Source organism: Stenotrophomonas sp. Sm6012, from assembly GCF_030985895.1.
GTDB lineage: Bacteria > Pseudomonadota > Gammaproteobacteria > Xanthomonadales > Xanthomonadaceae > Stenotrophomonas > Stenotrophomonas forensis.
Map to the genome: position 1 here is coordinate 1 of NZ_JAPTFX010000015.1, position 48,199 is coordinate 48,199.

Here is a 48,199-nt window from a genome sequence, read left to right on the forward strand (position 1 = left end):
CCCCCGCCCACCATGATCGAATTCGGACACCTCACCCACCCCGGCATGCGCCGCGAGCTCAACGAGGACACCTACTACGGTGACAGTGAGCTGGCCCTGTGGCTGGTGGCTGATGGCATGGGCGGGCACGCCTGCGGCGAAGTGGCCAGTGCGCTGGCGCGCGAGACCATCGTGCGCGAAATCCGCCGCGGCGCGCCGCTGGTGCAGGCCATCCGCACTGCCGACGAAGAGATCATCCGCGCCTCCCGGCGGCGCAACGACACCCTGCCGATGGGTACGACCGTCGTCGCCGCGCGCGTGCAGGGCAACCGTTATGAAGTGGCGTGGGTGGGCGACAGCCGTGCCTACCTGTGGCGCGATGGCCAGCTGGCCCAGCTCAGCCAGGATCACAGCGTGGTGCAGGAGCTGGTCGCGCAGGGCAACCTGACCGCCGAGCAGGCACGCGCGCATCCGCATCGCAACGTGGTCACCCAGGCCCTGGGCGTGACCGATCCGGCGCATCTGAACGTGGCCACCACCAGCGGAGAGCTGCGCCCGGGCATGCAGCTGCTGCTGTGCAGTGACGGCCTCACCGAGGAAGTGGACGACCGCGGCATCGCCCGCACCCTGGCGTTCGAGGACGCCAGCGCGCAGGAATGCGTGGATACGCTGGTCGCCGCCGCGCTCGATGGCGGCGGCCGCGACAACATCAGCGTGATCCTGGTGCGCTGCCATTAGCCGGTAGATCCACGCCATGCGCGGATGTGTCGATGCCGGCCAGTAGCCGGCACGACCGCCACGCATTACGCGCTGGCGGGCTCTTCCACCTTCGGGCCATCCCACAGCGCGTGGCCGGCCTTCTTGCGCAGCCGCTCCAGCCGCGCAGCGTGCGCCTCCAGTTCCGATGGCGTCGCCATCACCCGCGGGCGCGGCAGCAGTTTGCTGGTATCGAACGCCTGCAGCGCTGCACCTGCGCCACCGCCGTCCTCATCGCCCAGGCCGAAGCCGATCTCTTCCTGGCCCGAGGTCAGCGCGATGTAGACATCGCCAAGGATCTGCGCATCGAGCAGGCCGCCGTGCAATGCACGGTGCGAGTTGTCCACGCCCAGCCGCTTGCACAGTGCATCCAGCGAGTTGCGCTGGCCGGGGAAGCGCTCGCGCGCCATCACCAGGGTATCGATCACCGTGCAGCGGTCGGTGATCTTCCCGTACTGCGGCCCCAGCAGCGACAGCTCGTTGTCGAGGAAGCCCAGGTCGAATGCCGCGTTGTGGATGATCAGCTCGGCGCCATCGATGAACGCCAGGAACTCGTCGGCGATCTGCGCGAAATCCGGCTTGTCAGCCAGGAACTCCAGGGTCAGGCCGGTGACTTCCTGCGCGCCCTGTTCGAACTCGCAGTCCGGCTTGATGTACTGGTGGTAGTTGTTGCCGGTGGGGCGGCGCTTGAACAGCTCCACGCAGCCGATTTCAACGATGCGGTTGCCCTTCTTCCATTCCAGGCCGGTGGTTTCGGTATCGAGGATGATCTGACGCATGGGCTCAGTTTACCGGGCTCGAGTCGCGGACCTGGATGGCCGCGTTGCGTGCCAGCGTATCCACCCGTTCGTTGTCCGGGTCACCGGAGTGGCCCTTCACCCAGCGCCAGTCAATCTGGTGCCGCAGCGTGGCCGCATGCAGCCGCTCCCACAACTCGCGGTTCTTCACCGGGTCGCCACCAGCGGTCTTCCAGTTCTTGCGGATCCAGCCGGGCATCCACTGGGTCAGGCCCTGCCGCACGTACTGCGAGTCGGTGTAGAGCACGATGTTGCACGGCTCGGTCAGCGTCTCCAACCCGGAAATGGCCGCCATCAACTCCATCCGGTTGTTGGTGGTATGCGCTTCGCCACCGCTCAGTTCGCGCTCGTGGCCCTTGTAGCGCAGCAGCGCGGCCCAGCCGCCGGGGCCGGGATTGCCGAGGCAGGATCCGTCGGTGTGGATTTCGATGGTTTTCAATACAACTCCAGATCAGGTAGCAACGGTGCCATGCCAACGCACCGGCAACGGTTTCGGCCCAGGCAGGGCCAGCGTGCGTTTTTCCGCATGGAACAGGCAGGCCGCGCGCAAGGGCGCCCAGCCACCGGGACGACGGCTGCCGGCCCCCCGCCAGAGCGGGCCGAGATAACGCATATCGTCGCACTCCAGGCCATGCCGGCCGAGCAGCAGGCGGATCCGCTGCGGCGTGCGCACCACCAGCCCGTGATGGCGCCAGCGCGTGCGGTACGGACTGAACGGATTGAGGCTGCTCAGCCACAGGTGGCCGCCCGGCATCAGCACGCGCTCGCACTCGTCGAGCAGCAGGTCGGCATCGGCGGCGGTGACATGCTGCAGCACGATCGCATTGACGCTCTCGTTGGCCAGCGGCAGCGGCAACGCGCAGCGGGTATCACCGGCATAGCCGTGTCCCTGCCGGTGCAGTCGCAGGCCGCGCCCGCCCAGCTGTGCGTCGTCCAGCCAGGCCGCACTCGGCGCGATCCACAACCAGGGCTGGGACGGCAACACCGACAGCTGCGGCAGCAGCAATTGCCGCTCCAGCACGCGCAACGCCGCCGCCGGTTCACTGTCGAACCACGGGGTCTGGCTCGCTTGACGGGTGCTCTGCAGCGCGGGCATGGTCCAATTCTATGCGACTGACTGCCCTGCCCGCATTTGCGGATAACTACATCTGGACGCTGATCGACGACGATGGCGCCGCCGTGGTCGTCGACCCCGGCGATGCTGCGCCGGTGCTCGCGCTGGCCGATCAGGGCCTGCGCGTGGACACGATCCTGCTCACCCACCACCACGACGACCACATCGGTGGCGTGCCGGCGCTGCAGGCCCGTTTTCCCGGCGTGCGGGTGATCGCGCCCGTGGAGGAGCGCATCCCCACGGCCACCGAACGGGTCGCTGAAGGTGAACGCGTTCAGGCAATGGGCCGGATGTTCCACGTACTATCCGTGCCCGGGCATACCCGCAGCCACATCGCGTTTCACACTGCTGAACATCTTTTCAGCGGAGATTCGTTGTTCAGCCTGGGCTGTGGACGTCTGTTCGAAGGTACGCCGTCCCAGCTTCTGGCATCGATGCGCAAGCTGGGTACCTTGCCCGCGCAACTGCTGCTTTGTTGCGCCCACGAGTACACCGTGTCAAATGCCGTCTTCGCGCGGCATGTCGACCCCGCCAACGCTGCCCTGTGGCAGCGCCAAGAGGAGGCTTTGGCCATGCGCCGCGATGACCGTTCCACCCTGCCGGTAACCCTGGCCAACGAATTCGACTGCAATCCCTTCCTGCGTGTGCACACGGCGCCGATTCGTGAGTCGGTATCGGCACACCTGGGCCGTGACGTCGTGGACGACGTCGACGTGATGGCCGGTCTCCGGCATTGGAAAGACGGCTTCCGCGCATGATGCGCCGAAGTCTGCCGCTGGCCCTGGGCCTTGCCCTGGGGCTGGCCGGAACCGCGGGCGCTCAGTCGCTGGGCGCCGGCATCAGCCAGAACCTGACGGCTGCGGCAGCGCTGCCGCTGGACCCGTCCACGCTTCCGGCCGCCTCGGTGCGCAATGGCCAGGAGATCTTCACCAGCTTCCGCGACGGCCTGGCCGAGCCGCGCTGTGACGCCGAGGCCACCAGCCCGCGCTGGCAGAAGCAGTTCGCCCATGCCCCGTCGCGCCTGGCCAACCAGGATGACGATGCACTGGTGCTGTTCGGCTACGTGGTCGAAGAGCTGCGCAAGGCGAACCTGCCCACCGAATTCGCGCTGATTCCCTTCGTCGAAAGCGGCTACCGGCCCAATGCCCGCAATGGCAGCGGCCCGACCGGCCTGTGGCAGTTCATCGCCACCACCGCGCGCAACCACCGCGTGCCGATGGCCAACGGCTACGACGGCCGCCTGTCGGCGGTCGATTCGACCCAGGCCGCGGTGCGCTACCTGAAGACCCTGCACGGCATGTTCGGCGGCGACTGGCGCCTGGCCACCATGGCCTACAACGCCGGCGAGTACCGCGTGCTGCAGTCCATGCGCAAGGCCGGCATGAATGCGCAGAACGCCACGCCTTCGGCCCTGCCCGGCCTGTCACCGGTCACCCATGCCTACGTCGAGAAGCTGCATGCCCTGGCCTGCGTGCTGGAAGACGTGGAAGACCAGCCCGGCGTGATGGCCTCGCTGGACCGCACCGTGCCGGTGCTGAAGGACCACACCCTGCCGGCCGGCACCAGCGTCCAGCAGTGGGCCGCACAGCGCGCCCTGGACCCGGCGAAGATCGCCCGCCTCAACCCCGCGCTGGCAACGGGTGGCCGCGCTGCCGGCACCACCCGCGTGCTGGCTCCCGTCTCGGCCGCCAATGCGACGGTCACGGAGGCGGCGAGCGCCCTGGTCGCCAGCGCGGCCCCGGCGGCCACTGCTGTGCCCACGCCGACGGTCGCCAGGACCGTTGCCGCAATCGCCGACCGCCCGCGCAGCCGCCGCCACACCGTGCGTGATGGCGAGTCGGCCTGGACCATCGCCCGCCGCTACGGCATGCCGGTGAAGGCCCTGCTGTCGCTGAACGGGCTGAGCGGCAGCAGCGTGCTGAAGCCGGGCGCTGTACTGCGCGTCGAAGACTGACGCACGCCAACCCGGCAGAAGGCGGTCGAGCAAGCTCGACCACTACCAAAGCCCTAACGCGCCAAAGACGACGCGCAGCCACAAAAAAGGCCCGGCAATGCCGGGCCTTTTCGTTCCTGCTCGCCGCGGGGCTTACAGGTTGGCTTCGGTGGTCTGGACCACGAACTTCTTGCGCATCGCTTCGACGTAGGCCTTGGCCGCGGCCATGCCATCGATCTGGCTCAGCTGGTCCTTCAGCTGCTTCTGCTGCTCGGCGGTCACTTCCTTGATGTCGCCCGGGTTGATCTTGTTCACCGCGAACAGCAGCGCGTGGCCGTTCACGTCAACCTTGCCGTAGCTCGGCTTGCCATTGACCGGCGCCGGCGCACTGAAGATCGCGCGGTGGATGTCCGGGGTCGGCACCGGCTGGCTGCGCGGCAGGCCCGGCATCGGGCTCAGCTGCAGCTTCTCGCTGGCCGCCAGCGACTGCAGGGTGGCGCCGCCCTTCAGCTTGGCCAGCACAGCGTCAGCAGCCTTGTCGCTGGCCTGGCGCTGGCGATCGGCGCGGATCGCGGCGATCACCTGCTCGCGGGCCTTGTCCAGCGGCATCGCCTGCTCCGGCGTATGCGCGGAGACGCGGATGACCACACTGTGGTTGCTGGCGCCGCCCAGAGCGATCGGGTCGCTGGCGGTGCCGTCCTGTACCAGCACGTCGGAGAAGGCAGCGCGCAGCACCGCCGGATCAGCGGCGATGCCGCTGGCGGTAGCGCGGGTGATCGGGCCCAGGGTCTGCAGCGGCAGCTTCACTTCCTTGGCGGCAGCCGCCAGATCGCTCGGGCTCTTGTTGATGGCATCAACCAGGCGGCCAGCCAGCTCGTTGAAACCGCGCTCGCCGTCGGCCTTCAGCTGCTCGGCGGCCAGCGTGTCACGCACTTCCTCGAACGACTTGCCCTGGCCACCGCGCACGGCGGCCACCTTGATGATGTGGTAACCGAAGTCGGTCTTGACCGGGCCGATCACGTCGCCGGCCTTGGCGGCGAACAGGGCGTCTTCGAACGGCTTCACCATCGCGCCACGCTCGACCCAACCCAGGTCACCGCCCTGCGCCTTCGAACCCGGATCTTCCGAATTGGCCTTGGCCAGCGCGGCGAAGTCGGCACCAGCGGCCTTCGCTTCGGCAGCGATCTTGTTCGCCTTGGCTTCGGCACCGTCGCCGGTGATCAGGATGTGGGCGGCCTGGCGCTGCTCCGGCGAGGTGAACTTCGCCTTCTCATCTTCATAGCGCTTGCGCAGGGTCGCTTCGTCGGCCGCGGCCGGTGCCGGCAGGTTGGCGCCGTTGATCTCGACATACTCCAGCGAGACGCTCTCGGCCTGGCGGAAATCCTTGCCGTGGCTGTCATACCACTGCTTGATCTGCGCATCGGTGACCGGCGCGGTATCGGCCGGCACTTCAGGCAGAGCGGCCAGCTCGACGTCACGGGTCTCGCCCAGCAGCTTCAGCAGGCGCTCGGTCTCGGACTGGGTGACGAAACCGGAGTTCTGCAGGCCCGACGGAATCACCGACTGCTGCAGGCTCTCACGCACCAGTTCCTGGAACTGGGTCGGGGTACGCGGCGGATTGCCACCGGCCAGCGCCAGGCGGTAGTTGTTCTCGTTGAACTTGCCGTTCGAATCGAGGAAGGCCGGGATGGTGGCGATGTACTCGCGCACCGCACCATCGCCGATCACGACGCCGGCCTGCTCACCCACCAGGCGCACGACCTGCTCGTCGATCAGCTGGTCCAGCACGGCCAGCTTGTTTTCGGTGCTTTCGAACGCGCGCGGGTCGAAGTTCTCGCCCTGCTGCTGGCGCTCGCGCATGCGTTCCTGTTCGAAACGGGTGCGGAAATCCTGCGCGCTGATCTCGTGGTGCTGCCACATCATGCGCACCGGCCACCACGACGGCGCCGAACGCCACCAGGTCGGAGGTGCGGAAACCCTGGCCACGTTCTGAGCGCCAACGCCACCGAGGTAGCTGTTGTCGATCACGAACAGGAACGGAATCATCAGCAGCCCCAGGATCACGGTGACGATCCAGCCTGAGGTCTTGTCGCGGAGTTTCTGCAGCATGGTGAGGAATCACAAGGCCTGATTGGCGAGCCCGGCAGTGTAACCCGCTTCGCCGCAGGGACCAAAAGCAGCACCGGCGCGGCCTGCGCGCCTCTTCGCGAGCACACAAAGAAAAAGCCCCCGGCGTGTGCCGAGGGCTTTTAGAGTTGGCGGAGCGGACGGGACTCGAACCCGCGACCTCCGGCGTGACAGGCCAGCATTCTAACCAGCTGAACTACCGCTCCACACTCAAACTTTTACCGCGGTGCTGTGGTGGGTGCTGAGGGTTTCGAACCCCCGACCCTCTCCGTGTAAAGGAGACGCTCTACCGCTGAGCTAAGCACCCCAGCGAGCCGCTTAGTTTACAGCATCCTTCAGGGCCTTGCCAGCCTTGAACGACGGATTCTTCGAAGCAGCGATCTTGATGGTGTCGCCGGTCTTCGGGTTGCGGCCGGTGCGGGCAGCACGGTCGCGGACCTGGAAGGTACCGAAGCCAACCAGGGTGACCGCATCGCCGTCCTTCAGCGCCTTGGTGACGGCAGCAACGACGGCATCGACAGCGCGGCTGGACTCGGCCTTGGTCAGGTCGGCAGCTTCAGCAACGGCATCGATCAATTCGGTCTTGTTCATTCTCTACAACTCCTTTGGCGGTGGGTTCCGCTTATTCGACAGGGAAGCAACCGCACGCCTTCTGCATGCGGCCGCCATGTGGAAACGGTTCGCCGATTCAGTCATCGCTGACAGCGATCACTCATTCGCGAGTGCTGCTTTTATACCAGTGGCCCTACCCCCACGCAAGCTGGAAAGCCAGCAACGACGCGGGTTTCGGGCCATCGGACAGCGCGCGTCAATGCTTGACGCGCGCGCTTCCACTCGGTTTGGCCTTGCCGCGCACCGTGACACGCTGCGCACTCTTGCGTGCCTTCTTGGGTGCCAACGGACGTTCAAGCGCCAGGTCCAGGACTTCTTCGATGTACTTCACCGGCACGATCTTCAGATCGCGGGTGACGTTGGCCGGGATGTCGGCCAGGTCCTTGCGGTTCTCTTCCGGAATGATGACCGTGCGGATGCCGCCGCGCAGCGCAGCCAGCAGCTTTTCCTTCAGGCCACCAATGGCGGTGACGCGACCGCGCAGGGTGATCTCGCCGGTCATCGCCACGTCGGCACGCACCGGCACCTTGGTCAGCATCGACACCAGCGAGGTGACCATCGCCGCACCGGCACTCGGGCCGTCCTTCGGCGTGGCACCGTCCGGCACGTGCAGGTGCACGTCGTGCTTCTGCAGGAAGTCGCTGTCGATGCCGAAGCCGACCGCGCGCGAGCGCACCACCGACAACGCCGCCGACGCCGATTCCTTCATCACGTTGCCGAGCTGTCCGGTCAGGATCAGCTGGCCCTTGCCCGGCACCAGCGTCGATTCGATCTGCAGCAGATCGCCACCGACTTCGGTCCAGGCCAGGCCGGTGACCAGGCCGATCTCGTTTTCTTCCTCGGCACGGCCGAAGTCGAAGCGGCGCACGCCCAGGTACTTGTCCAGGTTCTTGCTGGACACGCTCACCAGCGCCTTCTTCTTCGTACCCTTCTTCGCCTTCACCGGCTGCGGGCCGGCCAGCGCGATCTCCTTCACCACCTTGCGGCAGATCTTGGCGATCTCGCGTTCCAGGTTGCGCACGCCCGATTCGCGCGTGTAGTAGCGCACGATGTCCTGGATCGCATCGCTGCCGATCTCCAGTTCTTCCGGCTGCAGGCCGTTGGCCTTGATCTGCTTCGGCACCAGGTAACGCGTGGCGATGTTGAGCTTCTCATCCTCGGTGTAACCGGGGATACGGATCACTTCCATGCGGTCCAGCAGCGGACCCGGGATGTTCAGCGAGTTCGACGTCGCTACGAACATCACTTCGGACAGGTCCAGGTCCACTTCCAGGTAGTGGTCGTTGAACGCGTTGTTCTGCTCCGGGTCGAGCACTTCCAGCAGCGCCGAAGACGGGTCGCCGCGGAAATCCATCGACATCTTGTCGATCTCGTCGAGCACGAACAGCGGGTTCTTGCTGCCGACCTTGTTGAGGTTCTGCACGATGCGGCCCGGCATCGAACCCACATAGGTACGGCGATGGCCACGGATCTCGGCTTCATCGCGCACGCCGCCCAGCGACATGCGCACGAACTTGCGGTTGGTGGCCTTGGCGATGGACTGGCCCAGCGAGGTCTTGCCCACGCCCGGCGGCCCGACCAGGCACAGGATCGGGCCCTTCATCTGCTTCACGCGCGACTGCACCGCCAGGTATTCAAGGATGCGTTCCTTGACCTTCTCCAGGCCGTAGTGATCGGCATCGAGGGTGTCCTGCGCAGCCTTCAGGTCCTTGCGCACCTTGCTGCGCTTCTTCCACGGCACGCCCAGCAGCCACTCCAGGTAGTTGCGCACGACCGCCGCTTCGGCCGACATCGGCGACATCTGCTTGAGCTTGTTCAGTTCGTTGCGCGCCTTGGCTTCAACGGCCTTCGGCATGCCGGCTTCGGCGATCTTGCGGGCCAGCTCTTCCAGCTCGCCCGGCGCGTCGTCCAGGTCACCCAGTTCCTTCTGGATGGCCTTCATCTGTTCGTTGAGGTAGTACTCGCGCTGGCTCTTCTCCATCTGCGACTTCACGCGGCCGCGGATGCGCTTCTCCATCTGCTGCACATCGATCTCGCCATCGACCAGACCGACCAGCATCTCCAGGCGGTCGCTCACGGCCAGCGTTTCCAGCAGGCGCTGCTTGTCGGCCAGGCGCACGCTGATGTGCGCAGCGATGGTGTCGGCCAGGCGGGCCGGCTCGTCGATGCCCGACAGCGTCTGCAGCAGCTCCGGCGGCAGCTTGCGGTTGGTCTTGACGTACTGCTCGAACAGCGACATCAGCGAGCGCGCAATCGCCTCGACCTCGCGGGCTTCGCGCTCGTCGGTGGTATCGATCTCCACGGCCTGGCCGTGCAGCGAGCCGTTGCGCTCGTCGACGTGGGTGACCTGCACCCGCGACAGGCCTTCCACCAGCACCTTGATGGTGCCGTCGGGCAGCTTCAGCAGCTGCAGCACCTGCGCCAGCGTACCGACCTGGTAGAGGTCGGCCGCATGCGGGTCGTCGGTCTCGGCCGACTTCTGCGCCAGCAGCAGGATGCGCTTGTCCGCTTCCATTGCCTGTTCGAGCGCGTGCATGGACTTGTCACGGCCGACGAACAGCGGGATGACCATGTGCGGGAACACCACTACGTCGCGCAGCGGCAGGACCGGCAGGTCGAGGGTTTCACTTGGGGAACGGGCCATGGGGGCTCCAGGGAAGGGGAAAACCGCCTCCGGGAGGGCATCTTCCGGAGACAAAAAAAGCCGATGGCCCCGTTATGGGGCCATCGGCTTTCAGATGCAAGGCATTCCTTGAAAATCCTTTCCAATCAACAACCTGGAAGGATCACTCGGCGCCTGCGGCCTTCTGTTCAGGGGCCGCCGGGGTCTGGTAGATCAGGTACGGCTCGGACTTGTGCTCGATCACCGACTCGTCCACCACCACCTTGCTGACGTTTTCCTGCGAGGGAAGGTCGTACATGGTGTCCAGCAGGACCGATTCGACGATGGTGCGCAGGCCGCGGGCGCCGGTCTTGCGCTTGAGCGCCTTCCTGGCGATGGCCGACAGCGCGTCCGGACGGAACTCCAGCTCGACGTTCTCCATCTCGAACAGCTTCTTGAACTGCTTGGTGATGGCGTTCTTCGGCTCGGTCAGGATCTTGATCAGGGCCGGCTCGTCCAGCTCTTCCAGGGTCGCCACCACCGGCAGGCGGCCGACGAACTCGGGAATCAGGCCAAACTTGATCAGGTCTTCCGGCTCGACTTCGGCCAGCACCTTGCCCACTTCCTGCTTGCGCTCGCTGCTCTTGACCTTGGCGCCGAAGCCGATGCTGCCGACGTCGGTGGAACGGGCCTGGATCACCTTGTCCAGCCCGGCGAACGCGCCGCCGCAGATGAACAGGATGTTCTTGGTGTCCACCTGCAGGAATTCCTGCTGCGGATGCTTGCGGCCGCCCTGCGGCGGAACGCTGGCCACGGTGCCTTCGATCAGCTTCAGCAGGGCCTGCTGCACGCCTTCGCCGGACACATCGCGGGTGATCGACGGGTTCTCGCTCTTGCGCGAGATCTTGTCGATCTCATCGATGTAGACGATGCCCTGCTGCGCCTTCTCGACGTCGTAGTCGCACTTCTGCAGCAGCTTCTGGATGATGTTCTCCACGTCCTCGCCCACGTAACCGGCTTCGGTCAGCGTGGTGGCGTCGGCCATGGTGAACGGCACGTTGAGCAGGCGGGCCAGGGTCTCGGCCAGCAGCGTCTTGCCCGAACCGGTCGGGCCGACCAGCAGGATGTTCGACTTCGCCAGCTCGACGTCGTCGTTCTTCTGCCGGCTCTCGATGCGCTTGTAGTGGTTGTACACGGCCACGGCCAGGGTGCGCTTGGCACGGTTCTGGCCGATCACGTACTGGTCGAGAACCTCGAGGATCTCGCGCGGCTTGGGCAGCGAACTGCGCGCCGACTGCGCCTTTTCCTCGAGTTCCTCACGGATGATGTCGTTGCACAGCTCCACGCACTCATCGCAGATGAATACGCTCGGACCCGCAATCAGCTTGCGCACTTCATGCTGGCTCTTGCCGCAGAAAGAGCAGTAGAGGATCTTGCCGGTGTCCGTGGAACGACCTTGGCGGTCTTCGCTCATGCTTCGCTTACCCAGTTACCCCACCCGCTGAACGGGGGTTCGATTCGAGAATAGCACAGGGCCGGAGGGACACCAGTCCCGCCCGACCCTGCAGGAACGGGGCCTGCCGGGCCCCGTGAAGGCCGGTCAACCGGCCTGGATCGACTCATCCGGACGACGCTCCAGGACCTGGTCGACCAGACCATAGGCCTGCGCTTCGAAGGCGCTCTTGAAGTTGTCGCGCTCGGTGTCGCGGGCGATCGTCTCCAGCGACTGGCCGGTGTGCTTGGCCAGCACCTCGTTCAGGCGCGAGCGCAGGGTCAGGATCTCACGCGCATGGATGTCGATGTCGGTGGCCTGGCCCTGGTAGCCGCCCAGCGGCTGGTGGATCATCACGCGCGAATTCGGCAGCGCGTAGCGCTTGCCGGCTTCACCGGCAGCCAGCAGCAGGGCGCCCATCGAGGCTGCCTGGCCGATGCAGGTGGTGCTCACATTCGGCTTGATGTACTGCATGGTGTCGTAGATCGCCATGCCGGCGGTGACTACGCCACCCGGCGAGTTGATGTAGATGTTGATGTCCTTTTCCGGGTTTTCCGATTCCAGGAACAGCAACTGCGCCACCACCACGTTGGCCATGTGATCGTCGATCGGGCCCACGAGGAAGATCAGGCGCTCCTTCAACAGGCGCGAATAGATGTCGTAGGCACGCTCGCCGCGGCTGGTCTGCTCGACCACCATCGGAACCAGGTTCAGGGCTTTGGTTCGGTTGTCCATTACGTGAGGTACCTATCTTGGGGGGAAACAACCCCGCGCCGGCAACGGCGCGGGGCATTCGGTGATCCGCCCGGGCTTACTGGCGGATCGCGTCCTGGAACGACAGCTTTTCTTCGGTGTGCTGGGCACGCTCGGCGATCCAGTCGATCACCTGCTCTTCCATCACGCGGTTCTGCAGGCCAGACATCAGCTGGGGGTCGTTGCGGTACATCTCAATGACCTGCTCCGGCTCTTCATAGGTCGAAGCGATCAGGCGCATCGTTTCGTTCAGGCGCTTGGCTTCCAGGCGCAGGTCGTTGGTGCGGGCCACTTCACCGACCAGCAGGCCGACCAGCACGCGCTTGGCGGCGGCGTCCTTGAAGCCTTCATGGGCATCGGCCGGGATCTCACCGACGTTCTGGCCGTTGCGGCGGATCTGCTCGACCTGCTGGGCCAGCATGGCGCGGGCCTCGTTCTCGACCAGCCGCGGCGGCATTTCCACCGAGGCGTAGGCGGCGATCAGCTGCTCGCCCACTTCGCGGCGCAGGCGGTTCATCAGCGCGCCCTTCAGCTCGCGCTCCAGGTTGGCACGGATGTCGCTGCGGAACTGCTCGACGTCACCGCCCTTCACGCCGAAGCTCTTGATGAAGGCTTCGTCGACCGCCGGCACGACCGGCTCGGACACTTCGGCAACCTTGACGGTGACCTGCACGGTCTTGCCGGCCAGCACCGGCACGCGCCAGTCAGCCGGGAACTCGACGTCCAGGGTCTTTTCTTCACCCTTGGCCACGCCGACCAGGCCCTTCTCGATGGTGTCGAACATCATGCCCTGGCCGAGCACGATCGAACCCTTCTCGGTGCCTTCTGCCGGCAGGCGCTCTTCGCCGGCCTGCGACCAGGTTTCCACGGCGACCAGGTCGCCGTCCTGCGCGCCACGGCTGACCGGGGCCCAGGTACGACGCTGGTTCTGCAGGTTCTCGATCATCTGGTCGATGTCGGCGTCGGTGATTTCGGCGCTGTGGCGCACCACGGTCAGCTTGCTGACGTCGATGTCGCCGAAGTCCGGCACCACTTCCACGGTGGCCACGAACGAGAACTCACCCTCGTCGCCCTTGTCGATGCGCGGGCTGCCGACGATGCGCAGGTCGTGCTCACGCACGGCGGCATCGAAGGTTTCGCGCAGCAGGCCGTCCAGCGCTTCGCCACGGACCTGCGCGCCGAAGCGCTGCTCGATCACCTTGGCCGGCACCTTGCCCGGACGGAAACCCTTGATGCGGGTGGTACGGGCGATTTCGCCCAGGCGGCCGACGATGTGGCTCTGCAGACGGTCTTCCGGCAGCGAGAAGCTCAGGCGGCGTTCCAGGTTGCCGGTGGATTCGATCGAAGCTTGCATGTTGACTCCTGCCACCGGTGGCCCAGGCCCCCGGCTCGATGATTGGGATGAAACGGTTGTAAGGACACGGCGTCTGGGACGCGCCTGCTTGCCGCAGCCCTTTAGTTTCGCCCAATTCGGCCTGCACTGCCAGCGCGTGCCGGTCAAGGGGGCCCGAACCAAGGTCGAGGCCCCCTCATCATCCGTACCGGGCAGATCTATCCACCCCCGTTCAGGAGGATCGGACGACCCGATGCGGGCGCCATCCCACCCGGCAATGCCCAAAGAAAAGGGCGCCAACGGCGCCCTTTTCCTCATTGCGCAACGGCGTCGCCGTCAGAGCACCTGGCAGTCCTTGGACATCGGCGTCTTGGCGACATCACCGCCACCGGTGCAGACCAGATTCACCGCCTGGCCCTTCTTCAGGCCGCCGATTACGTCCAGCTGGGCCTGGCTGAACGAGAACTGCGGATCCAGGAACAGGCCCGTGCGCAGGGTCACGTACGGATTGCCCATCAGATCGGTGTTGATCGAGTCCACCGTGCCCGAAACACGGAAACGCTTGCCCTTGAACTGCTGGTCGGCGGCAACCGTGTTTTCTTCGTAGGCCTTGGCCAGCTCTGCAGCAGTCACCTGCGGCAACGCATCGAGCGCCGCGCGCTCTTCATCGAGCTTCTTCTGCTCGGCTTCGGCCTTGGCGCGCTCCTTGGAAGCCTCGGCGTCGGCCTTGGCCTGCTCCTTGGCGGCGGCAGCTTCAGTACGCTGCTGTTCACGCGCAGCGGCCTCGGCTTCACGCTGCTCCGGCGACTTGTTGGCATTGATCACCATGCCAAGCACCATCAGAGCGACGAACAGACCGACGATCGCAATGATCGCCCACTTCAGGAACTTCTTCATCAATCCCCCCTTCCTTGTTGTAAGCGCAGCAATTCCGGCCACGCAATGCGGTCAGCAAGTATAACGTCCATGTGAAGATCGTCGAGCAGCAATTGGCGGCCCGCCCTTCGCAGGCCGTGTTGCTGGGGGATCACTGGCCGGCCTTGGATACACCGATGCTGGTGCGAAAGGGGGGACTCGAACCCCCACGCCTTGCGGCACTGGAACCTAAATCCAGGGCGTCTACCAATTCCGCCACTTTCGCGTGGCCGGCACAGGCGTTCATTGTCGCAGGCGATGACGGGAAGCGGAAGGCCTGCACAAAACTGAATATAGAGACTTGCGTACAGCCCGCGCGTCCGGACTGCCCCGGCGAGCGCCAGCTCATCCGGGGCGGCGGGGTTCAGGGCTGCGACCCGGCCTTGGCCGGCGCCGAATCGGCACCCTGCCCGGCCGCAGCATCCACCCTGCGGATCTCCACGCCCCCGTCGTCGGTGCGCCGCAGGGCCACCGACTCCGGCGTGGCCCTGCGCACATCCACCGAACCATCCGCATTGCGCTGCACGTCCACCGCGTCGGGCAGGGCCTCCCCTTCCGCAGGCTGAGCCGGCTGCATCTGCATGGCCTCACCGACCGGGCGCGCCGGAGTGCTGTCCGTGCCAGCATCGCGTTCGACGGTCTGCGCGGGATCATTGGCCGGCGCGCAGGCAGCCAGCGCCATCAACGCGAAGGGAACCCACAGCGTGCGGTGCAATCGATTGATATCAGCCATCAACATCTTCCTTCGTGCATGCGCCATCGGCGCGGAAGATGCATTGGGTGCGATACAGGGCGCGATGCGGTGAGAAGCAGCGCACGGCATTGATAACACTGATGACGCGTATGCCCCTGATTTCAGCATCGCTTCAGTGGATCCACGCCATGCCTGGATGACGTGCGGCCGGGCGTGCAGGCATCCGCATGCTCAACCCGGCGCACAGGCAAGAAAAAAGCCACTTGGCGAACCAAGTGGCTTTCGTCTGGTGGGCTGTCAAGGATTCGAACCTTGGACCTATTGATTAAGAGTCAACTGCTCTACCAACTGAGCTAACAGCCCGAAATCGGGGCGCGAATTATGACCCGATCCGCTCGGTGGGTGCAAGCGCTTTCTTCAACATCGTTGAAACCAGCACTGCGATCCCGCTTCTGCCGCACGCCCCTGAAAAAAAGGGCTCTGCTGCACGTGATCCATCAAAACGAAGGAGTCACACTAATAAGAAAAAAGCCACCTGGCGCACCAGGTGGCTTCTGTCTTGGTGGGCCGTCAAGGATTCGAACCTTGGACCTATTGATTAAGAGTCAACTGCTCTACCAACTGAGCTAACGGCCCGTGAAACTCAGACGCACATTGTAGCGTGCTTTCTGTTTATTGCAATACCGTTTCGGCCATGCCGATGCGGTTGAATCAGTGGGGTGGCTGAGGGGATTCGAACCCCCGACCACCGGAATCACAATCCGGTACTCTAACCAACTGAGCTACAGCCACCACTGAAACTTTCGCTCCCCCGCCGATACCACTGGCACGGGAACTTCAAACCTTTGCCTGGAGACTGTCACCGAAGTTCCGGTCCGCCGAAGCGAGTCCGATATTCTGGTGGAGTCTTTGCGCGTTTGCAAGCACTTCTTCACATCTGTCGATACGATCCCGGTGCCTCGCCGATGGCGCGCCCGACAGGAATCGAACCTGTAACCGCCGGCTTAGAAGGCCGGTGCTCTATCCAGTTGAGCTACGGGCGCCCGAACCGGAACGATGTCCAATCCGACGTGGCGTGGGATTGGTCGGGGTAGAGGGATTCGAACCCCCGACATCCTGCTCCCAAAGCAGGCGCGCTACCAGACTGCGCTATACCCCGGTCTTGCAATCCCCTCGGGCCAGGCCCGGGGAGTCGTTCATTGTCGCCAAGCGCATCGCGAACTGTCAACGCAGGCGCGACCGATCATGAATCCGCCACGGCGCCCAGCATGGTCATCGGCTATGCTCGCGGACATCGGCCGGATGGCCGTCCCGACCCTCATTCGCACGGAGAACACGCATGCGCAGCGGCAACCCGGCTCTTTCCGAGTCGACCTTCCTCGACCTCGCCAGCGGCTCGGTGGTGACCAGCCCGGACCAGGTCATGACCCTCAACGGCACCGCCAACAAGACCGGCATCCTGCTGCTGTTGACCGTGCTGACCGCAGCCTTTGCCTGGAACCAGTCCGTCAACGAGTACGGCGAGGTCATGGGCGCAGCCAAGCTGTATGCCATGGGCGGCGCGATCGGCGGGCTGGTGCTGGCGCTGATCACCATCTTCAAGAAGGAATGGTCACCGGTCACCGCACCGATGTATGCGCTGGTCGAGGGCCTGTTCCTGGGCGCCGTGTCGGCGCTGTTCAACATGAAGTACCCGGGCATCGTGTTCCAGGCCGTGCTGCTGACCTTCGGCACGCTGGCCGCGCTGCTGTTCGCGTACCGCAGCGGCGTGATCAAGGCCACCGAGAACTTCAAGATGGGCGTGGTAGCAGCCACCGGCGGCATCGCCCTGCTCTACCTTGCCTCGTTCGTGCTGGGCTTCTTCAACATCAACGTCCCGGTGATCCACGACTCCAGCTGGCTGGGCATCGCCTTCAGCCTGTTCGTGGTGGTGGTGGCGGCACTGAACCTGGTGCTGGACTTCGACTTCATCGAGACGGGCGTGGCCCAGCGAGCGCCGAAGTACATGGAGTGGTATGGCGCATTTGGCCTGATGGTGACCCTGGTCTGGCTGTACATCGAATTCCTGCGCCTGCTGTCGAAGATCCAGCAGCGCTGATCTCCACCGTGCCGTAAACGACAAGCCGCGATCCGAAAGGGTCGCGGCTTTTTCGTAGAGTCGAGCTTGCTCGACTGTTGCCGATCCAGTCGAGCCTGCTCGACTCTACGGAACAGGACCCCCATGCCCCAGACCTTCCACAGCTACCGCCCGGCCGACGGCCACCGCCTGCCGCATGACCCGTTCAACGCGATCATCGGGCCGCGTCCGATCGGCTGGATTTCCAGCTGCGACGCGGCAGGTGCGCTGAATCTGGCCCCCTACAGTTTCTTCAACGCCTTCAACTACACGCCGCCGATCATCGGCTTCTCCAGCCAGGGCCGCAAAGACTCGCTGCGCAACATCGAGGCCACCGGTGAGTTCGTGTGGAATCTGGCCACCTTCGCGCTGGCGGAGGCGATGAACCAAAGCTGCCGCGCGGTGGCACCCGAAGTCGATGAGTTCGCGCTGGCCGGGCTGACGCCGCTGGCGTCGACGCAGGTCACCCCACCCCGCGTGATGGAGAGCCCGGTCAGCATGGAATGCCGCTGCACGCAGATCGTGCGCCTGCGCGATGCGGCCGGCCAGGACACCAATGGCTGGCTGGTGCTGGGCGAAGTGGTTGCGGTGCATATCGATGCGCGGCTGCTCGTCGATGGCATTTACGACACCGCGGCCGCTGCCCCGATCCTGCGCGGCGGCGGGCCCGCCGACTATTTCCGCATCGGCGCCGAGCAACGCTTCCGCATGGCCCGCCCGGCCTGACGGTCAACCGGCCGGCGAACGCGCCAGCAGGGCCGGCAGCGAGGACGCCAGCAAGGCAATGCCGGACACGGTGAGCAGCCCCAGCACGACCTGCCGGAAGCGCGCTTCGCTGATGCCGATGTAGACCCGCGCGCCCAGCAGGGCCGGCACCAGCATGGCCGGCGCCACGATGGCGAAGTACGGCAGCATCTGCCGCTCCACCAGGCCGCTACCGACGTAGGTGGCCATGGTCACCGCCAGCATCGCCAGGTTGAAGTTCTGGATGACCGCGCGCTGCTCATCCTTGCCGAAACCACGCAGCGTGCTCCACAAGGTGGGCACGGGCCCGGCGAATCCACCGATGCCGCTGAGCACCCCACCGGCCATGCCGGCGATCGCGTCACCCAGGCGACCGCCGACGCGGATCGGCGGCAACGACCGCGCCATCAGCATCACCGGGCACCACAGCGCCAGGAAGCCCCCCAGCAGCGCCTTGAACCACTCCATGTCCAGCTGCGGCAGCACCATCACGCCCAGCGGGATGCCCGCCAGACCGCCCAGCACGAATGGCAGCAGCAGACGCAGGTTGAATCCGCGGCGCACGGTGAACACCGCGACCAGCTGGCCGACCAGTGCGCCGAACACCGACAGCGTCGCCGCCAGTCGCGGCTCCAGCCCCCACGCCCAGAACGACATCGCCACCATGCCGAACGCGAATCCCGACAGGCCCTGCACGAATCCGGCGACGATCGCGCCGAGCGCGACCAGCAGATAGACCGACTCCATCACCACCTCGGTTGCAGTTGCACGGCTACCCTGCCGCACCACTCTGCGCAGCGTAGTGTGCTGCGAGATGCTCGACCAGCGCACGCACCTTCGGCGCCAGTGCACGTGCATGCGGATACAGCGCGAAGTAGCGGCGCTGTCCGGCATGCCAGGCCGGCAGCACACGAATCAGCCGGCCGCTACGCAGGTCTTCCTGCACGGTCAGCGCAGTGAACAGGCTGATACCCATGCCGGCCAGCGCGGCGGCGTACAGTGCCGGCGTGGCATCCACGCGCAGGCGCTGCCCGGCCTCAATGCTCGCGGTGGCACCGCGCGGCCCGTGCAGCTGCCAGGGCGGCATCGCCGGTGTGGGACTGAAACCCAGCAGCAGGTGCTGCGCGAGATCCGACGCCTGCCGGGGCAGGCCGTGGCGCGCCAGGTAGCCAGGTGCGGCCACCAGGATGCGCGGGCAGCTGGCCAGCTCGCGCGCAACCAGCTGGCTGTCGGGCAATGACGGTGCGATGCGCAGTGCAAGATCGAACCCTCCGCCCACCACATCGACCAGCTGATCATCGGCGGAAAGATCCAGCGCCACCTGTGGGTAGCGCTGCAGGAACGTCGGCAGCCAATGCGGCAGCTCCTGGCTGGCCACCACCTGCGGCACGCTGATCCGCACAGTGCCACTGGGTTGGGCCTGTCCGGCACGCGCCTGCTCATCCGCTTCCTGCAGGCGATCGAGCAATGATGCCGCCTCGCGGTAGTAGCCACGTCCGGCCTCGGTCAATGACAGGCGGCGGCTGTTGCGGTCCAGCAGGCGTACCTGCAGGTGTTCTTCCAGCTGCCGCAGTTGCCGCGACATGGCCGAATGGGTCGTCCCCAATCGCTCGGCGGCAGCGGTGAAGCTGCCCGCATCGACGATGGCACGCAGTGCGCGCAGGGCGGCGAATTGATCCATCGGCGGGCGGCTCCGGTTGGCAGGACCCGCGATGTGCGGGCCCTGCCAGCTTATCAAGCGCCGTCGCCGGCCTTGCGCACCGGCAGGGCCAGGATCGCGTCAGTGGTCATGACATCGCCGAAGGTGTCCTCGATCTGGGCCAGCGCGGCCTCATGCAGCGCGCGATGGCCGATGCGCTGGCCACCGGCCAGGTCCAGGTCGCGGCTGGCCGTTGCATCGGACGACACGATCACCCGGTAGCCACGCGGTGCCGCTGCGGCATCGCGGGCGGCGCCGGCCACGCAGGCGTGGGTCTGCAGGCCGGTGACGATCAGGGTGTCGATGCCCGACTGCTTCAGCTCCGTGTCGAGCACTGCAGCGGAGCCACCAGCGAACACGCTGACGTTGTCCTTCTGCACCACCGTCTCGCCGGCCCGCGGCTGCATGTCGCGATGGAAGGCGGCATTGGCACTGCCCTGCGCGAACAGCGGCGCACCTGCCGGCAGTACATGCTGCACATGGATGACGCGGATGCCATTGGCATCGGCGAAGTCGATCAGGCGGCGCGTCTGGCGCAGCGCGGCCACGCCATCGGGGATGACCATGCGGCCACCGGCAAAGCCAGGCGCGGCTTTGGCATCGAAGTACTCGTTCTGGAAGTCGATCACCAGCACGGCGGTCCTGGCCGCATCCAGCGACGCGGCGACCGGGGCGCCAGCCATGTGGCGGATGGTGGGATGGGCCGGCTCGGCGGCGGCGACCGGGGCGGTGGCGGCCATGCCGATCAGGCTGGCCAGGCCAAAGGCGGTGAGGTTCATCGGACGACTCCTGTGCGGTGGAAAGTAGGCACAGGATGCGGAGCGGATGGCGCACGAACCAGCCGTGCAGCAGCGCACAATCTGTGCAAATAGCGCACAGACCGTTGTTGTAGAGTCGAGCCATGCTGGACTGCTCTTCGTCTGGACACCTGTGAAACAGCCGTCGAGCATGGCTCGACGCTACAGAAGCGCAGAAACGCAACGGGGCGCCCGAAGGCGCCCCGCTGTGGGTCCAACCGAGGCTGGCCGACCGCTTACAGGCGGCTGGCGATGGCCTGGGCGAAGCTCATGGTGGTACCGGTGCCACCCAGGTCGCCGGTCAGCGAGTCCTTGGCTTCCATGGTGGCCACGATGGCCTTGCGCAGGCGCTCGGCATTTTCCGGCTGACCGACGTGGTCCAGCATCTGCGCGGCAGCCAGCAGCAGTGCGCACGGATTGGCCTTGCCCTGGCCGGCGATGTCCGGCGCGGTGCCGTGCACGGCTTCGAAGATCGCCGCGTCCTTGCCGATGTTGGCACCCGGGGCCAGGCCCAGGCCGCCGACCAGGCCGGCGCACAGGTCGGAGATGATGTCGCCGAACAGGTTGGTGGTGACGATCACGTCGAACTGTTCCGGACGCATCACCAGCTGCATGCAGCAGTTGTCGACGATCATTTCCTGGAACTCGATCTCCGGGTACTGCGCGGCCACTTCACGGGCGACGTTCAGGAACAGGCCCGAGGTCGACTTGATGATGTTGGCCTTGTGCACGGCGGTGACCTTCTTGCGGCCGGTGCTCTTGGCCAGCTCGAAGGCGTAGCGCACGATGCGCTCGGAGCCCTTGCGGGTGATGCGGGTACCGGAGAAGGCGGTCTCGCCATCGGCCGACACTTCCTGGCCTTCGGCCAGGTACGCACCTTCGGTGTTCTCACGAACGGTGATCAGGTCGACGTTGTCGAAACGCGACTTGGTGTTCGGGAAGGTGTGGGCCGGACGCACGTTGGCGTACAGGTCGAAGTGGCGGCGCAGGCTGACGTTGATCGAGGTGAAGCCACCACCGACCGGGGTGGTCAGCGGGCTCTTCAGCGCCACCTTGTTGCGCGCGATCGATTCCAGGGTCACCGCCGGCATCAGGTCGCCGTGCTTTTCCAGGGCCACCAGGCCCGCGTCGGCGTCTTCGTACTCCAGGCCAGTCTTGAGCTGGTCGAGCACGAACAGGGTGGCGTCCATGATTTCCGGGCCAATGCCGTCGCCGCGGATGACCGTAATTTTCTGCGTCATTGATCGATGTTCCGAACAGGGGGAAAAACGCCGTCCGGACGTGCCCGGAAACGCCGGCGCAAAGGAAGTTTCACCGGCAATTATGCCTGAGCCGGGGCCGAGGTCCCAAATAGACCATGGTCCCAGTGCCCGGCTCAGGCAGAATTGCCCGCGCATCCCACCTTATCCCTGCGCCTGTCGGCGCACCCCCTTGAACAACAAGGGGGCTCCTGGGCTGTTGGATCGCGGGGAAGCCCCCACGCGGGTGCGGTAGTGCCGCAGACCCCAGTTCCCGGCACCCGCCAGTTTCAGTGCTCGTGTGCTGCCGGGGCGGCGGCGCCGCCTTCGAGCTGGTCGAGGAAATCGACCGCGCGGCGCAGGTGCGGGATCACGATCGAGCCGCCCACCACCAGGCCGACCGAGAAGGTCTCGAAGAACTCCTCGCGGGTCACCCCGGCGTCCTTGCACTGGGCCACGTGGTAACTGATGCAGTCGTCGCAGCGCAGCACCATCGAAGCCACCAGGCCCAGCAGCTCCTTGGTCTTCACGTCCAGCGCGCCGGCCTGGTAGGTCTGCGTGTCCAGCGCGAAGAAGCGGCGCACCACCTGGTTCGGTTCGCCCAGGATGCGCTCGTTCATGCGCTTGCGGAATTCGGTGAATTCAGCGATGCGGTCCTTGCTGCCGTCGTCGGCCGCGCTCATGCCTGGCCCTGCCCGGCCAGCAGCGGCTCGAGCTTGCCTTCACGGTGCAGGGCCATCATGTCGTCGTAGCCGCCGACATGGACGTCGCCGACGAAGATCTGCGGCACGCTGGTGCGGCGGGTCAGCGCCATCATCTTCTCGCGCTCGGCCGGGTCCAGGTCGATGCGGACCTCGGTCCACTGCTGCCCCTTGCTCTTCAGGAAGTTCTTGGCGGCCACGCAGTACGGGCAGACGGCGGTGGAATAGATGGTGATGGCGGGGGCACCGCCGGCGGTCTGGGCTGTCACGGGAAACTCCACGATGGATCGACGGTCCATATATGGTACCGGTGCGCTGGAATTTCCACGCCACCGCCGCAACACTGTGGATTAACGAATGGTTGCCCCCTGCCCTGCCACGCTTGGCGCGCCCTGCCCGAGGACCTCCTGCTTGCGAGCCCTGCTGCTGACTACCGCCATCACCCTGGCCCTGGCCATGCCGCTGGCCCAGGCCCAGGAGAAGCTGCCCGACATCGGCTCCTCGGCCGGCGAGCTGCTGACCCCGGCGCGCCAGGCCGAGTACGGCGCGATGATGTTGCGCGAGCTGCGCAACTACGGCTATCTGCTGGACGACCCGCTGGTCAACGACTGGCTGCAGACCATGGGCACCCGACTCGGCTCGAACAGCGACCAGCCGCGCCAGCCGTACACGTTCTTCGTGATGAAGGACCGCCAGATCAACGCCTTCGCTACGCTGGGCGGCTACATCGGGGTCAATGCCGGCCTGGTGCTGACCGCCGAGCGCGAAGACGAAGTGGCCGCGGTGCTGTCGCACGAAATCGCCCATGTCACCCAGCAGCACGTGCTGCGCGGGGTCGAGCGCGCCCAGCGCGACCAGATCCCGATCCTGCTGGGCATGCTGGCGGCGGTGGTGGCCGCCCAGGCCAGCAACAGCACGTCGTCGGGCAACGCAACCATGGCCGCGATCAGTTCGGGCATGGGCCTGATGCAGCAGCGGCAGATCAACTACACCCGGTCAAACGAGTCCGAGGCCGATCGCCTCGGCATCCGCACCCTGGCCCGCAGCGGCTACGACGTGGACGCGATGGCCGGCTTCTTCGAGCGGATGGCGGCGGCGATGCGTGGCAACGAAGGCGGCTACAGCGTGCCGGAGTTCCTGCGCACCCACCCGGTCAACATCACCCGCATCAGCGAGGCCAAGGCCCGTGCCGAGCAGATGAAGAAGGACACCGTGCTGCTGACCACCAGCACCCCCAGCGGCGAACGCAGGGAGCGGGTGGACCCGGCCGACCCCAGCCTGGCCGAACCGCTGCTGCGCGGCAACAACCCGCTGCTGCCCAGCAGCGTGCTGCGCATCCCGATGGGGCAGCTCAGCCGCGGTGCCAGCGGCGACTTCGACTGGGCACGCGAACGCCTGCGGGTGCTCAGCGCCGACTCCACCGCTGAGCTGGAGCGCGAATACGCCGACATGGCCAAGCGCCAGAAGGATGGCCTGAACGACGCCCAGCGCTATGGCCAGGCCCTGGCGGTCATGCGCGGCGGCCGGGCAGGTGCTGCACAGGCCCGGCAGACCCTGGCCGCCCTGCTGCAGACCCGCCCGGACAACCTGTGGTTGGCGCTGGGGCTGGGCGAGGCCGAATCGCGCGCCGGCCAGGCCGCCCAGGCCAACAGCCGTTTCGAACAGCTGCTGCGCGAGCATCCCAACAGCCGCCCGGTGGCCCTGACCTATGCCGAGATCCTGAACGAACAGGGCAGTCGTGAAGCCGGCCAGCGCGCGCAGGCCATGCTGCGGCCGCTGTTGTCGCAAAGCGGTAACGATCCGGTCTTCCAGCAGCGATACGCCCGCGCCAGCGAGCTGGCCGGTGACAGCGTGCGCGCCAGCGAGGCCTATGCCGAGGCCGCCTTCCTCAGCGGCCGCCCGGAGCAGTCGCTGATGCAGCTGCAGGCGCTCAAGCGCAACCCGGCGCTGGACTATGTCGGCCGGGCACGGGTGGATGCGCGTATCGAGGCGATCACCCCCACCGTGCTGGAACTGCGCCGCCAGGGCGTGCAGGACCCGGACCTGGACCGCCGCTGAGCGCTGCGTGACCGGCCGATGGCAATCCAGACCGGTTCCGGCCAGGTAGTCACAAACATGTCATCAAACCGTAGTCTACTGGCACCACTCCAGTAACCGAGCCCTACGGTGTCCTCGTGCAGAAACGCATCCTGATCGTCGATGACGAGCCCGCGATCCGTGAAATGGTCGCCTTCGCCCTGCGCAAGGGCGATTACGAACCGGTCCACGCCGGCGATGCCCGCGAGGCGCAGACGGCCATCGCCGACCGCGTGCCCGACCTGATCCTGCTGGACTGGATGCTGCCCGGCACCAGCGGCCTGGATCTGGCCCGCCGCTGGCGCAAGGAAACGCTCACCCGCGAAGTGCCGATCATCATGCTGACCGCCCGCGGCGAAGAGAATGACCGCGTCGGTGGCCTTGAAGCCGGTGTCGACGACTACGTGGTCAAGCCGTTCTCGGCGCGCGAGCTGCTGGCCCGCATCCGTGCGGTGATGCGCCGCGCCCGCGAGGACGACGAGGACGGCAGCGTAGCGGTCGGCCCGATCCGCATCGATGGCGCCGCCCATCGCGTGTTCGCCAACGACCAGCCGGTGCCGATCGGCCCGACCGAATACCGCCTGCTGCACTTCTTCATGACCCACCCCGAGCGCGTCTACACCCGCGCCCAGCTGCTGGACCATGTCTGGGGTGGCAGCGTGTACGTGGAGGAGCGCACCATCGACGTGCACATCCGCCGTCTGCGCAAGACGCTGGAACCGTTCAACGCCGAGAACATGGTGCAGACCGTGCGCGGCGCCGGCACGACGAGACTCAGGTTGCGGTAGAGAAGCGGTAGCCGGCGCCGCGCACCCGCGGGTGCCGGTGCCGGCAACTCTGCTATAACCCTCGGTTCACCCCAGTGAACCGCCGCACCTCAACGACGAGATCGCAATGCCCCGCCACATCCGCTCTGCCTGGTTGAAGACCCTGGCCACCGTCGCCGCGGTACTGCTGTTCGCCGGATTGGTGGGGTGGTTCTCGGGCCATCTGTGGCTGTGCATCGCACTGGGCGCGCTGGCTACCCTGGCCTGGCATTACTGGCGCCTGCGCAGCGTGCTGCGCCGCCTGACCGCACGCCAACGCTGGGACACCGCCGACGAAGGCACCGGCGTCTGGAACGAACTGGACCGGCTGCTGTACCGCAACCAGGTGGAAATGCGCGTACGCAAGCGCCGCCTGCTGGACATGCTGCGCAGTTACCGCGCTGCGGCCGCCGCACTGCCCGATGCGGTGGTGGTGCTGGACCGCAACAGCCAGCGCGTGCAGTGGTTCAACGAAGCAGCCACCGCCCTGCTTGGCCTGCACCACCCGGGTGACCTCGGCGAGGCGCTGGTCGAACGACTGCAGCCGATGCCGCTGGCCCACTGGCTGGCCGGTGGCCGCAATGCCGAGCCGATCCTCGACGTGCCTTCGCCGGTCGATCCGGCAATCCGCCTCAACCTGCGCCTGATTCCCTATTCGTCGGACTACTGGCTGCTGATCGCCCGCGACGTCAGCAAGCTGCTGCGCCTGGAACAGGTCCGCCGCGACTTCGTGGCCAACGTTTCACACGAACTGCGCACGCCGCTCACCGTGGTCCACGGCTATCTGGACATGATGGACCCGGACGATTTCCCCGGCACCGGGCCGATGCTGGAGGAGATGCGCAAGCAGAGCCAGCGCATGGCCCAGCTGGTGGAAGACCTGCTGACCCTGTCGCGGCTGGAATCGCAGGAACACAGCGAGGACGAGACCGTGGCCATGCAGCCGATGCTGGCCACCCTGCGCCGCGAAGCCGAAGCACACAGCCAGGGCCGCCACCAGATCAGCATCGATGACCTGGCTGGCGTGGACCTGCAGGGCTCGACCAAGGAGCTGCATAGCGCGTTTTCCAACCTGGTCACCAATGCGGTGCGCTACACCCCGGCTGGCGGCCGCATCGCCGTCGAGTTCCGCCGCGAAGGCGATGGCGCGGTGCTGGCGGTGCGCGATTCCGGCTACGGCATCCCGGCCACGCATCTGCCGCGCCTGACCGAACGTTTCTACCGCGTCTCCAGCAGCCGATCGCGCGAAAGCGGCGGCACCGGCCTGGGCCTGTCCATCGTCAAGCACATCCTCGGCCTGCACCACGCGCGGCTGGAGATTGAAAGCGAGGTCGGCAAGGGCTCGGTGTTCTCCTGCCATTTCGATGCCGACCACGTGCGCCCGCGTGAGTCCGCCCCCCTGACTTCCATCGAAGAATGACGCCATGAGCAGCCTCGGATCCCTCCCCCTCCCTGTGAGCCCGGACAACGATCCGCTGCGTGATCCGGCGCTCTACATCAACCGCGAACTGTCGCAGCTGGATTTCAATTTCCGCGTGCTGGCGCAGGCCATGGACCCGCAGGTACCGCTGCTGGAGCGCCTGCGCTTCATGTGCATCTCCTGCACCAACCTCGATGAGTTCTTCGAGATCCGCGCCGCCGCCGTGCGCCATGCGCAGGAGTTCGGCCTGCCGCCGGCGCCGGACGGCATGAGCCCGCAGACCATCCTCACCGCCATCCATGACCGCGCCGCCGAGCTGGTGGACCAGCAGTACCGCTGCTGGAACCAGACGCTGCGCCCGGCGCTGGCCGAGGCCGGCATCGGCGTGCTCGGTCGCCACTCCTGGAACCACCGCCAGAAGCGCTGGCTGCGCGCGTACTTCCGCAACGAGATCATGCCGGTGCTGTCACCGCTGGGCCTGGACCCGGTGCATCCGTTCCCGAAGATCCTCAACAAATCACTGAACATCGTGGTGGTGCTGAAGGGCACCGATGCGTTCGGCCGTGCCGGCCATCTGGCCATCGTGCGCGCGCCACGCTCGCTGCCGCGCATCATCCAGCTGCCCGAAAAGCTTGGCGGCACGCAGAACTTCGTGTTCCTGTCCTCGGTGCTGTCGACCTTCGTCGATGAACTGTTCCCGGGCATGGAAGTGCTGGGTGCCTACCAGTTCCGCGTCACCCGCAATTCCGAGCTGGTGGTGGACGAGGAAGAGGTGGAGAACCTGGCGCTGGCACTGCGTGACGAGCTGGTCGACCGCGGTTACCGGCCGGCGGTGCGCCTGGAGATCGCCCATGACATGCCGCGCGACATCGTGCGCACCCTGCTGCAGAATTTCGGCCTGACCGAAAATGCCGTGTACCGCATTGACGGTCCGGTCAATCTGAACCGCATCATCCAGCTGTACGACCTGATCGCGCAGCCGGACCTGAAGTACCCGTCGATGACCCCGCGCACGCTGCGCGACAGTGATGGCATCTTCGAGACCGTCGCGCGCCAGGACCTGCTGCTGCATCACCCCTTCGATGCCTTCACCGCGGTGCTGGACCTGATCCGGCAGGCGGCGGTGGATCCGAACGTACTGGCGATCAAGCAGACCCTGTACCGCACCGGCAAGGATTCGCTGATCGTCGACGCACTGATCCAGGCCGCGCGCAACGGCAAGGATGTGACCGTGGTGGTCGAGCTGCGTGCGCGCTTCGACGAAGAGGCCAACCTGGGCCTGGCTGATCGCCTGCAGGAAGCCGGCGTGCAGGTGGTGTACGGCGTGGTCGGCTACAAGACCCACGCCAAGATGCTGCTGATCGTTCGCCGCGAGGGCCGCAAGCTGCGCCGCTATGTGCACCTGGGCACCGGCAACTACCACAGCGGCACCGCCCGCGCGTACACCGACATCAGCCTGATCACCGCCGATGCGGACATCGGCAATGATGTGCACCTGTTGTTCCAGCAGCTGTCCGGCCTGGCGTCGAAGATGAAGCTCAAGCGCCTGCTGCAGTCGCCCTTTACCCTGCACACCGGCATCCTCGGCCGTATCGAGCGCGAAACCCGCATCGCCGCCGCGGGCCGTCCGGCGCGGATCATCGCCAAGATGAACGCACTGAACGAACCGCAGGTGGTGCGCGCGCTGTACGCCGCCTCGCAGGCCGGCGTGCAGATCGACCTGATCATCCGTGGCGCCTGCACCCTGCGCCCGGGCGTGCCGGGCGTATCGGACAACATCCGCGTGCGCTCGATCGTCGGTCGATTCCTAGAACACAGCCGCGTCTACTGGTTCGGCAACGACGGCGCACCGGAAATGTACTGCGCCAGCGCGGACTGGCTTGAGCGCAACCTGCTGCGCCGGGTCGAGACCTGCTTCCCGATCCTTGATCCGGAACTGGCCAAGCGGGTGTACCGCGAGGTGCTGCAGAACTACCTGGACGACAACCTCAATGCCTGGGAACTGGACGCCGAGGGCATTTACCACAAGCGTGCCCCGGCCCACGGTGAAGCCCCGCATTCTGCGCAGATGGCATTGATGCAGGGGCTGTAACCCCCGGTGTGTCGACCAAGGTCGACACCCACCAACAGCAGCAGAAATCTGTCGAAGGCGGGGTGGGTCCGGTGGCAGGGGTGTGAGCCGCATGGATGCGGCGACCAAGCCCCCATGGACGGGTTCACGGCGTCCCCTGCCATCGGACCCACCCCGCCATCCCACGGATAGCCCGCTTTTGCCGTTGCCGTTGCCGTTGCCGTTGATTCGGCAGGTGCAGGGCGCAGCCCTGCCGCACTCCCCCTACAAAATGTGAAGGCCGCGCGGTGACGAGCACACCGCCCCTTCGGCTAACATTCGTCCATGCCGCATACCACCACGACTCCGCCCGCACTGCAGGATGGCGACCTGCTGGCCGCCATCGACCTTGGCTCCAATAGTTTCCACATGGTCATCGCGCGCTACACGCTCGGCCAGCTGCGGGTGATCGACCGCCTGCGCGAGACGGTGCGGATGGCCGATGGGCTGGATGGCAAGGGCGGACTCTCCGCAGCGGCCCGCCAGCGTGCGCTGGAGTGCCTGGCCCGCTTCGGCCAGCGCATCCGCAACGTGCCACCGCACCGGGTGCGCGCACTGGCCACCAACACCGTGCGCCAGCTGCGCTCGCCGCAGTCGTTCCTGGTCCCGGCCGAGACCGCTTTGGGGCACGCCATCGAAGTGGTCAGCGGTCGCGAAGAGGCGCGCCTGATCTACCTCGGTGTCGCCCATGCACAACCGCCCAAGCCCGGCCAGCGCCGGCTGGTGATCGACATCGGCGGCGGCTCCACCGAGTTCATCATCGGCATGGGCATGCAGACCCTGGAGCGCGAAAGCCTGCAGGCCGGCTGCATCGCCAGCACCCGCCGTTTCTTCCCCGGCGGCAAGCTGAGCAAGAAGCGCTGGAAGGACGCGCTGGCCGAGATCGGTCGCGAGTTCCAGCCCTTCGCCAGCAAGTACCGCGCGCTGGGCTGGCAGGAAGCACTGGGTTCTTCGGGCACGCACAAGGCGATCAGCGAGATCTGCGCGACGATGAAGCTGAGCAAGGGCGCGATCACCGCCGAAGCCCTGCCACAGCTGCGCGACGAACTGCTGAAGGCCAAGAAGATCGACGACATCCAGTTGCCGGGCCTGTCCAGCGACCGGCGCCCGATCATCGCCGGCGGGATCCTGGTGCTGGAAGCGGCCTTCCAGGCCCTGGGCCTGCAGAAGCTGCTGGTCAGCAAGGCGGCCATGCGCGAAGGCATCCTGTATGACATCGTCGGCCGTGCCGGCGAGAACGACCTGCGTGACGAATCGGTGGCCGCGCTCAGCCAGCGCTATGGCATCGACATGGCGCAGGCCGACCGCGTGCAGGAGACCGCGCTGTCACTGCTGGAGCAGGTCCAGGAACACTGGAAACTGGATGCCGACGATGCCCGCATGCTGGGCTGGGCTGCGCGCCTGCATGAGCTGGGCCTGATGATCGCGCACAGCGGCTACCACGTGCACGGCAGCTACGTGCTGGAACACTCGGACATTGCCGGTTTTTCGCGGCAGGAACAGCAGATGCTGGCCGCGCTGGTGCGCAGTCACCGTCGCAGCATCACCAAGACCGCCTTCGATGCCCTGCCCGAGCGCCTGCTGCTGACCGCCCGCCGGCTGGCCGCCCTGTTGCGCCTGGCGGTGCTGCTCAACCGCGCGCACGAGGACGCCCCGCTGCCCGCGCTGGAACTGACCGCCGACGACAACCGGCTGTCGCTGATCGTGCCGCAGGCATTCATCGATGCCCGCCCGTTGCTGCGCGCCGACCTGATCGGCGAGACCGACGGCATCGCCGGGCTGGGCATCCAGTTCCGTCCGTTCGTGGCCTGATCCCCGCGGGACGCCGCCCGTCCCGCGCGCCAGCTCGCGCTGCAACGCAACATCACCTTCCCGGGTGCGACGGGCAGTTCCGTCGCAAGTTCCCGTTTTTCCTCACATATCCATCACACCGATGACATGGGAGGAAATATTTCGACATAGACCCTTTACAACCTCTTAACTATCGAGACTAGTATCGGAGCACCGGCGCAGTTCGGCTGGGCCATTGGATGCCTTCCTTGGGTATCTCCGTACGTCTTTGAGAGAGAGAGAACGTAATGACTTCACGTACCGTGTTGGGCAAGGCGATTGCCCACGCCCTGGTGACGACCACCGCCCTGGCCGTCGTGCCGGCGTTCGCCCAGGATGCCGGCAGCGCCTCGCCGACCAATCTGGATCGCATCGAGATCACCGGTTCGCGCATCCGCCAGGTCGATGTGGAAACCGCCCAGCCGGTGCTGGCGCTGACCCGCGTCGAGATCGAGCGCCAGGGCTTCAGCTCGGTGGCCGACATCCTGCAGAACGTCACCGCGATGGGCAGCCCGGCCATCAGCCGCGCCAACGCGCTGAGCGCGGGCGAGAACACCGGCGGCACCTACATCGACATGCGCAACCTGGGCGCACAGCGCACGCTGGTGCTGGTCAACGGCAAGCGCCTGGGCATCAGCACCTCCGGCTACCAGGACGTGTCGTCGCTGCCGGTGTCGGCAGTGGAGCGCATCGAAGTGCTGAAGGATGGCGCTTCGGCCATCTACGGTTCCGACGCGATGGCCGGCGTGATCAACATCATCACCCGTTCCAACGTCAACGGCGTGACCGCCAATGTCTACCACGGCCAGTACAGCGAAGGCGATGGCGCCCGTGACCGCTTCGACGTGGTCGGCGGCTGGAGCAATGACCGTGTGTCGTTGACCCTGGCACTGGAACACTCCGAGGAAAAGAGCGTCTGGGCCAAGGACCGCTGGTTCAGCAAGTACGGCGTGAGCGACCGCCACCCGAACGATCCCTCCAACTGGACCACGCTGAGCCAGTGGGGCCAGTTCACCGGTCTGAAGGGTGGCCCTGGCTGCACCAACACCAGCCAGGGTTGCGGCTACTCGCTCAACCGCGGCGCTGACCCGACCAACCCGGCCAACTACCACCTGACCGACGCGACGCCGTTCACCGGCGACGTCAGCAACGCCAACGAGCAGATGCACGTGATGTATCCGCTCAAGCGTGATTCGGTGTACTTCGACGGCCGCTTCAAGATCACCGACCAGGTCAACCTGCGCACCGAATTCGGCTACAACAAGCGTTCGGCCGAGCGCCAGATCGCAGGCTACCCACTGCAGTCCAGCTCGGTGTCGATCTCGGGTGACCCGACCGCCACCGGCCTGATGTCCAAGGACAGCTATTTCAATCCGTTCGGCAACCAGCACGGTTATGCCCGGCCGACTGACATCGCGTGGAACCGCCGTACCTGGGAAATTCCGCGTGTAAGCACCAGCGAACTGAAGACCTACCGTGCGGTCGTGTCGCTGGATGGCACCTTCGAGATCGGCCAGCGCTACTTCGACTGGGACGTGGGCTACCAGTACAACCGCAACGAGCTGACCGCCACCGCTACCGGCAACCTGCACAAGAAGCGCGTGCGTGACGCCGTGGGTCCGTCGTTCCTGGATCCGGCCACCGGCAAGGTGATGTGCGGCCGCCCGGGTGCGGTGATCGACGGCTGCAAGCCGTGGAATCCGCTGGTGCCCTACGGCAGGAACGATCCGAACGGGCTGACCGGCAATGAAGAACTGATGGCCTGGCTGTTCCCGGCGGAGCGGACCACCGGCCGGACCACCACCAAGAACGCCTTCGCCAACCTGTCCGGCAGCATCATGACCCTGCCGGCCGGCGACCTGGGCTTTGCCTTCGGCGTGGAAAGCCGCAAGGAAGACGGGCGCTACACCCCCGATGCCCTGGCCCAGACCGGCGCCACCACCAACCTGGCCGCCGGCCCGACCGGTGGCAGCTACAACGTGAAGGAAGCCTACCTGGAGCTCAACGTACCGGTGCTGGCCGACCTGCCCGGCGCGCGCGAACTGAGCTTCAATGCCGCCACCCGCTTCTCCAAGTACAACACCTTCGGCAATACCCTCAACAGCAAGTTCGGCTTCAAGTGGAAGCCGATAGACCAGCTGTTGGTCCGTGGTACCTGGGCCGAAGGCTTCCGCGCCCCGACCATCAACGACCTGTACGGTGGCGGTTCGGAAACCTTCGCGCAGTTCAGCGACCCGTGCGACACCGTGTTCGGCTCGGCCAAGGGCAGTGCTGAAGTCCGCTCGCGCTGCGCACGTGACATCGCTGATGCCGCCAACTTCCGCCAGCTGAAGCAGGGCAATGTCCCGGTGACCACGGCGCAGGATGCAACCCCGACGCCGTTCGTGTCCGGTTCCAATCCGCTGCTGGTTCCGGAAACCTCCACCAGCAAGACGCTGGGCCTGGTGTGGAGCCCGACCTTCATCAGCAACTTCAACGTCGCGCTGGACTGGTGGAAGATCCGCATCGACAACACCATCGTCGGTGACAGCCCGAACCAGATCCTGAAGGATTGCTACGAGCAGGGCATCGAAGCACGCTGCAGCCGCTTCACCCGCGACCCGTCCAACGGCATCGTCACCGGCCTGAAGTTCGGCAACCGCAACGCCGGCTTCGCCGAGACCGAAGGTTACGACCTGGATGTCAGCTACCGCGTCGACACCGGCTACGGCAAGCTGAGCGCAGGCTGGACCAGTACCTATGTAAGCAAGAACGTCTATCGATCCACCAACGATGTCCGCGATGCGATCACGCCGATCAACGGCGTTGCCAACACCATCGGCACCGCCACCAGCCTCGCCTTCCGCGTGCGCTCGAACCTGGTGCTGGGCTGGGATGTGGGCGACTTCGGCGTCAGCTGGACGGCGCGCTACTACTCCGGCGTGAAGGAGCGCTGCGCCAATGCCAGCCTGTATCCGGACGAATGCTCCGATCCGACCTTCCTGGCGCCGTGGCTGAAGGCGCCGACCGCCTACAACGAGCGCGGTGCAGTGACCTTCCACGATGTGCAGTTCCGCTACAACCTGCCGTGGGACGCCACCGTGTCGGTGGGCGCCAACAACGTGTTCGGCAAGGAAGCCCCGGTGATGTACAGCAAGCCGAACTCGTCGTTCTCCTACTACGGTGGCTACGACATCGGACGCTTCATGTACATGAAGTATCAGCAGCGCTTCTGATCCATCGCGCTGTCATCTGCAACAGGAACCACGGCCCCTCGGGGCCGTGGTTTTTTCTTGCCCACGGGAGCCGGCACCGGCGTCATCTGGCGGTCGCAAAGCCGTCATGTCCACTACATCGCCATGGCCGAGCATGCCGGAAACCCGGAGGCCCGCCATGCGCTATGCCATCGTCACCGAGACCTATCCGCCGGAAGTGAACGGCGTTGCCCTCACCGTGCAGGGCCTGGAGCAGGGACTGCGTGATTCCGGGCATGAAATCGACCTGGTCCGGCCACGCCAGGCCAGCGAAGCACTGGACTCGGCACCGGGCACCCTGCTGGTGCCGGGCGCCGCGCTGCCCCGCTACCCCGGCCTGCGCTTCGGCCTGCCGGCGCCGATCCGGCTGGGCCGCCATTGGCAGCAACAGCGTCCAGACGCCGTCTACGTCGCCACCGAGGGCCCGCTGGGCTGGTCTGCACTGCGCACCGCACGCCGTCTCGGCATCCCGGTCGCCAGTGGCTTCCACACGCGCTTCGACGAGTACCTGCCCGACTACGGCGTGGCCTGGCTGCAGGCCGCCGCGATGCGCTGGATGCGTCGCTTCCACAATCAGGCCGATGCCACCCTGGTGCCCACTCGCGAGCTTCAGCAGTTCCTTGGCGAACAGGGTTTCGAGCGCGTGCGCCTGCTGGCGCGCGCGGTCGACAGCCAGCAGTTCGATCCAGGCAGGCGCGACCCGGCGCTGCGCGAGGAATGGGGCGTGGACGGCAACGGCCTGGTGGCGATCTACGTGGGCCGCATCGCCGCGGAAAAAAACCTTGGCCTGGCTGTAAAAGCGTTCCGCAAGCTGCAGCAGATCCGCCCGAAGGCTCGCTTCGTGTGGGTGGGCGATGGTCCTGCACGCGAAAAGCTGGCGCACGAAAATCCCGACTTCATCTTCTGCGGCATCCAGCGTGGCGAAGCGCTTGCACGGCATTTCGCCAGCGGTGACCTGTTCCTGTTCCCCAGCCGCAGCGAGACCTTCGGCAACGTGACTCTGGAAAGCATGGCCAGTGGTGTAGCCACTGTGGCCTTCGATTATGGCGCCGCGCGCGAGTACCTGCGCAACGGCGAGAATGGCGCGGCAGTGGACAATGATGAGCAGTTCATCGAGGCCGCCGTGCGGCTGGCGGCCGATGATGCACAACGCCAGATGCTGGGCAGCACAGCCGCGCGCGCGATGAAGCGCCTGCATCCACAGCAGGTGGTCGCGGAATTCGATGCGCTGCTGGCCGAACTGGCCCACTTGCGGAGGAGCGGCCATGCGCACCACGCGGCTTGAACTGCTGGCCGACCGCGAAGCGCCTGTGCAGGCGCGCCAACCACTACTGCCGGCGTCGCCGCGTGCGTCGCCTGTTCTCGGTCATCAGCCGGCTCGGCGATGGCGTGTTCTGGTACGTGCTGATGGGCGCGCTGGTGCTGCTGGATGGCTTCGACGGCCTGCGCGCCTCGGTGCACATGGCGGCCACCGGGCTGGCCGCGCTGCTGCTGTACAAGGGCCTCAAGCGCTGGACCCGGCGCCCGCGCCCGTATGCGGCCGACCTGCGCATCCGCGCCTGGGTGGCACCGCTGGACGAGTTCAGCTTCCCCTCCGGCCACACCCTGCACGCGGTGTCGTTCACCATCGTCGCGCTGGCCTACTACCCGTGGCTGGCGCCGCTGCTGGTGCCGTTCACCGCTGGCGTTGCGCTGTCGCGGGTGGTGCTCGGCCTGCATTACCCCAGCGACGTGCTGGCCGCGACGGGCATCGCGGTGCTTCTGGCGTCGGCCAGCCTGGCCTGGCTTCCGCTGCCGGTGTGACGGCCACCGCCGGGCATGGCGCGGCGCTACCGTCATCGTGGATGGCCTAGAATGCAGCCATGACCACGCTGTTCATTTCCGACCTGCACCTGGACCCCAGCCGTCCGGAAATCACCGACCTGTTCCTGCGCTTCCTGCGCGAGCAGGCGCCCGGCGCCGATGCGCTGTACATCCTCGGCGACCTGTTCGAAGCCTGGATCGGCGATGACACGCCCTCGCCTGCCGCCGACGCGGTGGCCGATGCGCTGAAGGTGCTGTCCGACAGCGGCGTGCCGGTGTACTTCATCCGCGGCAACCGTGATTTCCTGCTCGGCGAGGACTACGCACGCCGTGCCGGCCTGCGCATCCTGCCCGACCCGTGCATGATCGAACTGTACGGCCGCCCGGTGCTGCTGCAGCACGGTGACCTGCTGTGCACCGATGACATCCCCTACCAGCAGTTCCGTGCACAGACGCGCGACCCGGCCTTTCAGGCGCAGTTCCTGTCACAGCCGCTGGCGGCACGCATCGCTTTCGCACAGAAGGCCCGCGACGCCAGCCAGGCGCGCCAGTCCGAGATGAAGCAGGACGACCGTGCGCAGTTCGAGTCAGTGACCGACGTGGCCCCTGCCGAAGTCGAGGCCACCTTCGTCCGCCACGGGGTGGACACCCTGATCCATGGCCATACCCATCGCCCGGCAATCCACACGCTGCAGGCCGGTGGACGCGGCTGTACCCGCATCGTTCTGGGTGACTGGTACGAACAGGGTTCGGTGCTGCGGGTGGATGCCGACGGCTGGTCGCTGGATACCCTGGCGCGCGGCTGATGGATCGCAGGTTGCCAACCAAGGTTGGCATCTACCGGAGCAGGTACACGCGCCCGGGTAGACGCCGACCTTGGTCGGCGCCCGGGCTCAGCGGAAGGCCGCGATGGTGGCCTTGGTGTTGACCAGCACGCGCTGGTTGTCTGCGGTGCTGGCATTGCCCATCGGGATGCCGTTGTAGCTGATGTTGGGGTTGGACCAGTAGTTCAGGCGCGGGCAGCTGCGGGTGCAGTTGTAGGCCATGATCGTGCGCCAGCCGGTACCCGTCGACGGCTCATAGCGATAGCCATGGCCATAGGCATAGGGCGAGGTGCTCGAATCGGTGGCGATGTCATGCCGCGCGCTCTGCAGGTGACCGATCTCGTGTGCGAACGAGTAGTAGCCGGTGGCGCAATCCCAGTACACCGCCGCGAACGCGGTCGATGCCGTCGAGCCGATACCCGAGGCCAGGCCGCAGTAGGCGGTGTTGTTGATCAGCAGCACGCCCACGTCGGCGGCGGTGGAGTTGCGACTGGTATGGATGCTGTCCATGTAGCCATCGCTGGTGCCACGGAAGCGCGCCAGGTCGGTATCGAAGCTGCCCGACTCGGTGTAGCTGGTGGTCTCGTAACCGGCCAGCTGCATGGTGATGCCGACGTTGCTGTTGACGTAGCCTTGGTTGGACTCGGCCACTGCCAGCTGCACCAGCGACTGCATGTTGCCGCCATAGGCCGCCACCGCGGCATTGGTCGCCACCACCAGCACACGGATCGTCGCGGGGGTGCCGGACGAGGCCTGTGCGATGCCGATGCGATCGTTGTCGCCCATCGGGATCTTCGGCAGCTGGTTGTAGTCAGCCGGATGGTCGGCCGGCATCCGCGACTCATCCACTTCCACCAGCACATGGCGATTGCCCAGCGGACGCAGCCGGTACAGCTTGCCGTCCTTGCGGATGGAACCGGTGATGGTGTTGCCCGAGCGCACCAGGATCAGCGAGTTGCCGGGATCGTCCTGTCCGTTGGAGGTCGCCGCGGTCAGCTTGTCCGAAGGCGAGCGGAACTGGCCGTACCAGATGCTGCCACCATCGGGCAGCGCCTCGAGCTTGCTGCGCACGGCCTGCACGCGCTGGCCAAGCAGCTCGAACTCCAGTTGCGGCTGCGCAGTGGCCGCTGCGTCGACACGTACTTCCTGCACCGTCGCAGTGGACGGGGTGGCCAGCAGCTTGCCCAGCGCGGGCTCACTGTTTGCCGATGCGCGGCTGATGACCGTCACCGGCTCGAACAACGGTGCCGCATGCGCGGCCGCTGCCACCGACAAACCCAACACCAGGCCACCTGCCGCTTTGCCAATCGATCTGGACAACATTGCGTCGCTCCTTGAATGATGTGAACAGCGTTGATGCAGCACGCCCGGGTTTGCCGGGTCTGGCCATATGGCCTGCGCGGGTCGTGTGAATTCAATAGTTGATGCGAATGAAAATCAGGAATTGTGATCAACCGCATCTGCGTTCAGTCAGGTCAAAAGCGTCACTGCACATCGTAAACACACTCTTTTCGCGCTACTTTGACGCAGCCACGACGGGGAATGCACATGGCGCCATTAAAGGACACGGACGAAGATGTCGGCTTGCTGCGGATCGGCCTGTTCTTCGATGGCACCCGCAACAACGCCCATAACCTGGCGCGCGGTCGCCCGCAGCAGCCGCATCCACGCCCGGTGCAGCTGCGCGCGGATGATGACTCGACCTACCAGAGCCGGCTGACCAGCAGCTACGACAATGGTGAGACCAACATCGCCCGGCTGCAGCAGCTGTATCCGGACAGTCGCCGCGATGCCGTGGCCACGCCCTCGCTGTCGATCTATGTGGAAGGGGTCGGCACCCGCGATGATGCCGACGACGATCTGATCGGACTGGCCTTCGGCATCGGTGCCAGCGGCGTGCGTGCGAAGGTGCAGCGCGCGCTGCAGGTGCTGCTGCCGGCTGCGCTTGCCGGGCTGGCCGCGCGCTGGCGACAGCCGCTGCGCCGCGTGCAGCTGGATCTGTTCGGCTTTTCGCGGGGCGCTGCCGCGGCGCGTGATATCGCCAACCAGCTGCAGGGCTGGGACGGTTCACGCTGGCGCCAGCTGCTGCAGGGGGCGGGCCTGGCCTGTGCCGCCGACTTCGCCCCCGCGGTGCCGGTCGTGCGCTTCATCGGCCTGTTCGACACGGTGGTTGCGGTCAGTGGCGGCCGCGCCGATGAACAGCCACGCCTCGCTCTGCACAGTGGCATCGCCGCGCACGTCGTGCAGCTCACCGCGCGCGACGAACATCGCCAGCACTACCCGCTGACCAGCGTGGCACCGCCGTTCACCGAGATCGCCCTGCCCGGGGTGCATGCCAACATCGGGGGCGGTTACAACCAGCTCGAGGAAGGCCCCAAGCTGCTCAGCCGACCACTGCGGCAGCAGCTGCGTCGCCCCGCTGTTGCTGACTACCAGATACCGCCGCTGGCGATGCTGCAGGCCACCACCGCCTACGCTGAAACGCAGGCCGATGCCGAACGCTGGCGGCAGCAGCTGGGCGTCGGCGACAGGGAAATCTGGGTGGATGTCTGGCACCAATGGCAGCAGCAGCGCCGGGCCGGCAGCCGCAGCGTGCTGTTGTCACCCGTGCTGTACGTCACCGCCGCAGTGGTGCTGCGCAGGCGCATCGACTGGCGCTACCAGCTGATCGCCCTGCAGGTGATGCAGCAGCATGCGATCGATGCCGGCGTGCATTGGCGTGCGCAGGCCGCCGCGGTCCAGGGCTGGGAACTTCCCTCCGCCCTGCAGCCGATCGCGCGTCGCCTGGTGGCCGGGCAGGCACTGACCCAGACCCAGGAAGCGCTGCTGCGCCGTCGCTACCTGATGCAGTCGGCACACTGGAATTTCGATGCCCTGGGCGATACCGCACTGACCTACGCCGCCGACGCCGGCGTCAGCGAGCTGCCGTATCGACCGGGGCCGGGCCTGTTCTACATCAACCGGCCGACCGTGGATGGCAAGCGCGTGGTGCTGCCGAACGCATGAAAAAGGGGACGGAGGGAATTAAGTCGCTTGTGCCATAAGCGACTTAATTCCCTCCGTCCCCTTTTTCTCAGCCGGCCTGATCGACCAGGTTGGCGAGTTCGTCGGCATCGAAGCCGGCCAGCAGGCGTGCTTCGATGTTGAACGGCCCATGCAGGTAACCGCCGGCGTACTCCAGCAGCAGTTCCTTGAAACGCGCGCGCGGCTCGACACCGGCGCGGTCGCAGTACCAGCGATACCAGCGCGATCCGGCTGCGACATGCGCGACTTCCTCGCGCAGGATCACTTCCAGCACATCGGCGGTTTCGCCATCGCCGACATTACGCAGCTTTTCGATCATGCCCGGGGTCACGTCCAGGCCGCGCGCTTCCAGCACGCGCGGCACCAGCGCCATCCGTGCCAGGCCGTCATGCGCGGTCTTCTCGCACATTTCCCACAGGCCGTTGTGCGCGGGGAAGTCAGCGTAGTCATGACCGTGCACCTGCAGGCGCCCACGCAGCAGCATGAAGTGCCGCGATTCGTCGTCGGCACAACTGACCCAGTCGGCGTGGAACGCCGGTGGCAGACCACGGAAGCGATACACCGCATCCCAGGCCAGGTCGATCGCGTTGAGTTCGATATGGGCGATGGCATGGATGAAGGCGGCCCGCCCTTCCACGCCACCCAGTCCGCGCCGCGGCACTTCGCGCGGATGCACCAGCGCCAACTGCGCCGGCCGACCCGGCATGCGGATCGGCTCCGGCGGCGGTGCATCAGCGGCCACCTTCAGTCGGCCGGCACGGAACGCGGCGGCGTAGGCCTGGGTCAGCGCGACCTTGCGCAGCGGATCGGCTTCGGCCAGGCACCGCTGCGCGGCGCGCAGCAGGTCGCCTCCAACGTCGGGCACGTCCATCACGCCTGGACCTCAGGCGCGGCGCTTGTGCTTGGCGTCGTCCGAACGCAGCTGCTGGATGCGCTCGAAATAGCCCGGTTCGATACCGGTCGGGTAATGACCGTTGAAGCAGGACGAATCGAAGTTGCGCAGCGCCGGGTTGCCTTCGCTCACCGCCGCTTCCATGTCTTCCAGATCCTGGTAGATCAGCCAGTCGCAGCCCAGGTGGGCTTCGATTTCTTCCACCGTGCGGTTGTGCGCCACCAGTTCTTCGGCGGCCGGCATGTCGATGCCGTAGATGTTCGGGAAGCGCACCGGCGGTGCCGCGCTGGCCAGGTAGACCTTGCGTGCACCCGCATCGCGGGCCATCTGCACGATCTGCTGGCTGGTGGTGCCGCGCACGATCGAGTCGTCCACCAGCAGCACCACGCGGTTGCGGAACTCCAGGTGGATCGGGTTGAGCTTGCGGCGCACCGACTTCACCCGCTCGCCCTGCCCCGGCATGATGAAGGTACGGCCGATGTAGCGGTTCTTGATGAAGCCTTCTCGGTACTTCACCCCGAGCACGTTGGAGATCTCCAGCGCGGCATCGCGCGAGGTGTCCGGGATCGGGATGATGGTGTCGATGTCGTGGTCCGGGCGCAGGCGCAGGATCTTCTCGCCCAGCTTGATGCCCATGCGCATGCGCGCCTTGTGCACCGAGACGTTGTCGATCATCGAATCCGGACGCGCGAAATACACGTACTCGAAGATGCACGGGGTGTGCTCGGCCGGCTCGGCACAGATCTCCGAGAACAGCTCGCCGCGCGCGGTGATCACCAGCGCTTCGCCCGGCTGCACGTCACGCACGCGCTGGAAGCCCAGCACGTCCAGCGCCGCCGACTCGGAGGCGACGATGTACTCATCGCCCTCGGCGTGGCTGCGCTTGCCCAGCACCAGCGGGCGGATGCCATGCGGGTCGCGGAAGGCGACCAGGCCCAGGCCGAGCACTACGCTGACCACCGCGTAGCCGCCCTTGCAGCGGCGGTGCACGCCGGCGACCGCGCGGATCGCGGCTTCCGGGCTGAGCTGGCGCTGTGCGTCCAGTTCGAACGCAAACACGTTCAGCAGCACTTCGCTGTCCGAATCGGTGTTGACGTTGCGGCGGTCCTGCTCGAACACCTGCTGGCGCAGCGCTTCGGTATTGATCAGGTTGCCGTTGTGGGCCAGCGCGATGCCGTAGGGCGAGTTGACGTAGAACGGCTGTGCCTCGTCCATGCCTTCCGAACCTGCGGTCGGGTAGCGCACGTGCGCAATGCCGACGCTGCCTTCCAGGGTCGACATGGTGCGCGCATCGAACACATCGCGGACCAGGCCGGTGGCCTTCTGCACGCGCAGGCGGCTGCCGCTGGCGGTGGCGATACCCGCCGCGTCCTGGCCACGGTGCTGGAGGACGGTCAAGCCGTCATACAACTGCCCGGCGACGTTCTGGTTGCCGACGATTCCGACGATGCCACACATGGTGCGAGGTCTCCGCTGGGCTGTGCCCAGTTACAGGGAAGGTGGCCGTACCTGGCCTGGGGGGGCGCCCGCAGCAGGCGCGGGCCGCGCCGGACGCGCAGGCGCCGGCTCGATGTTGCTGGGCAGTGTGGGGGCCTGCCTGGGCTCCCGCTCCACGTCCACGGGCTGCGGCCATCCGCCACCCGCCACTACCGTGTTGAGGACACCATTATCGCCTGTCGCCGTCGGCTTGCCCAACACCTGCGGTGTAGATGGGGCATTCTCGGCCAGGGGCAAGGGCAGCTGCGCCGGCAACAGGCCGTCCAGTGGCAGGGCCTGCGGCAACAGTTCGTCCAGTTGCGGCAGCTGGGCCTGCATCCAGGCCACGGCGGGCTGCAGCACGGGCCGCAGCTGTGACTGCTGCCAGGCCGGTTCGCCCGGCAGCGCCGTGAAACCGGCCAGCAGCAACAGGACGCTGGCCAGGAACAGCCCGCGGACCAGGCCCAGGGTACCGCCGAGCAGGCGGTCGACGCCGCCGAGCAGGGTCAGCTTGATGGCGGCCTTCAGCAGCAGGCCGATCAGCCCCACCACCACGACGGTCACAATGAACACGCCCAGGTATCCGGCCAGATAGTGGCCAGTACCCGGTGCCTGGGGGGCCGCCCACCAGTGCGAGGCTTGATTGCCGAAGGTGAAGGCCATCCAGCCGGCCAGCAACCATGACACCAGCGCGACCACCGTGCCGACAAAGCCGCGGATGAAACCGAACAGTACGGAGGCGCCGATCAGCACGCCCAGCACGATATCGATCACGCCGCCCGCTCCTGCCGGTGGCTGCAGCGGGTGACGCGCGCGGTCATGGGTGCGGTCGGACCATGCCCGCCACACCCACCTTGGCGGCGACCTGCGCCTTCAGCTGCTCGGCATCGGCGCGGTTGGCCACCGGTCCGACGCGGACGCGGTGCAGGGTTCCCTTTTCGGTGCGCACCTGCTCGACGAAGGCACTGAAGCCGGCGGCGCGGACCTTGTCGCGCAGCGCATTGGCATCGTTGGCCTGGCCGAACGCACCCAGCTGCACGGCAAAGCCGACGCCGCTGGCAGCAGGTGCCGCCGGTGTGGCCGGGGCTGTTGCCGGCTTGCTGGCCGTCGCCTCGGGCTTCGGCTCGGGTTTGGCTTCCGGCTTCGCCACCTCCGGCTTCAGCGCCGGCTTCGGCGGTTCCGGCTTGGCTGCCGGAGTCGTGGTGGCGGTCGGCGTGCTCGGCGGCAGGCTTTCGCTGCGCACCGGGTTGCCATTGGCCGACGGTGCAGTGGCTGCGGCCGGTGTGCTGACGCTCGGTGCAGCCGGGGCCGGGGTCGCGGCGACCGCGGCACTGTTGGCCGCAGGCGCATCCAGGGCAATGACTTCGGCCTTCACGTCGGCGCGGATCTTCACCGCCTGCAGGCGCGCGGCCTCGGCCTGGGCGCGGTCCGCATACGGCCCGACGCGCACGCGCCACGCCTGGCGGCCGTTGATGGTGGCCGCCTCTGCGAAGCCCGGCAGCTGCGAGCGCTTCAGGTAGGCAATCACCGCATCGGCGTCGGCCTTGCTGCCGTAGGCGCCGAAGGTAACCGCATAGTTGCCGGCGGCAACCGCCGGCGAGGTGTCCACGGTCGGCGGTGAGGCAGGCGTTGCAGCCTCCTGCACCGGCCTGGCCTGGCCGGTCTGCAGCCCGGTGGCGCCGCCTGCCGGAGCGACCAGCGGCAGCTCGCGGGTTTCGAACTGGCCATCGGCCGGCGCATTGGGCGCGGCGATGGGAACATTGGCGACACCACTGTCAGGTGCCGGTCCCTTGACCAGCATCGGCAGGAAAATCACGGCCAGCGCCACCAGCACGATGGCACCAATCAGACGCTGTTTCAGAGGCGTATCCACGTGAGGCAGGCAACTGTCCGGGGGTTGCCATTGATTATACGGGTGCCGGACCGGACGGCGTCGGCGTTGGCTGAACGCAGATCAGGCGTCGCTGTTCAACCAGTGCAGGGCGGCCGCAGCGGTATGGAAGGAGCCGAACACCAGCACGCGGTCGCCACGTCCGGCCTGCGCCATCACCTGTGCCAGCGCCTGCTCGACGCTGCCGGCCAGTGCTGCCGTGGCGGCCACGGTACCGGCCAGGCGTGCCTGCAGCTGGGCAGCATCCTGCCCACGCGGGCCATCCAGCCCGGCCAGGGTCCACTCGCCCACCACGTCCTGCAGGGCCTGCACCACGCCCACCGCGTCCTTGTCCTGCAGCGCGGCGTACACCGCCAGGGTGCGCCCGGGCACCACTTCGGCCTTCAATGCGCGCGCCAGCTGGCCCGCGGCCTGCGGGTTGTGGCCGACATCGACCCGGATCTGCACGCCATTCCGCTCGAAGGCCTGCATCCGGCCCGCGATGCGTGCCGCAGCGATACCGGCGGCCCAGGCCGCACGCGGCACCGGCTTGTCCAGCGCACGCAGCGCGGCGATGGCGGCGCCAGCGTTGGCCAGCTGGATCGGGCCGGCCAGGGCCGGGGTCGGCAGTTCCATGCGCATGCCGACATCACGCCAGCGCCAGCGCTGGGCATCGATCGGTTCGTAGAAGTAGTCGCTGCCGCCGCGGATCGCATTGGCACCTACCAGATAGGCACGTGCGAGCACGCTCGACGGCGGATCGGTCTCGCCCAGGATCACCGGCTTCCAGCCGCGGATGATGCCGGCCTTCTCGGCGCCGATCGCTTCGCGATCCTCGCCCAGCCACTCGGCATGGTCGATGTCCACGGTGGTGATCACCGCGACGTCGGCATCGACGATGTTGACCGCATCGAGACGGCCACCCAGGCCCACTTCCAGCACCGCCAGATCCAGCCCGGCAGCGGCGAACAGCCACAGTGCAGCCAGCGTGCCGTACTCGAAATAGGTCAGCGTGATGTCGCCGCGCGCCGCTTCAATGGCGTTGAACGCGGCGACCAGCGCCGCATCGTCCACGTCCTGGCCGTCGATGCGCACGCGCTCGTTGTAGCGCAGCAGGTGCGGCGAGGTGTACGCGCCGACCTTCCAGCCGGCGGCACGCGCGATGGCTTCGATGAAGGCCACGGTGGAACCCTTGCCATTGGTGCCACCGACCACGATGGTGCGCTTGGCCGGCGCGCCCAGCCCCATCGCCGTGGCCACGGCGCGCACGCGCTCCAGGCCCATGTCGATGCTCGCCGGGTGCTGGCGTTCAATGTAGTCCAGCCAGTCGGCCAGGGTGGTCGGGGTGTTCGTCACGGCAGCAGTTCCAGCAGAAGCAGTTGATGCGAAAGGGTGGATCAGAGGGCGCGGTGCTTGGCTTCGCCGAAGAACGGCGTGTGATGGGCGCAGTCGTTCAGGCGCACCACTTCCAGGCTGTCCAAGTCGGCGCCTTCAAGCAGGTTGAGTGTGGTCGGGGCCTGGCGGAAGGTCCACAGGCGGGAGATCGGCAGGCCCAGCACCTTGCACAGGATCACGCGGTTGACTGCGTCATGGGCGACCACCAGCAGGGTGTCGTGCTCGCCGAGGCCTTCGGTGGCGCGGGCCAGGCCACGCCAGCTGCGTTCCAGCACCAGCCGCAGCGATTCACCGCCCGGCATCAGCACGGTATCCGGCTCCTCGCGCCAGGCCTGCAGGCGCGACGGATCCTTTTCGTGGATCTCGCTGGCCAGCAGCCCTTCCCATTCGCCGTGGGCGATTTCCTGCAGCTCCGGCTCGGTCAGCAGCATGTCGGCGCGGGCAGCGCCAAGCGCCAGCTGCGCGGTGCGCTGCGCGCGCGAAAGCGGCGAGGCGACGGCACGGGTGATGTCCACCGAGGCCAGGCGGGCACCGAGTGCCTGGGCCTGGGCTTCACCGATCGGCGAAAGCGGGATGTCGATCTGGCCCTGGTAGCGGCCTTCGGCGTTCCACGGCGTTTCGCCGTGGCGGGCAAGCAGGATGCGCATGCGTGCAAGGGGTCCTGGGGGGAGGAGGTTCCCGCGTTTCGTTCACATCCTGTGAAGTACGCGGAATACGGATGATACCCGTTCGGCGCACCGGGCCGGGCATGAAAAAACCCCGCGACGTGGGTCGCGGGGTTTCGGGATTTGCCGGCCAGCGGCCGGCACTGCCGCAACCTGGTTACTTCGCCAGGTTCAGTTCCTTCAGCAGCTCCGGTGCCGGTGCCACTTCCTGCATGATCCACTGCATGTAGCGGCTGTCGACCGCGATCATGCGGGTCATCACCGGATCGAACACCCAGTTGGAGCTGACCGATTCCCAGTTGCCGTCGAAGGCCAGGCCGACCAGCTTGCCGTTCGCATCCAGCACCGGCGAGCCGGAGTTGCCACCGGTGATGTCCAGGTTGGACAGGAAGTTCACCGGCACCGAGCCGACGCGCTTGTCTTCCAGGCCGCCGTAGCGCTTGGCCTTGACCGCGTCGAGCAGTGCCTTGGGCGCATCGAACGGATCCACGCCGGTGTCCTTGGCGACAATGCCTTCCAGCGTGGTGAACGGGGTGTAGGCCACTCCATCCTTGGGCGCATAGCCCATCACGTTGCCGAAGGTGATGCGCAGCGACAGGTTGGCATCCGGGTAGACGAATTCGCCCTGGCTCTTCTTGTAGTCGGCCAGTGCCTGCAGGTACAGCGGGCGTGCGGTCAGCGACTCGCCTTCGCGGATCTTCTTCTGCTCTTCCTGCTTCAGCAGCGACGGCATGATCGCCACCGCGTACTGGATGGCCGGATCGGTGCTGGCTTCGAACGCGGCGCGGTCGGCCTTGAACCACTTCAGGCGCGCGTCCAGGCTGCCCAGCTCAGTGCCCGACAGCTTGCCCACCAGCGCCTTCACTGCGTTGGCATCGCTGCCGCCCAGCCAGGTGTTCAGCACGTCGTTGTTGCGCTGCGCGGCCGGCAGGGCGACGTACTGGTCCAGCCAGTAGGTCTGCAGCTGCTGGTCCATCTTCGCCACATAGCGGCGATCCATCTGCTTCAGGCCACCTTCCAGGGTCGGCAGGTCGCGCTGCTGGTAGCCGACTTCACGCTCGGCATCCGGCTTGGTGCGCTCGATCGACAGGCGGTACAGGCCGATGGCGGCGCTGATTGCCGAGGTGTTGTTGAACTGGCCGACGAACAGGTCACGCTCGCGGGTCGCCTTGCTGGCGTCCAGGTGCTTGATCAGCTGCGCGTGTGCAGCCAGGGCCGGCTTGCCGGCGGCGCCCTGCTTCTTCAGCCAGGCCAGCACGGCGGCTTCTTCAGCCTGCTTCTGGCCAGCGGCGTCAATGCGCTTGAAGCCTTCCAGCTGGCCGGCATAGTTCTTGGCCACGTTGTTCATGCTGGCCGCGGTGGCGGCGTACTTCACCTTGACGTCGGCGTCGGCCTTGCCGGCCTCGTCGATCATCTTCAGCACCGCATTGTAGTGCTTGGCGATGGTCGGGTAGGTCCAGCTGGCGGTTTCGTTGAACTCACCGGCCAGCGCGTAACGGTTGGTGCGGCCCGGATAACCGGCCACCATCACGAAGTCGCCGGCGCCCAGCGGCTGATCGGTGAACTTCAGGAAGTGCTTGGGCTGGTACGGCACGTTGTCGGCCGAGAACGCCGCCGGCTTGCCGTCCTTGCCGACGTAGGCGCGGTAGAACGAGAAGTCGCCGGTGTGGCGCGGCCACATCCAGTTGTCGACGTCGCCGCCGTACTTGCCGACGCTGCCCGGGGGCGCGTAGACCAGGCGCACGTCCTTGATTTCCATGTTGCGGAACAGGCGGTAGGTGTTGCCGCCGGAGAAGGTGTACAGGCGGCAGCGGAAGCCTTCCTCGGCTTCACAGGCGGCGACCTGGGCCTTGTCGAAGGCGTCCAGCGCGCGGCTGCGGGCCAGCGGATCGTTGCCGGCAGCGGCGATGGCGGCCTTGGCCTGGGCGGTGACGTCGGTGATCTGGTCGAGCACGTAGACACGGGCGTTCGGACCGGCACTCAGCTCATCGCTGTGCTTCGGGGCGTTGAAGCCGTCCTTGATCAGGTTCTTCTGCGCGGTCGAGTTCAGCTGGATCGCACCGTAGGCACAGTGGTGGTTGGTGACCACCAGGCCCTGCGGCGAAACGAAGCTGGCGGTGCAGCCGCCAAGCGCGACCACGGCGCCCATCGGATCGCCGGTGAGGTTGGACAGTTGCTCCGGGGACAGCTTCAGGCCGGCCTTCTGCAGCGGGCCGGCGATTTCCGGCAGCTGCTGCGGCACCCACATGCCTTCAGCGGCATGGGCGACCTGGACCAGCCCAAGGCTGGCGACGATGGAGAATGCAAGCAGGTTCGAGCGCATGGAGCGGCCCCTGGTAGTGGAACCCTCGATTGTAGCCCGCCCCCCTGCCC

Annotated in this window: 40 protein-coding genes and 8 tRNA genes; 15 read left to right on the forward strand and 33 right to left on the reverse strand. The window is 66.5% G+C overall.

Translation table 11 applies throughout. The annotated features are described in order from the left end of the window. Positions 1–12 precede the first annotated feature (12 nt). On the forward strand, positions 13–717 hold the full coding sequence (locus O0J73_RS04725; RefSeq protein ID WP_133933935.1) for a PP2C family serine/threonine-protein phosphatase: 705 nt from the start codon (positions 13–15) through the stop codon (positions 715–717). Between the two features lie 65 nt (positions 718–782). Here O0J73_RS04725 and dnaQ read toward each other — a convergent pair whose 3' ends face one another. Genes dnaQ through O0J73_RS04740 form a run of 3 tightly spaced genes read right to left on the reverse strand, consistent with a single transcriptional unit; the run spans position 783 to position 2,628 of the window. Then, on the reverse strand, positions 783–1,514 hold the full coding sequence (gene dnaQ / locus O0J73_RS04730; RefSeq protein WP_004154604.1) for a DNA polymerase III subunit epsilon: 732 nt from the start codon (positions 1,512–1,514) through the stop codon (positions 783–785). A 4-nt stretch (positions 1,515–1,518) separates the two neighbouring features. Then, positions 1,519–1,971, reverse strand: coding sequence for a ribonuclease HI (rnhA, locus tag O0J73_RS04735; protein ID WP_004154603.1), 453 nt, complete (start codon positions 1,969–1,971; stop codon positions 1,519–1,521). A gap of 12 nt (positions 1,972–1,983) precedes the next feature. Continuing rightward, complete coding sequence (locus O0J73_RS04740) at positions 1,984–2,628, reverse strand: hypothetical protein (protein WP_004154602.1); 645 nt, start codon at positions 2,626–2,628, stop codon at positions 1,984–1,986. Between the two features lie 11 nt (positions 2,629–2,639). Here O0J73_RS04740 and gloB point away from each other — a divergent pair, with 11 nt between their 5' ends. Beyond that, complete coding sequence (gloB, locus tag O0J73_RS04745; protein WP_308308119.1) at positions 2,640–3,404, forward strand: hydroxyacylglutathione hydrolase; 765 nt, start codon at positions 2,640–2,642, stop codon at positions 3,402–3,404. Continuing rightward, positions 3,401–4,600, forward strand: coding sequence for a lytic transglycosylase domain-containing protein (locus O0J73_RS04750; protein ID WP_308308120.1), 1,200 nt, complete (start codon positions 3,401–3,403; stop codon positions 4,598–4,600). Before gloB ends, O0J73_RS04750 begins: the two co-directional genes overlap by 4 nt. A 132-nt stretch (positions 4,601–4,732) precedes the next feature. Here the strand turns inward: O0J73_RS04750 and O0J73_RS04755 are convergent, their stop codons facing one another. The 16 genes from O0J73_RS04755 to O0J73_RS04830 all read right to left on the reverse strand — a co-directional run bounded on the left by O0J73_RS04755 (position 4,733) and on the right by O0J73_RS04830 (position 16,266). Further along, on the reverse strand, positions 4,733–6,688 hold the full coding sequence (locus tag O0J73_RS04755) for a peptidyl-prolyl cis-trans isomerase (protein WP_197563628.1): 1,956 nt from the start codon (positions 6,686–6,688) through the stop codon (positions 4,733–4,735). Between the two features lie 147 nt (positions 6,689–6,835). Then, positions 6,836–6,912: transfer RNA gene (locus O0J73_RS04760), tRNA-Asp, on the reverse strand. 26 nt (positions 6,913–6,938) lie between these two features. Then, a tRNA-Val gene (locus O0J73_RS04765) sits at positions 6,939–7,013 on the reverse strand. 11 nt (positions 7,014–7,024) lie between these two features. After that, positions 7,025–7,297 carry an HU family DNA-binding protein gene (locus O0J73_RS04770; RefSeq protein WP_004146343.1) on the reverse strand — a complete coding sequence of 91 codons (273 nt, stop codon included), beginning with the start codon at positions 7,295–7,297 and terminating at the stop codon, positions 7,025–7,027. A gap of 217 nt (positions 7,298–7,514) precedes the next feature. Then, positions 7,515–9,962: an endopeptidase La gene (gene lon / locus O0J73_RS04775; protein ID WP_308308121.1), complete on the reverse strand. Its 2,448-nt coding sequence runs from the start codon at positions 9,960–9,962 to the stop codon at positions 7,515–7,517. A 142-nt stretch (positions 9,963–10,104) separates the two neighbouring features. After that, positions 10,105–11,394 carry an ATP-dependent Clp protease ATP-binding subunit ClpX gene (clpX, locus tag O0J73_RS04780; RefSeq protein ID WP_004154600.1) on the reverse strand — a complete coding sequence of 430 codons (1,290 nt, stop codon included), beginning with the start codon at positions 11,392–11,394 and terminating at the stop codon, positions 10,105–10,107. A 126-nt stretch (positions 11,395–11,520) separates the two neighbouring features. Then, the gene (gene clpP, locus O0J73_RS04785; protein ID WP_004146318.1) at positions 11,521–12,147 is read right to left on the reverse strand and encodes an ATP-dependent Clp endopeptidase proteolytic subunit ClpP; all 627 of its coding nucleotides are present in this window, start codon (positions 12,145–12,147) and stop codon (positions 11,521–11,523) included. Between the two features lie 76 nt (positions 12,148–12,223). Next, positions 12,224–13,519, reverse strand: coding sequence for a trigger factor (gene tig, locus O0J73_RS04790; RefSeq protein ID WP_197563632.1), 1,296 nt, complete (start codon positions 13,517–13,519; stop codon positions 12,224–12,226). Between the two features lie 315 nt (positions 13,520–13,834). Then, a complete protein-coding gene (locus O0J73_RS04795) occupies positions 13,835–14,395 on the reverse strand; it encodes a hypothetical protein (protein WP_308308122.1) in 561 nt (186 codons plus the stop codon). A gap of 159 nt (positions 14,396–14,554) precedes the next feature. After that, positions 14,555–14,639, reverse strand: a tRNA-Leu gene (locus tag O0J73_RS04800). A 138-nt stretch (positions 14,640–14,777) separates the two neighbouring features. Further along, positions 14,778–15,146: a hypothetical protein gene (locus O0J73_RS04805; RefSeq protein ID WP_308308123.1), complete on the reverse strand. Its 369-nt coding sequence runs from the start codon at positions 15,144–15,146 to the stop codon at positions 14,778–14,780. A gap of 248 nt (positions 15,147–15,394) precedes the next feature. Then, positions 15,395–15,470, reverse strand: a tRNA-Lys gene (locus O0J73_RS04810). A 197-nt stretch (positions 15,471–15,667) separates the two neighbouring features. After that, a tRNA-Lys gene (locus tag O0J73_RS04815) sits at positions 15,668–15,743 on the reverse strand. A gap of 79 nt (positions 15,744–15,822) precedes the next feature. Further along, positions 15,823–15,899: transfer RNA gene (locus O0J73_RS04820), tRNA-His, on the reverse strand. Positions 15,900–16,073: 174 nt separating this feature from the next. After that, a tRNA-Arg gene (locus O0J73_RS04825) sits at positions 16,074–16,150 on the reverse strand. A gap of 39 nt (positions 16,151–16,189) precedes the next feature. Continuing rightward, a tRNA-Pro gene (locus tag O0J73_RS04830) sits at positions 16,190–16,266 on the reverse strand. A gap of 180 nt (positions 16,267–16,446) precedes the next feature. Between O0J73_RS04830 and O0J73_RS04835 the strand changes: the two genes are divergently transcribed. Both O0J73_RS04835 and O0J73_RS04840 read left to right on the forward strand, forming a co-directional pair. Then, positions 16,447–17,205, forward strand: a complete 759-nt coding sequence (locus tag O0J73_RS04835) for a Bax inhibitor-1/YccA family protein (protein WP_004154549.1) — start codon at positions 16,447–16,449, stop codon at positions 17,203–17,205. Positions 17,206–17,328: 123 nt separating this feature from the next. After that, the gene (locus tag O0J73_RS04840; protein WP_004154548.1) at positions 17,329–17,949 is read left to right on the forward strand and encodes a flavin reductase family protein; all 621 of its coding nucleotides are present in this window, start codon (positions 17,329–17,331) and stop codon (positions 17,947–17,949) included. Between the two features lie 3 nt (positions 17,950–17,952). Here O0J73_RS04840 and O0J73_RS04845 read toward each other — a convergent pair whose 3' ends face one another. From O0J73_RS04845 to grxC, 6 genes are all read right to left on the reverse strand, one after another. Then, complete coding sequence (locus O0J73_RS04845; protein ID WP_308308124.1) at positions 17,953–18,714, reverse strand: sulfite exporter TauE/SafE family protein; 762 nt, start codon at positions 18,712–18,714, stop codon at positions 17,953–17,955. 25 nt (positions 18,715–18,739) lie between these two features. After that, positions 18,740–19,648 carry a LysR family transcriptional regulator gene (locus O0J73_RS04850; RefSeq protein WP_049456182.1) on the reverse strand — a complete coding sequence of 303 codons (909 nt, stop codon included), beginning with the start codon at positions 19,646–19,648 and terminating at the stop codon, positions 18,740–18,742. Positions 19,649–19,701: 53 nt separating this feature from the next. Further along, positions 19,702–20,445, reverse strand: a complete 744-nt coding sequence (locus O0J73_RS04855; RefSeq protein ID WP_308308125.1) for a cysteine hydrolase — start codon at positions 20,443–20,445, stop codon at positions 19,702–19,704. Positions 20,446–20,699: 254 nt separating this feature from the next. Continuing rightward, positions 20,700–21,704, reverse strand: coding sequence for an isocitrate dehydrogenase (locus tag O0J73_RS04860; RefSeq protein ID WP_014036138.1), 1,005 nt, complete (start codon positions 21,702–21,704; stop codon positions 20,700–20,702). A 287-nt stretch (positions 21,705–21,991) separates the two neighbouring features. Next, positions 21,992–22,384 carry a carboxymuconolactone decarboxylase family protein gene (locus tag O0J73_RS04865; RefSeq protein ID WP_004154542.1) on the reverse strand — a complete coding sequence of 131 codons (393 nt, stop codon included), beginning with the start codon at positions 22,382–22,384 and terminating at the stop codon, positions 21,992–21,994. Then, positions 22,381–22,671 (reverse strand): glutaredoxin 3, encoded by a 291-nt coding sequence (gene grxC / locus O0J73_RS04870; protein WP_004154541.1) that lies wholly within the window; start codon positions 22,669–22,671, stop codon positions 22,381–22,383. Before grxC ends, O0J73_RS04865 begins: the two co-directional genes overlap by 4 nt. Before the next feature lie 88 nt (positions 22,672–22,759). On the opposite strand from grxC, the gene O0J73_RS04875 reads away from it, so the two are divergent. From O0J73_RS04875 to lpxH, 9 genes are all read left to right on the forward strand, one after another. Then, a complete protein-coding gene (locus O0J73_RS04875; protein ID WP_004154540.1) occupies positions 22,760–24,460 on the forward strand; it encodes a M48 family metalloprotease in 1,701 nt (566 codons plus the stop codon). A gap of 116 nt (positions 24,461–24,576) precedes the next feature. Beyond that, positions 24,577–25,266 (forward strand): phosphate regulon transcriptional regulator PhoB, encoded by a 690-nt coding sequence (gene phoB, locus O0J73_RS04880; RefSeq protein WP_308308126.1) that lies wholly within the window; start codon positions 24,577–24,579, stop codon positions 25,264–25,266. Positions 25,267–25,372: 106 nt separating this feature from the next. After that, a complete protein-coding gene (gene phoR / locus O0J73_RS04885) occupies positions 25,373–26,704 on the forward strand; it encodes a phosphate regulon sensor histidine kinase PhoR (RefSeq protein ID WP_008267063.1) in 1,332 nt (443 codons plus the stop codon). 4 nt (positions 26,705–26,708) lie between these two features. Continuing rightward, complete coding sequence (ppk1, locus tag O0J73_RS04890) at positions 26,709–28,796, forward strand: polyphosphate kinase 1 (RefSeq protein ID WP_197563976.1); 2,088 nt, start codon at positions 26,709–26,711, stop codon at positions 28,794–28,796. A gap of 303 nt (positions 28,797–29,099) precedes the next feature. Further along, positions 29,100–30,626 carry an exopolyphosphatase gene (gene ppx / locus O0J73_RS04895; RefSeq protein WP_197604319.1) on the forward strand — a complete coding sequence of 509 codons (1,527 nt, stop codon included), beginning with the start codon at positions 29,100–29,102 and terminating at the stop codon, positions 30,624–30,626. A gap of 266 nt (positions 30,627–30,892) precedes the next feature. Beyond that, on the forward strand, positions 30,893–33,859 hold the full coding sequence (locus O0J73_RS04900) for a TonB-dependent receptor (RefSeq protein WP_004154535.1): 2,967 nt from the start codon (positions 30,893–30,895) through the stop codon (positions 33,857–33,859). Between the two features lie 157 nt (positions 33,860–34,016). Continuing rightward, positions 34,017–35,162, forward strand: a complete 1,146-nt coding sequence (locus O0J73_RS04905) for a glycosyltransferase family 1 protein (RefSeq protein WP_308308127.1) — start codon at positions 34,017–34,019, stop codon at positions 35,160–35,162. After that, positions 35,159–35,680 carry a phosphatase PAP2 family protein gene (locus O0J73_RS04910; RefSeq protein ID WP_308308128.1) on the forward strand — a complete coding sequence of 174 codons (522 nt, stop codon included), beginning with the start codon at positions 35,159–35,161 and terminating at the stop codon, positions 35,678–35,680. Before O0J73_RS04905 ends, O0J73_RS04910 begins: the two co-directional genes overlap by 4 nt. A gap of 59 nt (positions 35,681–35,739) precedes the next feature. After that, entirely contained in the window at positions 35,740–36,486 is a 747-nt protein-coding gene (gene lpxH / locus O0J73_RS04915; RefSeq protein WP_004154532.1) for a UDP-2,3-diacylglucosamine diphosphatase, read from the forward strand. Positions 36,487–36,573: 87 nt separating this feature from the next. Here lpxH and O0J73_RS04920 read toward each other — a convergent pair whose 3' ends face one another. Then, on the reverse strand, positions 36,574–37,827 hold the full coding sequence (locus O0J73_RS04920) for a M12 family metallo-peptidase (protein WP_004154531.1): 1,254 nt from the start codon (positions 37,825–37,827) through the stop codon (positions 36,574–36,576). Positions 37,828–38,052: 225 nt separating this feature from the next. Between O0J73_RS04920 and O0J73_RS04925 the strand changes: the two genes are divergently transcribed. After that, positions 38,053–39,510, forward strand: coding sequence for a DUF2235 domain-containing protein (locus O0J73_RS04925; RefSeq protein WP_308308129.1), 1,458 nt, complete (start codon positions 38,053–38,055; stop codon positions 39,508–39,510). Between the two features lie 67 nt (positions 39,511–39,577). Here the strand turns inward: O0J73_RS04925 and O0J73_RS04930 are convergent, their stop codons facing one another. The 7 genes from O0J73_RS04930 to O0J73_RS04960 all read right to left on the reverse strand — a co-directional run bounded on the left by O0J73_RS04930 (position 39,578) and on the right by O0J73_RS04960 (position 48,149). Then, the gene (locus tag O0J73_RS04930; RefSeq protein WP_308308130.1) at positions 39,578–40,399 is read right to left on the reverse strand and encodes a ferritin-like domain-containing protein; all 822 of its coding nucleotides are present in this window, start codon (positions 40,397–40,399) and stop codon (positions 39,578–39,580) included. A gap of 12 nt (positions 40,400–40,411) precedes the next feature. Next, positions 40,412–41,878 (reverse strand): amidophosphoribosyltransferase, encoded by a 1,467-nt coding sequence (purF, locus tag O0J73_RS04935; protein WP_008265108.1) that lies wholly within the window; start codon positions 41,876–41,878, stop codon positions 40,412–40,414. Between the two features lie 30 nt (positions 41,879–41,908). Beyond that, positions 41,909–42,670 carry a CvpA family protein gene (locus O0J73_RS04940; protein ID WP_004154527.1) on the reverse strand — a complete coding sequence of 254 codons (762 nt, stop codon included), beginning with the start codon at positions 42,668–42,670 and terminating at the stop codon, positions 41,909–41,911. Between the two features lie 43 nt (positions 42,671–42,713). Beyond that, entirely contained in the window at positions 42,714–43,769 is a 1,056-nt protein-coding gene (locus O0J73_RS04945; RefSeq protein ID WP_197563979.1) for an SPOR domain-containing protein, read from the reverse strand. Between the two features lie 81 nt (positions 43,770–43,850). Then, the gene (gene folC, locus O0J73_RS04950; RefSeq protein WP_197563980.1) at positions 43,851–45,122 is read right to left on the reverse strand and encodes a bifunctional tetrahydrofolate synthase/dihydrofolate synthase; all 1,272 of its coding nucleotides are present in this window, start codon (positions 45,120–45,122) and stop codon (positions 43,851–43,853) included. 41 nt (positions 45,123–45,163) lie between these two features. After that, complete coding sequence (locus tag O0J73_RS04955) at positions 45,164–45,808, reverse strand: histidine phosphatase family protein (protein ID WP_008268389.1); 645 nt, start codon at positions 45,806–45,808, stop codon at positions 45,164–45,166. A 175-nt stretch (positions 45,809–45,983) separates the two neighbouring features. Continuing rightward, positions 45,984–48,149, reverse strand: a complete 2,166-nt coding sequence (locus tag O0J73_RS04960) for a S46 family peptidase (RefSeq protein ID WP_308308131.1) — start codon at positions 48,147–48,149, stop codon at positions 45,984–45,986. Positions 48,150–48,199: the final 50 nt, after the last annotated feature.

Bases quoted from the DNA above. Each gene is read 5' to 3' on its own strand.
- ppx (WP_197604319.1), top strand. From the start codon at position 29,100: ATGCCGCATACCACCACGACTCCGCCCGCACTGCAGGATGGCGACCTG.
- O0J73_RS04750 (WP_308308120.1), top strand. From the start codon at position 3,401: ATGATGCGCCGAAGTCTGCCGCTGGCCCTGGGCCTTGCCCTGGGGCTG.
- O0J73_RS04840 (WP_004154548.1), top strand. From the start codon at position 17,329: ATGCCCCAGACCTTCCACAGCTACCGCCCGGCCGACGGCCACCGCCTG.
- O0J73_RS04920 (WP_004154531.1), bottom strand. From the start codon at position 37,827: ATGTTGTCCAGATCGATTGGCAAAGCGGCAGGTGGCCTGGTGTTGGGT.
- O0J73_RS04850 (WP_049456182.1), bottom strand. From the start codon at position 19,648: ATGGATCAATTCGCCGCCCTGCGCGCACTGCGTGCCATCGTCGATGCG.
- phoR (WP_008267063.1), top strand. From the start codon at position 25,373: ATGCCCCGCCACATCCGCTCTGCCTGGTTGAAGACCCTGGCCACCGTC.
- O0J73_RS04860 (WP_014036138.1), bottom strand. From the start codon at position 21,704: ATGACGCAGAAAATTACGGTCATCCGCGGCGACGGCATTGGCCCGGAA.
- O0J73_RS04835 (WP_004154549.1), top strand. From the start codon at position 16,447: ATGCGCAGCGGCAACCCGGCTCTTTCCGAGTCGACCTTCCTCGACCTC.
- O0J73_RS04845 (WP_308308124.1), bottom strand. From the start codon at position 18,714: ATGGAGTCGGTCTATCTGCTGGTCGCGCTCGGCGCGATCGTCGCCGGA.
- O0J73_RS04725 (WP_133933935.1), top strand. From the start codon at position 13: ATGATCGAATTCGGACACCTCACCCACCCCGGCATGCGCCGCGAGCTC.
- clpX (WP_004154600.1), bottom strand. From the start codon at position 11,394: ATGAGCGAAGACCGCCAAGGTCGTTCCACGGACACCGGCAAGATCCTC.
- tig (WP_197563632.1), bottom strand. From the start codon at position 13,519: ATGCAAGCTTCGATCGAATCCACCGGCAACCTGGAACGCCGCCTGAGC.
- dnaQ (WP_004154604.1), bottom strand. From the start codon at position 1,514: ATGCGTCAGATCATCCTCGATACCGAAACCACCGGCCTGGAATGGAAG.
- O0J73_RS04795 (WP_308308122.1), bottom strand. From the start codon at position 14,395: ATGAAGAAGTTCCTGAAGTGGGCGATCATTGCGATCGTCGGTCTGTTC.
- O0J73_RS04805 (WP_308308123.1), bottom strand. From the start codon at position 15,146: ATGGCTGATATCAATCGATTGCACCGCACGCTGTGGGTTCCCTTCGCG.
- lon (WP_308308121.1), bottom strand. From the start codon at position 9,962: ATGGCCCGTTCCCCAAGTGAAACCCTCGACCTGCCGGTCCTGCCGCTG.
- O0J73_RS04905 (WP_308308127.1), top strand. From the start codon at position 34,017: ATGCGCTATGCCATCGTCACCGAGACCTATCCGCCGGAAGTGAACGGC.
- ppk1 (WP_197563976.1), top strand. From the start codon at position 26,709: ATGAGCAGCCTCGGATCCCTCCCCCTCCCTGTGAGCCCGGACAACGAT.
- O0J73_RS04925 (WP_308308129.1), top strand. From the start codon at position 38,053: ATGGCGCCATTAAAGGACACGGACGAAGATGTCGGCTTGCTGCGGATC.
- lpxH (WP_004154532.1), top strand. From the start codon at position 35,740: ATGACCACGCTGTTCATTTCCGACCTGCACCTGGACCCCAGCCGTCCG.
- clpP (WP_004146318.1), bottom strand. From the start codon at position 12,147: ATGGACAACCGAACCAAAGCCCTGAACCTGGTTCCGATGGTGGTCGAG.
- O0J73_RS04770 (WP_004146343.1), bottom strand. From the start codon at position 7,297: ATGAACAAGACCGAATTGATCGATGCCGTTGCTGAAGCTGCCGACCTG.
- O0J73_RS04955 (WP_008268389.1), bottom strand. From the start codon at position 45,808: ATGCGCATCCTGCTTGCCCGCCACGGCGAAACGCCGTGGAACGCCGAA.
- O0J73_RS04960 (WP_308308131.1), bottom strand. From the start codon at position 48,149: ATGCGCTCGAACCTGCTTGCATTCTCCATCGTCGCCAGCCTTGGGCTG.
- O0J73_RS04740 (WP_004154602.1), bottom strand. From the start codon at position 2,628: ATGCCCGCGCTGCAGAGCACCCGTCAAGCGAGCCAGACCCCGTGGTTC.
- O0J73_RS04855 (WP_308308125.1), bottom strand. From the start codon at position 20,445: ATGAACCTCACCGCCTTTGGCCTGGCCAGCCTGATCGGCATGGCCGCC.
- O0J73_RS04755 (WP_197563628.1), bottom strand. From the start codon at position 6,688: ATGCTGCAGAAACTCCGCGACAAGACCTCAGGCTGGATCGTCACCGTG.
- O0J73_RS04875 (WP_004154540.1), top strand. From the start codon at position 22,760: ATGGTTGCCCCCTGCCCTGCCACGCTTGGCGCGCCCTGCCCGAGGACC.
- gloB (WP_308308119.1), top strand. From the start codon at position 2,640: ATGCGACTGACTGCCCTGCCCGCATTTGCGGATAACTACATCTGGACG.
- O0J73_RS04930 (WP_308308130.1), bottom strand. From the start codon at position 40,399: ATGGACGTGCCCGACGTTGGAGGCGACCTGCTGCGCGCCGCGCAGCGG.
- O0J73_RS04900 (WP_004154535.1), top strand. From the start codon at position 30,893: ATGACTTCACGTACCGTGTTGGGCAAGGCGATTGCCCACGCCCTGGTG.
- O0J73_RS04865 (WP_004154542.1), bottom strand. From the start codon at position 22,384: ATGAGCGCGGCCGACGACGGCAGCAAGGACCGCATCGCTGAATTCACC.
- purF (WP_008265108.1), bottom strand. From the start codon at position 41,878: ATGTGTGGCATCGTCGGAATCGTCGGCAACCAGAACGTCGCCGGGCAG.